The sequence below is a fragment of the Acinetobacter soli genome, from assembly GCF_000760595.1.
GTDB lineage: Bacteria > Pseudomonadota > Gammaproteobacteria > Pseudomonadales > Moraxellaceae > Acinetobacter > Acinetobacter soli.
The window spans coordinates 230,686-288,356 of record NZ_BBNM01000001.1; the positions used below are offsets into that span (position 1 = coordinate 230,686).

The 57,671-nt window shown below is 43.8% G+C and carries 53 protein-coding genes (2 of these 53 only partly in view); 15 read left to right on the forward strand and 38 right to left on the reverse strand.

Annotation, left to right across the window (positions count from 1 at the left end; translation table 11 throughout):
• From Aso01_RS01115 to Aso01_RS01135, 5 genes are all read left to right on the forward strand, one after another.
• Positions 1-268: the end of a LysR family transcriptional regulator gene (locus tag Aso01_RS01115; protein WP_004939074.1), read on the forward strand. The gene continues 635 nt to the left of window position 1, outside the view; the window shows 268 of its 903 coding nt (coding positions 636-903); its start codon lies off the left edge, out of view; its stop codon occupies positions 266-268.
• 183 nt (positions 269-451) lie between these two features.
• Complete coding sequence (locus tag Aso01_RS01120; RefSeq protein ID WP_004939077.1) at positions 452-1,156, forward strand: CoA transferase subunit A; 705 nt, start codon at positions 452-454, stop codon at positions 1,154-1,156.
• Positions 1,157-1,158: 2 nt separating this feature from the next.
• Positions 1,159-1,800, forward strand: a complete 642-nt coding sequence (locus Aso01_RS01125; protein WP_004939082.1) for a 3-oxoacid CoA-transferase subunit B — start codon at positions 1,159-1,161, stop codon at positions 1,798-1,800.
• 118 nt (positions 1,801-1,918) lie between these two features.
• Positions 1,919-3,328, forward strand: a complete 1,410-nt coding sequence (locus Aso01_RS01130) for a short-chain fatty acid transporter (protein ID WP_004939084.1) — start codon at positions 1,919-1,921, stop codon at positions 3,326-3,328.
• A 55-nt stretch (positions 3,329-3,383) separates the two neighbouring features.
• Complete coding sequence (locus tag Aso01_RS01135) at positions 3,384-4,562, forward strand: thiolase family protein (protein ID WP_004939087.1); 1,179 nt, start codon at positions 3,384-3,386, stop codon at positions 4,560-4,562.
• Between the two features lie 77 nt (positions 4,563-4,639).
• Here Aso01_RS01135 and Aso01_RS01140 read toward each other — a convergent pair whose 3' ends face one another.
• The 10 genes from Aso01_RS01140 to glnT all read right to left on the reverse strand — a co-directional run bounded on the left by Aso01_RS01140 (position 4,640) and on the right by glnT (position 16,753).
• Positions 4,640-6,376, reverse strand: coding sequence for an acetyl/propionyl/methylcrotonyl-CoA carboxylase subunit alpha (locus Aso01_RS01140; protein ID WP_004939089.1), 1,737 nt, complete (start codon positions 6,374-6,376; stop codon positions 4,640-4,642).
• A gap of 7 nt (positions 6,377-6,383) precedes the next feature.
• Positions 6,384-7,973 carry a 5-oxoprolinase subunit B/C family protein gene (locus Aso01_RS01145; RefSeq protein WP_004939092.1) on the reverse strand — a complete coding sequence of 530 codons (1,590 nt, stop codon included), beginning with the start codon at positions 7,971-7,973 and terminating at the stop codon, positions 6,384-6,386.
• Positions 7,974-7,992: 19 nt separating this feature from the next.
• On the reverse strand, positions 7,993-8,805 hold the full coding sequence (locus Aso01_RS01150) for a putative hydro-lyase (RefSeq protein WP_004939095.1): 813 nt from the start codon (positions 8,803-8,805) through the stop codon (positions 7,993-7,995).
• Complete coding sequence (locus Aso01_RS01155; protein ID WP_004939100.1) at positions 8,806-9,570, reverse strand: LamB/YcsF family protein; 765 nt, start codon at positions 9,568-9,570, stop codon at positions 8,806-8,808.
• An 11-nt stretch (positions 9,571-9,581) separates the two neighbouring features.
• A complete protein-coding gene (locus Aso01_RS01160) occupies positions 9,582-10,808 on the reverse strand; it encodes an NRAMP family divalent metal transporter (protein WP_004939104.1) in 1,227 nt (408 codons plus the stop codon).
• A 379-nt stretch (positions 10,809-11,187) separates the two neighbouring features.
• The gene (locus tag Aso01_RS01165) at positions 11,188-12,117 is read right to left on the reverse strand and encodes a LysR family transcriptional regulator (RefSeq protein ID WP_004939105.1); all 930 of its coding nucleotides are present in this window, start codon (positions 12,115-12,117) and stop codon (positions 11,188-11,190) included.
• 151 nt (positions 12,118-12,268) lie between these two features.
• On the reverse strand, positions 12,269-13,603 hold the full coding sequence (locus Aso01_RS01170; protein ID WP_004939108.1) for an FMN-binding glutamate synthase family protein: 1,335 nt from the start codon (positions 13,601-13,603) through the stop codon (positions 12,269-12,271).
• 27 nt (positions 13,604-13,630) lie between these two features.
• Positions 13,631-14,359, reverse strand: coding sequence for a GltB/FmdC/FwdC-like GXGXG domain-containing protein (locus tag Aso01_RS01175; protein ID WP_004939113.1), 729 nt, complete (start codon positions 14,357-14,359; stop codon positions 13,631-13,633).
• 31 nt (positions 14,360-14,390) lie between these two features.
• Positions 14,391-15,314 carry a class II glutamine amidotransferase gene (locus Aso01_RS01180; protein WP_004939116.1) on the reverse strand — a complete coding sequence of 308 codons (924 nt, stop codon included), beginning with the start codon at positions 15,312-15,314 and terminating at the stop codon, positions 14,391-14,393.
• 47 nt (positions 15,315-15,361) lie between these two features.
• A complete protein-coding gene (gene glnT, locus Aso01_RS01185; RefSeq protein WP_004939119.1) occupies positions 15,362-16,753 on the reverse strand; it encodes a type III glutamate--ammonia ligase in 1,392 nt (463 codons plus the stop codon).
• Between the two features lie 292 nt (positions 16,754-17,045).
• On the opposite strand from glnT, the gene Aso01_RS01190 reads away from it, so the two are divergent.
• Positions 17,046-17,642 (forward strand): helix-turn-helix domain-containing protein, encoded by a 597-nt coding sequence (locus Aso01_RS01190; protein ID WP_004939122.1) that lies wholly within the window; start codon positions 17,046-17,048, stop codon positions 17,640-17,642.
• A gap of 98 nt (positions 17,643-17,740) precedes the next feature.
• Here Aso01_RS01190 and Aso01_RS01195 read toward each other — a convergent pair whose 3' ends face one another.
• Positions 17,741-18,892, reverse strand: coding sequence for an MFS transporter (locus Aso01_RS01195; protein WP_004939125.1), 1,152 nt, complete (start codon positions 18,890-18,892; stop codon positions 17,741-17,743).
• A gap of 98 nt (positions 18,893-18,990) precedes the next feature.
• Here Aso01_RS01195 and Aso01_RS01200 point away from each other — a divergent pair, with 98 nt between their 5' ends.
• Positions 18,991-19,857: a LysR family transcriptional regulator gene (locus tag Aso01_RS01200; RefSeq protein ID WP_004939129.1), complete on the forward strand. Its 867-nt coding sequence runs from the start codon at positions 18,991-18,993 to the stop codon at positions 19,855-19,857.
• A 181-nt stretch (positions 19,858-20,038) separates the two neighbouring features.
• A complete protein-coding gene (locus Aso01_RS01205) occupies positions 20,039-21,349 on the forward strand; it encodes an ammonium transporter (RefSeq protein WP_004939133.1) in 1,311 nt (436 codons plus the stop codon).
• A 56-nt stretch (positions 21,350-21,405) separates the two neighbouring features.
• On the opposite strand, the gene Aso01_RS01210 is transcribed toward Aso01_RS01205, so the two are convergent.
• From Aso01_RS01210 to Aso01_RS01250, 9 genes are all read right to left on the reverse strand, one after another.
• On the reverse strand, positions 21,406-21,798 hold the full coding sequence (locus tag Aso01_RS01210) for a carboxymuconolactone decarboxylase family protein (protein WP_004939137.1): 393 nt from the start codon (positions 21,796-21,798) through the stop codon (positions 21,406-21,408).
• Entirely contained in the window at positions 21,798-23,249 is a 1,452-nt protein-coding gene (locus tag Aso01_RS01215; protein ID WP_004939139.1) for an NAD-dependent succinate-semialdehyde dehydrogenase, read from the reverse strand. The genes Aso01_RS01210 and Aso01_RS01215 overlap by 1 nt, the downstream gene beginning before the upstream one ends.
• A gap of 151 nt (positions 23,250-23,400) precedes the next feature.
• A complete protein-coding gene (locus tag Aso01_RS01220; RefSeq protein ID WP_004939142.1) occupies positions 23,401-24,564 on the reverse strand; it encodes a TonB-dependent receptor in 1,164 nt (387 codons plus the stop codon).
• 26 nt (positions 24,565-24,590) lie between these two features.
• The gene (locus tag Aso01_RS01225) at positions 24,591-25,994 is read right to left on the reverse strand and encodes a purine-cytosine permease family protein (RefSeq protein ID WP_039909990.1); all 1,404 of its coding nucleotides are present in this window, start codon (positions 25,992-25,994) and stop codon (positions 24,591-24,593) included.
• 366 nt (positions 25,995-26,360) lie between these two features.
• Positions 26,361-27,827 (reverse strand): (Z)-2-((N-methylformamido)methylene)-5-hydroxybutyrolactone dehydrogenase, encoded by a 1,467-nt coding sequence (gene tgnC / locus Aso01_RS01230; RefSeq protein ID WP_004939149.1) that lies wholly within the window; start codon positions 27,825-27,827, stop codon positions 26,361-26,363.
• Positions 27,802-28,884: a flavin-dependent trigonelline monooxygenase oxygenase component gene (tgnB, locus tag Aso01_RS01235; RefSeq protein WP_004939152.1), complete on the reverse strand. Its 1,083-nt coding sequence runs from the start codon at positions 28,882-28,884 to the stop codon at positions 27,802-27,804. Before tgnB ends, tgnC begins: the two co-directional genes overlap by 26 nt.
• A 2-nt stretch (positions 28,885-28,886) precedes the next feature.
• Positions 28,887-29,819, reverse strand: a complete 933-nt coding sequence (gene tgnA, locus Aso01_RS01240; protein WP_004939155.1) for a flavin-dependent trigonelline monooxygenase reductase component — start codon at positions 29,817-29,819, stop codon at positions 28,887-28,889.
• 29 nt (positions 29,820-29,848) lie between these two features.
• Entirely contained in the window at positions 29,849-30,640 is a 792-nt protein-coding gene (tgnD, locus tag Aso01_RS01245; protein ID WP_004939158.1) for a (E)-2-((N-methylformamido)methylene)succinate hydrolase, read from the reverse strand.
• Positions 30,609-31,211, reverse strand: coding sequence for an amino acid synthesis family protein (locus Aso01_RS01250; protein WP_004939161.1), 603 nt, complete (start codon positions 31,209-31,211; stop codon positions 30,609-30,611). Before Aso01_RS01250 ends, tgnD begins: the two co-directional genes overlap by 32 nt.
• 151 nt (positions 31,212-31,362) lie before the next feature.
• Here Aso01_RS01250 and Aso01_RS01255 point away from each other — a divergent pair, with 151 nt between their 5' ends.
• On the forward strand, positions 31,363-32,037 hold the full coding sequence (locus Aso01_RS01255) for a GntR family transcriptional regulator (protein WP_228128002.1): 675 nt from the start codon (positions 31,363-31,365) through the stop codon (positions 32,035-32,037).
• Between the two features lie 16 nt (positions 32,038-32,053).
• On the forward strand, positions 32,054-32,347 hold the full coding sequence (locus Aso01_RS01260; RefSeq protein WP_004939166.1) for a DUF1330 domain-containing protein: 294 nt from the start codon (positions 32,054-32,056) through the stop codon (positions 32,345-32,347).
• 125 nt (positions 32,348-32,472) lie between these two features.
• Here Aso01_RS01260 and Aso01_RS01265 read toward each other — a convergent pair whose 3' ends face one another.
• From Aso01_RS01265 to Aso01_RS01295, 7 genes are all read right to left on the reverse strand, one after another.
• Positions 32,473-33,144: a sarcosine oxidase subunit gamma gene (locus Aso01_RS01265; protein ID WP_004939168.1), complete on the reverse strand. Its 672-nt coding sequence runs from the start codon at positions 33,142-33,144 to the stop codon at positions 32,473-32,475.
• A gap of 2 nt (positions 33,145-33,146) precedes the next feature.
• Entirely contained in the window at positions 33,147-36,068 is a 2,922-nt protein-coding gene (locus tag Aso01_RS01270; RefSeq protein WP_004939169.1) for a glycine cleavage T C-terminal barrel domain-containing protein, read from the reverse strand.
• The gene (locus Aso01_RS01275) at positions 36,065-36,391 is read right to left on the reverse strand and encodes a sarcosine oxidase subunit delta (protein WP_004939172.1); all 327 of its coding nucleotides are present in this window, start codon (positions 36,389-36,391) and stop codon (positions 36,065-36,067) included. Before Aso01_RS01275 ends, Aso01_RS01270 begins: the two co-directional genes overlap by 4 nt.
• A 12-nt stretch (positions 36,392-36,403) precedes the next feature.
• Positions 36,404-37,642, reverse strand: coding sequence for an FAD-dependent oxidoreductase (locus tag Aso01_RS01280; RefSeq protein ID WP_004939175.1), 1,239 nt, complete (start codon positions 37,640-37,642; stop codon positions 36,404-36,406).
• 41 nt (positions 37,643-37,683) lie between these two features.
• Complete coding sequence (folD, locus tag Aso01_RS01285; protein WP_004939178.1) at positions 37,684-38,577, reverse strand: bifunctional methylenetetrahydrofolate dehydrogenase/methenyltetrahydrofolate cyclohydrolase FolD; 894 nt, start codon at positions 38,575-38,577, stop codon at positions 37,684-37,686.
• Positions 38,574-39,440, reverse strand: a complete 867-nt coding sequence (purU, locus tag Aso01_RS01290) for a formyltetrahydrofolate deformylase (RefSeq protein ID WP_004939180.1) — start codon at positions 39,438-39,440, stop codon at positions 38,574-38,576. The genes folD and purU overlap by 4 nt, the downstream gene beginning before the upstream one ends.
• Positions 39,441-39,699: 259 nt before the next feature.
• Positions 39,700-39,933 carry a hypothetical protein gene (locus Aso01_RS01295; protein WP_004939183.1) on the reverse strand — a complete coding sequence of 78 codons (234 nt, stop codon included), beginning with the start codon at positions 39,931-39,933 and terminating at the stop codon, positions 39,700-39,702.
• Positions 39,934-40,293: 360 nt separating this feature from the next.
• On the opposite strand from Aso01_RS01295, the gene Aso01_RS01300 reads away from it, so the two are divergent.
• A complete protein-coding gene (locus Aso01_RS01300; RefSeq protein WP_004939186.1) occupies positions 40,294-41,334 on the forward strand; it encodes an NAD(P)H-dependent flavin oxidoreductase in 1,041 nt (346 codons plus the stop codon).
• Positions 41,335-41,563: 229 nt separating this feature from the next.
• Positions 41,564-42,634 (forward strand): iron-containing redox enzyme family protein, encoded by a 1,071-nt coding sequence (locus Aso01_RS01305; RefSeq protein WP_004939188.1) that lies wholly within the window; start codon positions 41,564-41,566, stop codon positions 42,632-42,634.
• Here Aso01_RS01305 and Aso01_RS01310 read toward each other — a convergent pair.
• Positions 42,618-43,178 (reverse strand): TetR/AcrR family transcriptional regulator, encoded by a 561-nt coding sequence (locus tag Aso01_RS01310; protein ID WP_004939191.1) that lies wholly within the window; start codon positions 43,176-43,178, stop codon positions 42,618-42,620. The two genes, Aso01_RS01305 and Aso01_RS01310, sit on opposite strands and share 17 nt — an antisense overlap.
• A gap of 274 nt (positions 43,179-43,452) precedes the next feature.
• Positions 43,453-44,478, reverse strand: coding sequence for a tRNA dihydrouridine synthase DusB (dusB, locus tag Aso01_RS01315; protein ID WP_004939192.1), 1,026 nt, complete (start codon positions 44,476-44,478; stop codon positions 43,453-43,455).
• A gap of 81 nt (positions 44,479-44,559) precedes the next feature.
• Here dusB and Aso01_RS01320 point away from each other — a divergent pair, with 81 nt between their 5' ends.
• On the forward strand, positions 44,560-45,771 hold the full coding sequence (locus Aso01_RS01320; RefSeq protein ID WP_004939195.1) for a DUF1615 domain-containing protein: 1,212 nt from the start codon (positions 44,560-44,562) through the stop codon (positions 45,769-45,771).
• Positions 45,738-46,391 (forward strand): HAD family hydrolase, encoded by a 654-nt coding sequence (locus tag Aso01_RS01325; RefSeq protein ID WP_004939198.1) that lies wholly within the window; start codon positions 45,738-45,740, stop codon positions 46,389-46,391. Before Aso01_RS01320 ends, Aso01_RS01325 begins: the two co-directional genes overlap by 34 nt.
• 76 nt (positions 46,392-46,467) lie before the next feature.
• On the opposite strand, the gene proB is transcribed toward Aso01_RS01325, so the two are convergent.
• The 9 genes from proB to Aso01_RS01370 form a co-directional block, all read right to left on the reverse strand.
• Positions 46,468-47,601, reverse strand: a complete 1,134-nt coding sequence (gene proB, locus Aso01_RS01330) for a glutamate 5-kinase (RefSeq protein ID WP_004939200.1) — start codon at positions 47,599-47,601, stop codon at positions 46,468-46,470.
• 18 nt (positions 47,602-47,619) lie between these two features.
• Positions 47,620-48,822, reverse strand: a complete 1,203-nt coding sequence (cgtA, locus tag Aso01_RS01335) for an Obg family GTPase CgtA (protein WP_004939203.1) — start codon at positions 48,820-48,822, stop codon at positions 47,620-47,622.
• A 148-nt stretch (positions 48,823-48,970) separates the two neighbouring features.
• Entirely contained in the window at positions 48,971-49,651 is a 681-nt protein-coding gene (locus Aso01_RS01340; RefSeq protein WP_004939204.1) for a hypothetical protein, read from the reverse strand.
• A gap of 9 nt (positions 49,652-49,660) precedes the next feature.
• Positions 49,661-50,389 (reverse strand): hypothetical protein, encoded by a 729-nt coding sequence (locus Aso01_RS01345; protein WP_004939207.1) that lies wholly within the window; start codon positions 50,387-50,389, stop codon positions 49,661-49,663.
• 151 nt (positions 50,390-50,540) lie between these two features.
• Positions 50,541-51,998 (reverse strand): glyceraldehyde-3-phosphate dehydrogenase, encoded by a 1,458-nt coding sequence (locus tag Aso01_RS01350; protein WP_004939208.1) that lies wholly within the window; start codon positions 51,996-51,998, stop codon positions 50,541-50,543.
• Between the two features lie 247 nt (positions 51,999-52,245).
• Positions 52,246-53,178, reverse strand: a complete 933-nt coding sequence (gene rarD / locus Aso01_RS01355; RefSeq protein WP_004939211.1) for an EamA family transporter RarD — start codon at positions 53,176-53,178, stop codon at positions 52,246-52,248.
• 114 nt (positions 53,179-53,292) lie between these two features.
• Positions 53,293-53,883, reverse strand: a complete 591-nt coding sequence (locus Aso01_RS01360) for a lipocalin family protein (RefSeq protein WP_004939213.1) — start codon at positions 53,881-53,883, stop codon at positions 53,293-53,295.
• A gap of 119 nt (positions 53,884-54,002) precedes the next feature.
• Positions 54,003-56,024: an excinuclease ABC subunit UvrB gene (gene uvrB, locus Aso01_RS01365; RefSeq protein WP_004939214.1), complete on the reverse strand. Its 2,022-nt coding sequence runs from the start codon at positions 56,022-56,024 to the stop codon at positions 54,003-54,005.
• A 74-nt stretch (positions 56,025-56,098) separates the two neighbouring features.
• On the reverse strand, positions 56,099-56,791 hold the full coding sequence (locus Aso01_RS01370) for an SDR family NAD(P)-dependent oxidoreductase (protein WP_004939217.1): 693 nt from the start codon (positions 56,789-56,791) through the stop codon (positions 56,099-56,101).
• A gap of 216 nt (positions 56,792-57,007) precedes the next feature.
• Here Aso01_RS01370 and Aso01_RS01375 point away from each other — a divergent pair, with 216 nt between their 5' ends.
• On the forward strand, positions 57,008-57,671 hold the 5' portion of the coding sequence (locus Aso01_RS01375) for an A1S_2505 family phage non-structural protein (RefSeq protein WP_039910097.1). Its footprint extends 152 nt past the window's final position; the window shows 664 of its 816 coding nt (coding positions 1-664); its start codon is at positions 57,008-57,010; its stop codon lies off the right edge, out of view.

Below are 57,671 nucleotides of genomic sequence, written 5' to 3' on the forward strand. Positions count from 1 at the left end.
CTTAATTTTAGATTTGAAAGTTGAGTGCCATCAAATCAGTACCCTCTCAAGTTTGGTCGCACTCGATATAGGAGTCAGTGCCATTCCGCGTCATTTTCAAAATTTTATCGATAAAGAACACAATGTCTTACTTGAAATCGAAAACAGCGATGTGCATCAGGCGGTCGGGATTGTCTATAAAAAAGATGGTGAACTCTCCAATGTCTCGTTACAGTTTATTGAAGCGCTCACACGTTTTCCTTATGCCTCGATTTTAAAAAGCGCCTGATGATGGGCTTTTCATGATGTATCCAGCTTTGTCCTTTGATTTGCGATTGTCGTTATCACATTGTCTTTGATTGTTAAATCAGCATCATTAATAAGTTTTCCTCATTAAACCTTTAAAATTTTCAACTTCTTTAAGCAAGTTGCAAATGCTAAAACTAAAAATAAGGGATTATGAGTAAAGACAATGAATAAAGTTTATTCAAGTGCAGCCGATGCACTTCAGGACATCGTCAAAGATCATCAAACCATTGCAGTTGGTGGTTTTGGTTTATGTGGCATACCAGAAGCATTAATCAATGCGCTCAAAGATACGCAAGTGAAGCACCTCACCTGTATTTCTAACAATGCGGGTGTCGACGATTTTGGCTTAGGGTTATTACTGCAAACCCGTCAAATCAAAAAAATGATTTCTTCGTATGTGGGTGAAAATAAAGAGTTCGAACGTCAGTATCTCAATGGTGAACTTGAGGTCGAACTTACCCCTCAAGGCACGCTGGCCGAAAAATTGCGTGCCGGTGGCTCAGGCATTCCTGCATTTTATACCCAAACCGGTGTCGGTACGCTCATTGCAGAAGGTAAAGAGCAACGTGAATTTGAAGGCAAAACTTATATTTTAGAGCCATCTCTCACTGCCGATATCGCACTGGTGAAAGCCTACAAGGCCGATAAAGCCGGCAACCTAATCTTTCGTAAAACGGCTCGAAACTTCAATCCCGAATGTGCAATGGCTGGCAAAATCACCGTCGCCGAAGTCGAGGAAATTGTCGAGACCGGTACATTAGATCCAGATGACATCCATTTGGCCGGTATTTTTGTCAATCGCGTGGTGCTCAATGCGACCCCGGAAAAGCGGATTGAACAAAAAACCCTAAAAGCACAGGAAGCATAATCATGGCATGGACCCGCGAGCAAATGGCACAACGTGCCGCAAAAGAGTTACAAGACGGATTTTATGTAAATTTAGGCATTGGTTTACCCACTTTGGTGGCCAATTATATTCCAGAAGATGTTGAAGTCTGGTTGCAATCGGAAAATGGCTTACTCGGTATTGGTGAGTTTCCAACAGAAGACAGCGTCGATGCCGATTTAATCAATGCAGGTAAACAAACCGTGACTGCCCGATCCGGCGCAGCGTTTTTTTCGAGCAGTGAATCCTTCGGCATGATTCGAGGTGGTCATGTGAATATCGCTATTCTGGGCGCGATGGAAGTTTCTGAGCAAGGCGATTTAGCGAACTGGATGATTCCCGGCAAAAAAGTCAAAGGTATGGGTGGTGCCATGGATTTGGTGGTCGGTGTACAGCGTGTTGTGGTGCTGATGGAGCACTGCGCAAAAGATGGTTCACCTAAAATTGTGCCAACCTGCAACTTGCCACTCACAGGTCAGCGCGTCGTGCATCGTATTATCACCGATATGGGTGTGATGGATGTAGTCGACGGTGGGATTGAACTGATTGAACTGGCCGACGGCGTTGGCTTCGAAGACATTCAGGCCGCAACAGGTGTAACGCTACGCAATACAGCACCCGCTTAAGCGATGTTGCTGATGATAAAAAACCGGTTCCATGACGGAATTTTAAAATAAAAAACCGAATCGGCAGCCCTATGCCGATTCGGTGTATCTATCTAAAACGACAAAATGGATGTTGATTATGGATAAACAACCCGCTCTATTGGAGCGTTTTGCACTAAAAGTCAGTAACTGGTCTGAAAAATGGTTCCCCGATTCCTACATTTTTGCCTTATTGGGCGTGATTATTGTCTCAGTGGCTGCCATTTTTATTGGTGCACCAGTTAAAGATGTGGCTGGTGCTTTTGGAAACGGTTTTTGGAGCCTAATCCCCTTTACACTGCAAATGACCATGCTGATTATTGTCGGTTATGTGGTGTCGGTGTCGGCACCGGTTAAAAAACTGATTTATAAAATGGCCCGAATTCCACATTCAGGCCGTAGTGCAATTGTGCTGGTCGCGACAGTTAGCTTACTGGTGTCGTTGGTCAACTGGGCGATCAGTACCATTTTGACGGCCTTACTGGTGATTGCACTGGCCAAGCGTAAAGAACTCAATATGGATTATCGCGCTGCTGCGGCTGCTGCAATCATTGGGATGGGTGCCACATGGGCATTGGGAATTAGCTCATCTGCCGCACAGCTTCAAGCCAACAAGGCCAGTCTGCCAGAATCGATTTATAATCTAACCGGCGTTATTCCATTTACCGAAACCATTTTTTTGTGGCAATCTTTAGTCATGACACTGGTACTGGTGATAGTTTCGATCGTGATTGCCTACTGGTCGGCGCCAAAAGGGCAAAACGTCAAAACGATGCAAGATTTCCAGCTTGATTTTGACGAAGATGAACAAGTCGAGGAGAAATCTAATCGTCCAGGAGACTGGCTCGAAAACTCTCCAATCTTAACCATTTTGGTGGTAGTACTCGGCTTAATCTGGATGGCTCTTGAGTTTTCTAAAAACAATCCGATTATTGCCATTTCCAGCCTGAACACCTACAACTTTATTTTTCTGATGCTCGGCCTTGCTCTGCATCGCACACCACGCAACTTTTTAAATGCCGTGAGTAAAGCTGTACCTGCGGTTTCGGGTGTACTGATTCAATTTCCGCTTTACGGCAGTATTGCCTTTATTATGACCCAAGCAGTGAATGCGCAAGATTTTTCATTGTCGCATTATATTGCCGAGTTTTTTGTCTCGATTGCCTCGCATGATACCTTTGCTGTGGTGATGGGAATCTACTCGGCTATTTTGGGATTTTTTGTACCCTCTGGTGGCGGCAAATGGATCATTGAAGCGCCGTATGTCATGCAGGCTGCGATCGACTTAAAGTACCATTTAGGTTGGTCGGTACAAATCTACAATGCAGCCGAGGCCTTACCAAACTTAATCAATCCATTTTTTATGCTGCCCATGTTGGGAATCTTGAAACTCAAAGCCAAAGACGTGATTGGATTTACCGTGACTCAACTGGTGGTACATTTGCCTTTGGTGATGTTTTTACTTTGGATCTTGGGCAAAACCCTGACCTACAGCCCTCCCGTATTTTAAATTTTCATGATGGGTTTGATGGCGCTCTGTCAAACCCCAAAAGAAGGAATTGAACATGTCAAAAGTCATCATTGCAGCAGCCACTCGAACCCCGATGGGAAGTTTTCAAGGCAGTCTCTCCGATTTGCAGGCCCCCGATTTAGGTGCCGTGGTTATTCGACGCGTGGTTGAACAGACTCAGCTTCCAGTCGATGATATTAATGAAGTAATTATGGGCTGCGTGCTACCTGCCGGATTAAAGCAAGGCCCTGCACGACAGGCGATGCGTAAAGCCGGACTGCCCGATCATGTGGGTGCGACCACCATTAATAAAGTCTGTGGTTCAGGTATGAAAGCTGCAATGTTTGCAGCCGACGCCATTCAAGCCGGCAGTATTTCGATTGCGGTAGTGGGCGGTATGGAATCGATGACCAATGCGCCATATCTGTTGCCTAAAGCGCGTTCGGGTTATCGTATGGGCCATGGTCAGGTGCTTGACCATATGTTTTTAGATGGTCTTGAAGATGCCTACACTGGCCGCGCGATGGGTTCTTATGCGCAGGAAATGGCCGATCAGAAAAACTACACTCGTGAAGCCATGGATGCCTTTGCCATTCGGTCTTTAACGCGGGCACAAACAGCCATTGCCGAAGGATATTTTGACGCTGAAATTACGCCTGTGACTGTTCAAACACGTAAAGGTGACATCACCGTTGTACATGATGAAAATCCGGGCAATGCCAAAATTGACAAAATACCAAGCTTAAAACCAGCTTTTGCCAAAGATGGAACAGTGACTGCCGCCAATTCTAGTTCAATTAGTGATGGCGCCTCTGCACTGCTGATTGTGTCCGAACAAGAAGCCAAAACGCGTCAGTTGCCTCAATTGGCCGAAATTAAGGGTTACGTCTCGAATTCACAGCGCCCTGAAGAGTTTACGATCGCACCAGTGGGTGCAATTGAAAAGTTACTGAAAAAAGTCGGTTGGTCGGCTGAGGAAGTCGACCTTTGGGAGATCAATGAAGCTTTTGCGATGGTCACCATGGCAGCCATTGATGCCTTTGCGCTTGATCCTGAAAAAGTCAATATTCATGGTGGTGCCTGCGCCTTGGGGCATCCACTTGGATCTTCCGGCTCACGTATTATTGTAACGCTAATTCATGCACTCAAACGTCTGAACAAGCGTAAAGGTGTTGCGGCGCTGTGTATTGGTGGCGGAGAAGCCACCGCTATTGCCATTGAACTGATTGACTAAATCTCGATACTCGGGGGCTGCCTATAGCATCTCCCGAGTGTTTAAATAATCACATCGGCTATTTAAAAGACAGCGTTTTAAGAAGTCGCGATGATTTCCGCGATCTTTTCATCTGCCTTCAAGGTTTTTCCAGTTTGAGCCAGATGTTGCAGTGTACCAGCTTGATGTGCCGTTACTTGAATCTCCATTTTCATGGCTTCCATAATCGCAATCACCTCACCTTTTGCAACCTGCGCACCTTCTACAACTTTCCATGTAGTAATGACCCCATTAATCGGTGCAATCACATCATTTGGGCTGCTGCTTTGTTCAACTAGATTTTCACGACTCGGTTGAGACTGGGCTGCAAAGCCGCTAAACACGCCAACCGGTAAGCCCACGCGGTGTAACTTACCATCAATTTCCAGCATAAAATGCTGTACACCACTTTGACTGCTCAGCGAACTGCGCGGTGCAACATCAAAGTTATGCTGAAAGTCCTGTTCAATCCAGCGCGTATGCACCTGAAAATTTTCAGTGAAATCCGGTTGTGTCAGTACTGCTCGATGAAATGGCAACACCGATGCAACGCCTTCAATTTCAAAAGTCGCAAGTGCTCGTCGGGCACGTTGTAATGCAATCTCTCGGGTTGGGCCGTATACAATCAGCTTGGCCATCAGTGAGTCGAAATGACTAGACACCAGACTGCCCGAGAGCACACCAGTATCGAGACGCACTCCCAGACCAAAAGGTGCGGTAAATTTTTCGATAAGCCCAAAAGCTGGAATAAAGCCGCGCGCCGGATCTTCAGCATTAATTCGAAACTCGATTGCATGACCTTGAGGTTGTGGTGTCTCTTGAATACTTAAAGGCCGACCCAATGCAATCTGGATTTGTTCACAAACCAGATCGATGCCTGAGATCATTTCCGTGACCGGATGTTCAACCTGTAAGCGGGTGTTTACTTCCAAGAAAGATAATTTGCCATCTCGACTCAGTAAATATTCGACCGTTCCCGCACCCACATATTGCGCAGCTCGGCAAATATTGGTCGATGAGCTAAGAATTTGTTGATGTATATGTTCATCGATAAACGGTGCAGGTGCCTCCTCCACCAATTTTTGATTGCGTCGCTGTAATGAACAATCACGGGTTCCCACCACTACGACATGACCATGCTGATCGGCGATAATCTGCGCTTCCAGATGACGGGGTTTATCCAGATATTGCTCGACAAAACATTCACCACGACCAAATGCAGCAATGGCTTCACGTACCGCAGACTCATACAACGCTTCAACTTCTTCGAGCTGCCATGCCACTTTCAAACCGCGGCCACCGCCACCAAATGCGGCCTTAATGGCCATAGGTAAGCCATAGGTTTGAGCAAATTCAAGTGCCTCTTGGGCATTGTTTAAGGGCTGAGCTGTACCATGAACCAACGGAGCACCCACCGATGCCGCAATTTTTCTGGCTTCGATCTTATCGCCTAACTTTTCAATACTTTCTGGCGAAGGTCCAATCCAGATCAGGCCGGCATCTAACACAGCCTGCGCAAATTCGGCACGCTCAGATAAAAAGCCATAGCCGGGATGGATCATGGTGGCTTGAGCATTTTGTGCAATTTCAATCAAACGCGGAATATTCAGGTAAGTCTCTTTGGCGGTAACGCCAGACAATGCCCATGCCTCATCGGCATATTGAACATGCAAACTGTCAATATCATCATCGGCATACACCGCAATAGATGGAATGTTTAAATCTTTACATGCCTGAATGACACGTACTGCAATCTCACCACGGTTGGCAATTAAAATTTTATGTTGTTTGTCCATTATCTATTTACTCGGCGTCCAAATCTAAAACATGTGTAAATTGGCGAAACTGAATGAAAGCACCCGGCGGAATTTGCGCAACTTTATTCAGATCGTGTGTGGCAACAGCCGCCAATACCGGATAACCGCCAGTCAAAGGGTGATCATTCATAAACAAAACGGGCTGACCATTGGGCGGGATTTGTAAAGCACCTGTACAGGTTCCCTCGCTGGGTAGCTCTTGCTGAATCTGTCGCTTTAATCCATGTGGTGCCTTTAAACGTAATCCCACGCGGTTGCTTTCGTGTGTGACCTGCCATTGCTGCTTAAAAAACTGCTGAATACTTTCCGGTTCAAACCAGTCGGTGCGTGGCCCTAAAACCACATCGATTTCGATAACTTCACCGACTTTCGCTAGCTGATCTGGTGCCTGCGCATAAAGTTCAACTGCACTTACAGCAGCGTTACCCACACAGATCAGGTCATGTACCTGTAAAGGGGCTGGCCCTAACTCAGCCAAAGTATCGTAACTTGCGCTTCCTAATGCGTGTGCAGTGGCAACGCCACCACGCACGGCAAGATAGTTGCGTATTCCAGCCTGTGGTGGATCGATCTGAAGCATGTCTTCTGGATCAAGTGCCAATGCGGTATAACCAGAAACACGACTACGCACCGCATTTCGATCAATCACCCAAATATTGCTCTGTGCCCCTGTCACAGCGACAACAGTGGGTGCTAATACTTTGAATTTTACTCCACCGTTGAGCACCTCAAGTGCCGCCGCATCTGGGCGATTACCCACAATCTGATTAGCCAAATGATAAGCAGCACGGTCCATAGCGCCTGCCGCGCCTACGCCCATGGCGGCGACGTGCTTGCGGCCTTCGTCTTGAATCAGGGTTTGCAGGCCTGCCTGTAATACCTCTAAAACAGGCGAAAGCTCAGACTGTGCGATATCAGCCGTTTTAAGCTCCACATCATGTACAGCCACATGGGTTGGCCGATGCGTCACATCGATAAAACGGACCTGATCGCCGGGCAGTAATAATGCCGGATGCTCGCGTGTCAGATCCCACATTTTGCAGGTGGTTTGCCCAATGAGTTGCCAACCGCCGGGACTATCTTTGGGATAAATCCCAGAATATTCACCTGCCAATGCCACCGAACCGGATTGGATTTTTTTACGTGGTGAATCCAGTCGCGGTACGCTACCAAAGGGCTGGTCTGCACGACTTAAATAACCAAAGCCGGGTGCAAAACCAATAAATGCGACCTGCCACGGCGCTTGAGTATGCCGCTCAATCACTTCTTTTACTGATAAGTTGAGCAGTTCAGCGACATGCGGTAAATCAGGCCCGTCATAGCAAACTTCTATCTCGATATGACGATGATTTGACTGCGTATCGGCACTTGGTTTTTGTGCTTTAATCCAATGGATGAGTGCTTTGGCAGTGATTTGAAGCGGATTGAAATACACTAAAATGGTCGCTGCGGCAGGTACCATTTCACGTATATGCGGATGCGCGGCGTCTCGCAAATGTCGATACAACTGCATGGTGTGTTGTAAATCACCCAGTTCGATTAGAAAACTGTCGCTATTTACAGATAAAAATCGCATCTCGAAGTTCTCCTTGCCCTTAGCGCATCCATGCCCGATCTGGCACATCGGTGATCAGCATATGTCCCGGCGCGTGACTGATCGCAAACGGAATTTTTGATTGCATGACAGCAGCTTGTGGCGTCACACCGCATGCCCAAAAGACCGGAATTTCATCGCTTAATATGCGAGGTGCATCGCCAAAATCTGGACAATTCAGATCTGAAATTCCCAAGCTTTCTGGGTGGCCAATATGCACTGGCGCCCCATGAACATTGGGCATTTTTGCAGTAATTTGTACGGCCTGACTCACTTGTGATGCTTTAATTGGACGCATAGAGACGACCAATCGACCTGAAATTCGTCCTGCGGGAACACATTCAATATCGGTGAGGTACATCGGAACATTTCGTTGGTCTTGAATATGACGGACTTCAATACCAGCCTCTATCAGTGCTGTTTCGAAGGAGAAACTGCATCCAATTAAAAACGTCACCAAGTCGTTGTGCTGATTCCAAATAGATGTGGCATCGGTAACTTCATCGGTACATTGACCGTGTTCCCAAATTCGATACCGCGGAAAGTCGGTGCGAATATCATGGCCAGGTTCTTGAATGAGTTTGCTTTGAAACTGGCCAGCTTCAATTACATCAAGTACAGGGCAGCTTTGTGGATTGCGCTGGCTATACAGTAAAAAGTCATAGGCCCATGCCTTGGGAACCGAAATCATGTTGACCTGCGTTAGGCCCGCCGCCAAGCCAGCCGTCGGGAGGTCAAAGCCATTACGAATGTCATAGCGTGCTTGCTTTGCAGCATAAAGCGCTTCGCCATGGGCAAATTGTAGCTGATTCATTTAAGTGCCCTCACAAAATGAGCGGATCTCGATACCCTCTTGAATCAAGGCCTCACGTATGGCTGCTGCCATCGACAATGCGCCCTCGGTATCGCCGTGCAAGCAAATACTCTGTGCATCGATTGGTGTAAATTGACCATCAATTGAGACAACACCTCCCTCTTTGAGCATACTCACAACACGTTGTGCCACAAAGTCGGCATCATGCAGCACCGCGCCAGGCAACCGACGCGATACCAATGATCCATCAGCATTGTACGCACGGTCTGCAAAGGCTTCGGCCACCACCTGAAGGCCTTGCTGCTGGGCATATTTAATCAAGCTTGAACCAGCAAGTGCCACCAACGTCAGGTCTGAATCCATCTTTTTGATTGCATCAATCACGGCTCTGGCCTGCTCCAGATCTGTGGCAATGGTGTTGTACAGCGCGCCATGTGGCTTTACATATTTCACTTCGGTGCCTGCCGCTTTGGCTAAACCTTGCAAGGCCGCAATCTGATACATCACATCAGTCATGAGTTCATCGTAAGAAAGCTGCATATTACGGCGCCCGAAACCGACCAGATCTGGATAAGACACATGTGCCCCGACCGTCACCTGTAGCTGTGCTGCCTGTTTCAAGGTATTAAAAATACCCAGCGGATCACCGGCATGGAAACCACAGGCAATATTGGCGCTGCTGACAATAGGTAGAATCTGTGCATCATTCCCCATGCTCCAAGATCCGTAGCTTTCACCTAAATCACTATTCAAATCGATACGCATATGGGAATGTCCTATAGAGTTTTGAGGTAATTAAAAATCGTGTTAAACGATACATAACCCATGTACCACGTAAGCAAGCAGGTCAGTACGCCTAAAACGGTCAGCCACATTGGGTAGTTGTAGCCGCCGAGCATATCTTTACGGCATGCGGCAACATATACAAAGATAGTCAGACCAATCGGTAGAACCAGACCGTTTAAACCGCCGACAAATACCAATAGGCTCGCTGGCGTTGCGCCAATCAAGACATAGAGCAACAATGCAAGCGCAATAAAAATAATGGTACAAAAGTTACGCTGCTTGAGATCAAGGTCTTTTTTAAATGCTGTAAAGAACGAAACTGAAGTGTAAGCTGCACCAATTGAGCTACTGATACCGGCTGCCCAAAAAATGAGGCCAAACAGTTTAAATCCGAACTCACCGGCAGCATATTGAAAGGCTTGAGCGGCTGGGTTGGCATTATGAGAAGCCAGATCAATGGTTGCACCACTGACCACTACACCTAAAATTGCCAAGAACAATACATAGCGCATTACGCCAACCACCACAATGCCTTTGGTTGCAGCACGTGAGACTTCTGCAATATGCTCAGGGCCCACGGCACCTTTATCGAGTAATCGGTGCGCACCGGCATAGCAGATGTAGCCACCGACTGTTCCGCCTACAATGGTAGTAATACTGGCAAAGTCGACATGGCTTGGCAAAATCGTTTGATGAAATGCATCGGCCATTGGCGGTGCCACAATAAAAGCCACCACGACAATAATCGCGATTTTTAAAATACCCAGAATGATCATGCTCTTATCGACCACCAAACTGGCTTTACGCGATGCAAAAATCATAATTGCCATAGCACCACTAATGACGCCGCCCCATTTGGTATCGAGTCCAAACAAGGCATTTAATCCGAGCGCCGCCCCTGCAATATTACCGATATTGAAAAAGAATCCTCCAAAAATAACCAGCACTGCAAGTACATAGCCACTTCCGGGCAACGCAATATTGGCAATGTCTGGAGCACGCTTTTGTGTTAGTGTGACCACGCGCCAGATATTTTGCTGTACCACATAATCAATAATAATCGAGAGTAAAATACCAAACCCGAATGCAGCGCCCATTTTGACGGTAAATGTTGCAGTTTGGGTGAGAAAACCTGGCCCCATGGCTGACGTTGCCATTAAGAAAATCGAGGCAACAATCGCCCACTGCCGTTCACTAAAAAATGTCTTTTTGTCCATAAAATTTATTCGCTCTTTGCTTAGCCTGAGGAGGAATCACGTTGCCCTGAGCAAGAAACAGATTTTAGTTTCTTCACTAATATTGGCGCTTATTTACTTAAACACAGCAGACAGGATTGGAACAATATTTACACAGTAGGAAAGATAAAAAATAACTTATTCATTTATATGGTTTTTTTGACTTAAAAATGATTAATAATTTTTGCTTATCGATATCGATTAGCTACGGTTATATCTAAAAAAATAAATATTAAAAATCAGTACTTTAATAGTGCATACTGCACTTATATGACGCACTTTTTTGCGCTGATCTGGACACATCCAAATGAGTTCATTTAAGAACTCATCTTAATCAAATGCAGAGCGGTTGAGCGTGTATTTAACGATAATCATCGCCATCAAACTGGTTATTGAGCTTACGCAGTGAGTGCTGTGCAATCTGCTGCGCAATTTTCGACAAACTTTGTTTTACCAGATCATCTTTACCCGCAATATACACACAGGAAAAACGAAATGGCTTTAATACCAAATCAGAGGGCAAAATCTGTAACCGTTTTTCACGTAGTTCGTGAATCACCGATAAATGTGGAATAATCCCAATTCCCATACCTTCTTCGGTCATTTTAATTAAAGTGGCTAAGGAGTAACTGGTAATGGTTTTAGGTTCTTTTAAGCTGTGCTGCATCAGCTGATTTTTTAAATCCATATAGGGATAGGTCATTTTGGGATAAGTCAAAATGGTGCTATTGGACACATCCTTGAGAGTAAGCTGACGCTCTAAAAAGCGTTTGTGGAAACGTGGTGCAATTAAAAAACTGTGTTGAAACTGACATAGTGGTATTTCTACACAATCAAAATTACAGCTTGATTCAAGTAAAAACGCCATATCCAGTTCGCCCGCTTCCACCGCTTGTTTGAGCATGGGGGTAATATTAATCACAATATCGAAAGTTACAGCAGGATACTCTTGTTGCACTTGCTCGATAAAATCGACCAGCCAAGTGTGTACAATCGTTTCTGCAACACCCAAGCGAATGGTGGCCTGAAGTGCCGTTTTTTCAGACAATGCTTTGAGTAACTCATGATTGAGTTGAATATATTTTTCTGCGTAGGCGTAAACGATTTGGCCTTTTTCGGTCAATTGCAAGCTGCGTGATGTCCGCTCTAAAAGCTTGACTCCAAGTTCTTGCTCAAAGGTATTTAAACGCTGAGACACCGCAGGTTGTGTGGTATTAAGTTTAACTGCGGCTTTATTAAAACTATTTAAACGGGCCACCCAATAAAAATTTTCAATACTTTTAAAGTTCATTAGCTAAACCCGTACACCACGATGTGACTTAAGGATTAGCATCATATCTGAATTATCCTGTTCTTTTCTATTTTTAAATGAATTAACACCCGACGCATAAAGCACCCTTTTTAGGTGCTTTATGCTCAAATAACGCTCACAAGGTCGATACTTAATATTGGAGTTGCCCCGGTACCCAGTTGGTTCCAGCCAATGGCACACGTGCCATGGCAGCGGCTTCTACTGTTAGGGCAACCAGATCTTCTGGATCGAGGTTATGTAGATGTGATTTACCACAAGCACGCGCCATGGTTTGAGCTTCCAAAACCAATACGCGCAAATAGTTGGCTAAATGTCGACCACCCTCAATTGGATCTAGACGATTGGCAAGTTCTGGATCTTGGGTGGTAATTCCGGCAGGGTCACGGCCATTTTGCCAATCGTCATAATAGCCTGATGCCGAACCGATTTTTTTTAGCTCATCATCAAGGCGTGGATGGTTATCCCCCAAAGCAATCAAGGCAGCAGTACCAATTGCGACTGCATCGGCACCGAGTGCCATCGCTTTTGCCACATCTGCACCAGTGCGGATACCGCCAGAGACAATCAGTTGTACTTTACGGTGCATGCCCATTTCCTGTAGAGCCTGAATCGCTTGGGGAATGGCAGATAAAATCGGAATTCCCACATGCTCAATAAACACTTCTTGAGTCGCGGCTGTTCCGCCTTGCATGCCATCGAGTACAATCACATCTGCTCCTGCCTTAACTGCAAGCTTGACATCATAATAAGGACGACTTGCTCCAATTTTGACATAAATCGGTTTTTCCCAGTCTGTGATCTCGCGGATTTCGGCAATTTTGATGGCCAAATCATCTGGCCCAGTCCAGTCTGGATGTCGGCAGGCGCTTCGTTGATCGACGCCAACAGGCAAAGTGCGCATTCCCGCCACACGCTCTGTCACTTTCATTCCGAGCAGCATACCGCCCCCCCCAGGTTTGGCCCCTTGCCCCAAGACAATCTCAATGGCATCGGCTTTACGTAAATCGTCTGGGTTCATACCATAGCGCGATGGCAAGTATTGATATACCAGCGTTTCGGAATGCCCACGCTCTTCGGGGGTCATCCCGCCATCACCTGTGGTAGTAGACGTACCGACCATACTCGCGCCACGGCCTAAAGACTCCTTGGCATTGGCAGATAACGCACCGAAGCTCATTCCTGCAATAGTCACAGGAATTTTCAGATGAATCGGTTTTTTGGCAAAACGTGTGCCTAAAACCACATCGGTACCACATTTTTCTCGATACCCTTCTAGCGGATAACGAGACATACTCGCACCCAGCAATAATAAATCATCAAAATGTGGCAGATGACGTTTGGTACCACCACCGCGAATATCATAGATTCCGGTCGCGGCAGCACGTTGAATTTCCTGAATGGTCAAACGATCAAACGTAGCCGATTCACGTAGTACTGGTTCAAATTGAGTAGCTGATTGTGTCATGGTTATTTCTCCGATCTACGTTTGATCTTAGTAAGCAGATGCATTGTCTACTTTGAAGTTATAAAGTTGGCGGGCTGAGCCATAGCGTTTAAACGAGGTTGGGGATTCGTTAAAACCAGCTTTGGCCAGCAGCTCCGCCAATTCGGCAAGATGTTCAGCACGCATTTCTTTTTCAATGCAGTCTGAACCTAAAGATTTTACGGCACCTTTCACATAGATACGGGTTTCATAAAGAGAGTCGCCCAGTGCATCACCTGCATCACCACAGACGACCAAACGGCCCGCTTGCCCCATAAAGCAGCTCATATGACCGATATTGCCTCCCACGACAATATCTACACCTTTCATAGAAATACCACAGCGTGCGCCTGCATCCCCTTCAATCACCAGCAATCCTCCATGTGCAGTTGCACCCGCAGCCTGAGAGGCATTGCCCTTGATACGCACAGAGCCGGACATCATGTTTTCTGCAACGCCTACCCCAACGTTACCATTTACGACAATATCCGCTTCCTGATTCATGCCTGCACAATAATACCCTGCATGACCATCGATGGTGACCGAAATCGGAGCTTTAATCCCCACCGCTATATTATGTATACCCGCAGGGTTTTTAACCGTCCACTGTGCAATTTCATTGACCAGATCCTTGCTATGCAATGCCTGATTGAGATCGCGTACGCTATCTAGATTTAAATCGTAAGTATCTTTTAAAAGTGTTTGCTCAATTTTGTCTGCCAATACTGTGCTGTTCATACTGCTGCTCCTGATTTTTTAACCGTTTAACTTATGCCGCTGCGTTCGTTTTGGCTGACGAACGCTCCCATACATACAAGGTGGCTGGTTCGGGTTCCCACACTTTGGCTTGATCGATATTGGGTAAAGAAACCAATGCCTGATACTCAGAGGCCATCGCAACGTAATCTTCGGTTTCGGCCAGTACAGCAGGTTTGCATGCAATCGGATCGCGAATAACAGCAAAGCCATCACGGGTTCCAATCGCAAAGGTAAAGAAACCATCCAGATCATTGAGTGCGTGATTCAACGCCTGTTCCAGATTATCGCCCTGCTGTAAACGCCAAGTGAGATACCCTGCTGCAACTTCGGTATCGTTATCTGTTTCAAAGCTAATACCTTCACGCTTTAACTCTTGACGTAAACGTGCATGATTCGATAACGAGCCGTTGTGAACCAGACATAAATCGGCACCTGTTGAAAATGGATGACTTCCCTCCATGGTTACGGCACTTTCAGTGGCCATACGGGTATGTCCGATAATGTGGCTACCTTTCATGTTGGCAAGGCCAAAGCGTTCAGAAATTTCGACAGGTAAGCCCATGCCTTTTAAAATTTCGATACTTTGTCCAACACTCATGATTTTTAGTTCAGGGGCAATTTCATCGATTGCTGTACGCACTATTTCTTCATCTGCTTCAACTTTTACGACGGCAGCAGTTGCATTTTGAAACCAGTCAAAACCTGTAGATAATTTTGCTTGAAGCTTTTGTGCAAATGCCTGCCAGTTAAACGTTTCATCTGTGGTTTGCAAGGTTAATTTGACCCAGCCGTCTTGAACCTCATCACCATAAATCGCAAAGCCTGCGCTATCGGGACCACGACCGGTCATGGCTTGCAGCATTGGCTCAAACAATTTGCCAAGTTGGGATTCAAGCGCAGGATTTTTAAGATATAAACCAACGATTCCACACATAGGATGTCTCCAAAATTTAATTTTTAATCTGTTTGTTGTTTAAGGCTTTAGAAAAACTCTGTATAGCGCTGAATTTCCCAGTCGGACACATGGCGGCAGTATTCCACCCACTCCATGCTTTTTTGTTCGATAAACTCGTTCACAATTTCAGATCCCATTTTCTGTGCAAACAGTGGATCTGCTTTGAGTGCATCAATGGCTTCTTTAAGCGACTGCGGTAAGGTTTGAATGCCACGTGCTGCAATTTCTTCAAGCCCAAGGCTATATAGATTTTCATTACAGGCCGGTGGTGGCATCAGTTCGCGTTCGATTCCGTCAAGTCCTGCTGCAATAATGGCAGCCGACACCAGATAAGGATTACAGCCTGCATCGGGCAAGCGCAGCTCAATACGACCATACGGAATACGCACCATGGCTGAGCGGTTGTTGCCGCCATATGCAATAAAGGCTGGTGCCCATGTCGCGCCAGAGAGTGAACGACCCACCACGAGGCGTTTATAAGAATTTACCGTTGGTGCGCAAAAAGCACAGAGTGCCGGACCATGTTCAAGCAGACCTGCAATAAAGTGGTAGGCCATTTTTGATAGACCCATTCCACTTGGATCACTGGCATCATGAAAAAGATTGCTATTTTTTTCACTGCCGATCGACAAATGAAAATGCATGCCGTTGCCTGCACGCTTCGGGTCAGGTTTTGGCATAAATGAACAAATCATGCCTAAATCGTTGGCAATTTCACCCGCAGCCATACGGAAAAAGGTAAACATATCTGCCGACTTCATGGCATCTGCATAGGTATAGTTGATTTCAAACTGACCGTTGGCATCTTCATGATCGATCTGATAAATATCAAAACCCACAGGAATGAGAGCTTCAGTTAATCGTTCTAAAAATTCGCGTGAACGAGACAAGCCTTTATAGTCATAACAAGGTTTATCCAGATTATCGGAGTCGTCTACCATTTTGAGTTTGCCGTCTTCGCCACGACGAAACAGGCTAAATTCCGGCTCAAGCCCAGTGTTTAATGTCCAGCCTTGAGCTTTTAGACGCTCGACTTGCTGGCGCAGTACATAACGTGAATCATATGGATGCGGCTTTCCATTCACATACCCTTCACAGACCACCCGTCCGTAACCCGGTTGCCAAGGGACTGGAGTTAAAGTAGATAAATCGCCTTTCACCATAAAGTCAGGACCATGGGGTTGCATTCCCATACCAGAAATAGCAAAACCTGCAAATCCGACACCGTCTTTCTCAATTGCTTTTAAGCCCGAAATCGGGACCGACTTGGTTTTGGCAGCACCATGAATATCAACAAATTGCGCCAAAACATATTTTAAATGATGCTGATCAATGACCTTTTGTACTTCTGGACGGTACATCGGTTGACTGGTCAATTCATAGTGATCAAACATCTCCTTCACGGCTTGCTGCAACATAATTGACATACTCCTAATATGGCAAAACTGTATTTGGCTCAAAAAATGCACGTTCGTTTCTTAAATTGTTTAGCTTTCAATACAAGAAACTTTGTTTCCTATAAAGAAAGCAAATCCCTTGCCAACTTTTAAAAATTTCTTTTGTTTTTGTAATAAACGATCATATACGCTATATATTCCCAATAAGAATATATATTTCACCACAAGATTTTTTAAATGTATTACATCTACTTTTTGTTTTGAGTAAAATTCTCAGTTCATTGTCATCAAAATAGTGCAGAGTTGAACCATAATGAGACACACCAAAAACAGCGTGAAGCTGGAACAATATATTGGTATTCAAATTAAACGACATCGTCAGGAACAAGGCCTCAAACTCTCAGAAGTAGCTCAGATTGCAGGGATTAGTCAGGGCATGCTCAGTAAGATTGAAAATGCACAAGTGTCTACGAGCTTGGAAACCTTGAGCCGCCTGTGCGAAGTACTCGGAATTCCAATGTCGACTTTATTTAGTCAGTACGATCAGCAAGAAAGTCATGCCATGCTGGTTAAATCTGGAGATGGTATGGAGGTGGTACGCCGCGGTACTGAAAAAGGCCATACTTATCGTTTATTAACGCATTCTAGAGGCCCAAGAAAGAACTTTGAGGCGTATCTGGTGAGTATGGATGATGCCAGTGAAGAATTCCCGACCTTCGCTCATCCAGGCACAGAAATGCTGTATCTGGTTGAAGGAGAGCTGATTTATCGACATGGACAAGAAGTTTTTCACATGCAACCAGGAGATTGTCTGACTTTGGAAGGTGAAATTCCTCATGGACCAGAAAAACTAGTGCAGGTGCCTATTCGTCTCTTGTCTGTAATGAATTATGGAAGCAGCGAAGAGTAATTGCTCTTCATGAATTGAAGCAATCGTATCTTCTATTTCTTCACCACTTTTCTTGTACTTAGATGACACTGGAAATAGAGATACGATCCAATCTTTAATTAATGCGTTCGGTTAAATTTTTGCAGCAGATAAAGACTAATAATTAGAAAGATTGTAATGATTTCAAATGCTCGATTAAGCGTGACATATTGCAGCATGAAGCTCCCGACTAACGCTCCCAAGCCAATACTGGCATTAAAAACTGCAACATAGATTGCCGAGGCTGCACTTGCCAAATCATTTGCCTGCTTCAAAACCCAAGTTTGTAACCCTACAAATATGCTTGCAATTGAAACGCCCCACAACGCCAAAAATACGATCGCGATGCTCAAAGTAACTTGATACCCCAAATATCCAAAAGCAAACACACTTCCCGAAATGAATACTAAACTGACCAAGATGATTGTGTGTAAATGTCGATCTATCAACTTTCCAGCAAGGATATTGCCGATTAAACCTGCCAAACCAAAAACAAGAAGAAGTAATGTGATCTGACCCGATTCAAGCTGTGCGATTTGGCTCAGAAACGGTTCAATAAATGTAAATGCAGCAAAATGTGAAGAAATGATCAGTGCTGTAAGAATAAATAAACGATTTAAAGTCGAATGCTGAAGCACTTTTTTAAAAAAACCAGATGCTAAAGGGGCTTGATCTGGAATTTTGGGCACAAAGAGCAGAATTAAAATACAAACAATGAAAGATAAAAGACCCAGAAATTCAAACGCCAGCCGCCAGCTACTCAGTTGAGTCAGATAACTCGCCAGAGGTACACCCAAAATACTCGCAACTGAAACACCTGAAAAAATAATTGATGTAGCCAAACCCAATTTATGTTTCGGAACCAGACTGTAAGCGACAGCTCCAATCAAGGCCCAAAAGCTACCGTGCGCAATTGCACCGATAATACGCGCAGAAAGAATCATATTAAATGATGAACTATAGGCCACGATGATATTGGAAATTGCCAAAATCAGCAGCATGATCATTAAGACCATTTTTCGTGGAAACCGAATGAGCAAAACGATCGAGCATAACGCCGAGATAGCCGCCACCCAACCATATCCTGTCACAATCAGTCCAGTTATGGCTTCGCTTTGATTCAGGTCATGTGCCAAGGCGGAAAGTAAACCTATCGGCGCTAATTCGGTTGTGACGATGGCAAAGCTACTCAAGCTTAAAACAATCAAAGCTATCCATAATTTTAAAGACATTTATATATCCTCAGCATGTGAAAGCCGAAGTATCTGTTTCCATGATTGAAATTTATATAGATAATAATTGAAACTGGTTTTTCATTTTTGGAAAATATATGCATTGGGATGATGTGAAAGTTTTTCTTGCAGTTGCCCGAACAGGCACACTCACCACCGCTGCCGAAAAATTAAATTTGGGTATTGCCACCGTATCGAGGCGTTTGGAGCGCCTAGAGCAAGATATGGCCATGACGCTGTTTACGCGACATCAAACAGGTTATCAACTTACACTCGAAGGTGAAGCCTTACTTGGTAATGCAGAAGCATTCGAAAATGCAGCCCTCAGCCTGACAGAAAGTGGACAAAATTATGCACAAGCACAGGGACTGGTTCGTTTAGCTGTTTCAGAAAATCTGGCCAATGGTTTGGTGATCCCTTCCTTACAGTCGCTTTTTTCTCGCCATCCCGAGTTACGTATTGAAATTAACAGTGGTGTGCAACTCACTAACTTGCATCGTCGAGATGCCGATTTAGCCATCAGAACGATTCAACCTGACGCTGGTAATCTCACCATCAAACGCTTGGGAACACTTCGTTTTGGACTCTATGCTGCTACATCTTACATGAAGTTTATTCAAGACAATGATCTTCAACCTGATCAATATCACTATGTAGGCTGGGCCGATACTCATCAACATTTGTCACTTGCGCACTGGATGAAAGACTTTATACGAAATCAAAACTTCAAGATTGAAACCAATAGTCTTTCCACACAAATTGATGCTGTGAAATCTGGCTTAGGCATTGGTTTGTTGCCAGACTTTATTGCGAATCAATCAGGACTTGTTCAAATCAATAAAAATACTCGAGTTGAACAACCTATCTGGTTAGTGGTACATAGTAATTTGATTACGGCCAAAAGAATCAGAACTGTAATGGATCATCTGATCCAACTTTTTACAGAGCATCCTTCATTTCAGTAGTCAATCAAAACCCTTATTGCATTTACTAACGAAGATTTAGGCAACTTGATTAGGCCTGACATTGAGAAAATTAAGTGCAAAAAACCATCGTGGTATAAGAATTGCTTTAACAAAATGAAATTAATATTCCCTTTAGGAATAAAAAGTTTTTTATTTTCTTTTTGCATTAGGAGTTTCTACCATGCCCTCCGATATACTCAAAAAATTAGGATTGTGTCTATTTATACTGATGCCTGCCGATGTATTTGCTGCCGATACACCTTTTGATGCTGCTTCCACTGTATGGCTCATGCTTTCAGCAATTTTAGTGCTCATGATGTTCATTCCTGGTCTGGCACTGTTTTATGGCGGAATGCTGAGAGCTAAAAACGTACTTTCAATTTTTTCCCAGTTTTTAGCAGTTGCAGGTGTAGTCGGCATTTTATGGATTGCTATTGTATACAGCATCGTGGCGGATACTACACATATGAGTGAAGGTAGCCTTAATCTCAATAGTTTTGTTGGAGGTTTGGGTAAAGCATTTATGGCAGGAATTACCGATCAAACGCTGGTTGCAGGTGTGCCTGAATATGTTTTATGTATTTTTGGTTTGACCTTTGCCATGATCACACCATGTATTGCCATTGGTGGCTTTGCAGAGCGAATGAAATTTGGTGCTGTGGTATTGTTCGGTGCACTCTGGCTGGTTTTGGTGTATGGACCTTTGGCACATATGGTATGGGGCGGCCCCGGTGCAATTATGCATAACTGGGGTGTACTGGATTTTGCAGGTGGAACCGCTGTACACATCAATTCAGGTGTTGCTGCTCTGGTCGGTGCAATCGTTATTGGGAAACGTCTTGGCTGGCCAACAACTCCAATGCCTCCTCATAATCTGGTATTTACCATGATGGGCGCTGCATTACTATGGGCTGGCTGGTATGGGTTCAATGTTGGTTCAGCACTGGCAGCAAATACTACAGCGGGCCTAGTACTCATGACCACCACCATTGCAACCTGCGGTGGAATTGTGGGCTGGATGATGGTTGAAAAAATAATGACCAAACATGTGACTTCATTGGGTCTTGCTTCTGGAGTCATTGCAGGTTTGGTTGGTATTACACCAGCAGCTGCTTATGTTGGCCCTTTTGGTGCAATTGCAGTCGGTTTGATAACCAGTATATGCTGTTTCTTTGCGGTGACGGGGCTCAAACGTAAATTCGGCTTTGATGACGCATTAGATGTATTTTCACTACATGGCATTGGAGGAATGGTAGGTTGTATTCTGACTGGAATATTTTGTATCCCTGCTCTTGGAGGCAATCAGGATGTAAATCTGTTTAAACAGTTCATCGCGCAAATTGCCAGTATTGGCCTAACAGTTGTGTACTGTGGCGTACTGACTTGGATCATTATGAAAGTCATCGATAAAACCATCGGTTTACGCGCCACATCCGAACAGGAACAACAAGGCCTCGATGTGAGTGAGCACAACGAGCGTGCTTATAATTAATCCATTGAGCAACAAAAAGAGAGCTTATGGCTCTCTTTTTTAACTTAGACCTTAAATTATTTTGCAAGCTGTTCTGCTTCGTATTCTTTAATGGCTTCTTTGGCAATACGAAAGCTATCGACTGCTGCAGGTACGCCACAATAAATTGCCACCTGTAGTAATACTTCACGAATTTTTTCTTTGGGCACACCATTACGCAGCGCACCTTTCACATGCAGTTTTAATTCATAAGGTCGATTCAATGCAGAAATCATGGCTAAATTGATTAGACTTCGTTCTGGTTTAGACAGCTCCTCACGTCCCCAGACTGCACCCCAGCAATACTCAGTGACCAACTCTTGTAGCGGTAGATTGAAGTCGTCTGCATGATTGATCGAGTTGTTGACGTATTCTTCACCCAACACCTGTTTGCGAATACTTAAGCCTTTTTCAAATCTGTCATTACTCATTATAACCCTCCAAACAGTGTGTATTTAATTTCAAGATAATCTTCGATGCCGTATTTTGAGCCTTCACGCCCCAAACCAGAATGCTTGATTCCTCCAAAAGGTGCAACTTCATTTGAAATCAGTCCTTTATTGATGCCCACCATACCGTATTCAAGCTGTTCGCTCATCCGCCATGCTCGTCCTAAATCACGTGTATAGCAGTAGGCCGCCAGGCCAAACTCAGTATCATTAGCCATCTGGATCGCTTGCTGCTCGGTATCGAATTTGAAAATTACAGCTAAGGGACCAAAGGTTTCCTGCGTTGCAACCATCATTTCGGAATTGGCATCGGCAATCAGGGTCGGTTCGAAAAATAGCTCACCTGTAGCGTCGACGTGTCCACCAGTAATTAGCCGACCATCTTTACTTAGTGCATCTTGAATGTGAGATTGTACTTTTTTTACTGCTTGCGCATTGATCAAAGGCCCAATTTCACTGCCTGCTTCTAGGCCATGTCCAATTTTTAAACTTTCGATTCTGATTTTAAATGCCTGAATGAATTTTTCATAAACACCAGATTGAACCAAGAAACGGTTTACACATACGCAGGTTTGTCCTGCATTTCTAAATTTTGCAATGAGTGCACCTTCAACGGCTGCTTCAATATCAGCATCATCAAAGACAATAAACGGTGCATTGCCGCCCAATTCGAGCGAGACTTTTTTCAGTGTTTTTGCAGATTTTTCCAGTAAGAGTTTACCAATCGGGGTTGAGCCGGTAAAAGTAAACTTACGTACATGATCACTGGCGAAAATGGCATCACCAATCTGAACAGCATCACCTGTAATCACACTGATCATTTCGGCAGGAATTCCTGCCTGTATTGCTAGATCAGCCAGTGCCAAGGCTGTAAATGGTGTTTCAGGTGCAGGTTTGACAATACATGGACAGCCTGCCGCCAATGCGGGGGCCACTTTTCGGGTAATCATGGCAGCCGGAAAATTCCATGGCGTTATTGCAGCCACCACCCCAATCGGCTGTTTGTTTACTACAATTCGTGCATCCGGATAAGGGCTTGGAATCACATCGCCATAGATCCTTTTAGCTTCTTCTGCAAACCATTCTATAAAGCTCGCCGCGTAGCTAATTTCGCCTTTTGCTTCATTAAGAGGTTTACCCTGCTCGGTCGTCAAAATTTCTGCAAGTACATCAAGATTGGCGATAATCAGCTCATACCATTTTTTGAGTAAAACTGATCTTTCCTTGGCGGTTTTTGTTTTCCACGTATTCCATGAAGCATACGCTGCTTCAATTGCACGCTCGGTTTCAGCCCGTCCCATATTCGGAACACATCCAATCATTTCTTGGTTTGCAGGGTTGTAAATTGGCGTTTGCTGACCATTATCGGCATCACACCATTGCCCTGCGACAAGTGCTTTTTGTCGAAATAAAGGCTGTTTTTGAAGATCCATGTTTGCCAATCCCATTCAATCTTTTGAGGTCTAAAACGGCTATAAATGAGATTTATAGCCCACCACTGTAATGGATACCATATCTTACACATATGGTATACCATTTAAATTAAGAAAAAAATTTGAGCACTGCTGCTCTTAACCAAAAGGCTTAGAAATAATAAAACAGAGTCAAGTTGAGTAATCGGTTCGACTTGTTGGCATTATCTCCTTGTGCCAATGAGGTCGTATCACCGCCAATGAATGGATCATTTTTACTGATAATGTATTCAGCAACCAAAGACACCTTCTTATAGTCAAATGATGCACCTAAAAAGTGACGTGTTGAATTTTTATAACCGTCTGTATCCTTGATATAACTGGTATAGGTAGCATAAGGCGTAATATTGATACCCTTATAAACGTCTTTAAAGACGTAGCGAGCATCTGCGGTATAAAACTGGCCTTTATTGGCCACATAATATTCGCCATCATAAGATCCCATCACCGAATAATCAGGATGTAACGCATCTTTATTGGTGACATCATTTTGGCCGCCAGTGAAGCTTAAGGCTAGATTTTTGTAATTCAGGCCTGTAAACAACGCCCATGTCTTACGGTTTCCATCTAAACCAGAAGTCTTATTTTCAATATCGGAGTACCAGTAAGAACCACCCACATTCATGCTCATGTCAGGTGAGAGTTTAATATCCTGACTTACGCGCGCAATCCACATATTTTTTTCATTTAACGTCGATTGGGTTGGATCACTGGTTTTGACAAAATTTGCAGTATAACGCGCTGAATCACGGCTATCGCCCGTATAGTGCCCACCATCAGTTACAAAGTAACCTAAATCAATTTTGGTCGAACCGATTTCATGATGATAATTTGCACCCAGATTATGTGCATCTTCTAATCCCATGGTGTTATTAATCCCACCATAGAGTGAGCTTTCCCAAAAACGACCAATACCAAATGGAACAGGCTGTAATCCTAAGGTTAATGTTTGCTTATCAGTAAAACGATATCCTGCATAAGCATCGACCAATGTCGAGAAATCACACAAGGTACTATACTGATAACAACGGTATTCGGCATGACCAAACCATTGAGGCGAATCATAATCTAGCGCCAATTTAGCCGCATTAAACTGGAGTTTATGATCGTTATCCGATCCGTAGTTTTTATCCTGATAATTGGCGCGTACATAGCCCGAAATCGTCAGTGCCCCCGTATCTGTTTTTGCATCGCCAAACGTGAAGCCTGCAAAGCATGGTAATGCCATTGAGATACTGATCAACCCCACACAACTACTCAAATATTGTCTTTTCATCACTTTTTCCCGCTTTTCATTTTGGCTTAGCATTTTTTGGTCGAGACAGTGTAATCACGTGCTGTTACTTTAGACTGGTTAAATACAAAGTAAACAACAGCGGTTACGATCATGCCTACAATCCATGAGATATCAACGTCTTGTATGACATTGGCCCAGCGCCCTGTAAAAAATGAATTGGTAAGAAATGGAATTTGAACCACAATTCCAACAAAATACGTCACCAGAGTTTTCATGTTGTACTTGCCATACTGACCACCATGTTCATCAAAAATTGAAGCAATGTCGTACTGCATTTTATTGATGTAATAGAAGTCCATCAGGTTAATCACCACCCAAGGCACTAAAATGAAAAGCAAGGCAAAAATAAAGTTAAGAAAGTAGCTGATAAAACTGCTTGATGCCCAAAGTGCCGTACTGGTTGCAAGAATGAGGACAAAAATCGAAAGCATGATTCGTGTCGATTTGGTTGGAATCCATTTACCTGCAAATGTTTGAATTGCGGTAATAAATGAAAGCGAAGCGCCATAAAGATTCATGGCATTGTGACCAATAATGTTGCATAAGAACAAAATCATGAGCACCACGCCAAAACCACCCGTGGCAGTTTTCACCGCTTCCATAGCATCATTGATGGTAAATAAACTTACCGCAAGCATACCGAAACAAAATGCCACCACAGTACCAAGAGCTGCACCCAGATAGGTATAAATAAACGGCTTAAAAATTCCAATCTCTTTAGGCAAATAGCGAGAGTAATCCGAGGTATATGGCGAGAAACTGATTTGCCAGATCGCACACACGCAGAACATTGCAAACCAGCCTTTCAAATTAAAAGAGCCTTTTGCCAATACATCTGCTGTCACATGTGGAATCATGAGAGCAAAGCCAATGAGCAATGCGCCGCCCATAAACCATGTTCCGATTTTGTTAAATTTATGAATAAAATGATAGCCAATAATCCCGATCAACGTTGCTGTAATTGCACCAATCACAGTTGCTGTTGGTACCGGAATAGCAGGAATCACGGTATGTAACGTTTTTCCAGATAAAATTATGTTTGACGTAAAAAAACCCAGATAGATAAAGGTGGTAAAAATGACAACCAGTAAAGCACCATAGCGTCCAAACTGTGCTCGACTTTGAATCATTTGTGGAATACCCACCTGCGGCCCTTGTGCAGAGGTCAGTGCCAAAATGGAGGCACCAAAAAAATGACCGAGAATAATTGCGGTCAATGCACTCATGATATTGAGATGGAATGTTTGCACTGACATCGCACCCGTAATGACAGCTAAAGGTGCAATATTGGTACAAAACCAGAGCGTGAATAAATCTTTCACGTGACCATTACGTTGAGAAGCATCCACATAATCGATACTGTTGCTTTCTATTTCAAACGCTTTGTTTGATGTTGCATTTTGACTCATTTCCTTAGTCTCACTTTTAAGACAACTGACCCAGATGACAATTCCAATCATTCCTGAAAGGAATTTTTTATTCCTTTAATTCAAAGCAATTTTTAGACCATTTTATATACAGATTTTAAAAATTTCTTTGAATGAAAGTGTTCATCTTTACGCTTCCTTTCCAACAGCTAAAAATGGATATTAAGTTCAATGGAGTTTTCATTGTTTTGTTTTTTAAATATTTTTATTTAAAATAAAACTTAGCCAAACCAATACCAATTTCAGGTTTAGCCTTAGAAAATCCATTTTCTGACATTAATCCCTTTCTTTAATTTACTTGAATAATCAAGTAAATTTACGACATCAAAATCATCCTGATTTGACTCACTACCTCATAACAAAAGGATCATCAATTGGCTGATCTGACATTCGAAGCCAGACAGTTTTTGTGGTGGTGTATTCAAGTGCAGCACTCAAACCACCTTCACGACCGTGGCCTGATAGTCCATAACCACCAAACGGTGCCAGTGGTGAAACAACCCGATAGGTATTGAGCCATACAATCCCCGCACGAATGGCACGGGTCATACGATGCGCCCGATTTAGATTGCTAGTGAACACACCAGACGCCAGCCCGTAAGGCGTACTGTTGGCTTTTTGAATCGCTTCTGCTTCTGTAATGAACGTATCGACCGATAGCACCGGACCGAACAGTTCGGTATGAATACTTTGTGCATCGGGCACGCCAGTACAATCCAGAATCGTCGGCGGATAGTAATACCCCGCTCCTGCGCACACTTGACCACCCGTGATCAGTTTTGCACCTTGTTCAATTGAGCGCTGCACCACTTGCTGAATCTTTTCACGTTGCTTGAGCGTGCACAGTGGGCCGTATTCGGTTTGCATATCATCGGGTAAACCCATCTTGATACGTTGTACACGTTCGGATAAACGCTGCAAAAATTCATCTTTGATACTTGCTTCAATCAAAAGACGCGAACCCGCCACGCAGCTTTGGCCTGTTGCAGCAAAAATTGCTGCAATCTGTGCATTTAAGGCGCTATTCATATCTGTATCTGCAAATACGATAAACGGAGATTTACCCCCGAGTTCCAGTGAAACCTTTGCCAGATTTTCTGCACTATTACGGACAATGTGTTTGGCTGTTTCTGGGCCACCAGTAAATGCAATATGGGCCACTTTAGGATGTGCACTTAATACAGCACCACATTCTGGCCCAAAACCAGTAATTACATTCACCACACCAGCAGGAAAACCAGCCTCATCAATCAATTTAGCAAATTCGAGTAAGGGTGCCGGTGCCTCTTCAGAGGCTTTTAATATAACTGTACAACCTGCCGCAAGCGCTGGTCCGAGTTTAACCGCAGACAAAAACAATTGACTGTTCCACGGGACAATCGCAGCAACCACACCCACTGGCTCACGTACAAGCCATGCCTGCATATCGGGTTTATCGACAGGAATCAAACTGCCTTCGAGTTTATCTGCCAGCCCTGCATAATAGCGATAGTACTCTGCTACGTAAGCAATCTGGCTGGAGGTTTCACGAATAATCTTGCCGGTATCTGTGGTTTCTAAAGCAGCAAGTCGTGGCGCCGCCTGTTCGACCAGGTCGGCAAGTTTATAAAGTAACTTGCCGCGCTGGGTGGCCGTCAACCCCGCCCAACTGGCGTTATAAAATGCTTGTTCGGCTGCATCTACCGCACGATTGACTTCATCTGTTCGTGCTTCTGGCATTTTTGCCCAGATTTCACCTGTAGCCGGATTGATGCTGTCAAATTGCGCAGCACCATTCTCAAACTGACCGTTAATATACAGCTGAAATTTTTGCATGACGGCGATCCAGTTTTGATTCAGAAAATGCGGGCATAACTTCATTAATCATACGTTCGAGAGAGGCTTTTTTACGTTCAAAACTCATTCCGGTATCAATCCAGAATGAATACTCGTCGTATCCCATAGCTTCATACGCTTTTAAACGCTCAATCACTTCTTGTGCCTGACCAATGACATTATTTTTACGCATCGCTTCAGGTGTATAAAAAGGATGCGCTGCAATTTCTTCATCTGATAATGGTGCAATCAGACCTTGATTGATTTCACGTTCATTTTTAAACCATGCACCGAAATAGTTGTAGAACACGTTCATCTCATTAGCCGCAAGCTGCGCATCTTCTTCACTATCGGCCACATAAGTATGGCGTAGCAACATGATTTCAGGGCGTGCAATATCCTGAAACTTTTCACAGGCGCTATTGAAATGTCCCATTAACTTTTCGACTTCTTCGTCGCCCTGATGAAGCGGAGTTACCTGTACGTTACAGCCATTTTGTACAGCAAATTCATGACTATTTGGATCACGTGCTGCCACCCAAATTGGAGGATAAGGTTGCTGTAGTGGCTGAGGTGCCGATGTGGTTTTTGGAAACTGCCAAAACTCACCGTGATGTTCATAATCCCCTTTCCATAGGTTTTTAACGGCGGGAATCATTTCGCGTAAACGCTGACCAGCACTCCATGCATCCATACCGGGTACCATACGCTCGTATTCAAAAGAGTACGCACCACGGGCAATCCCGATATCCAGACGGCCATTGCAAATAATGTCGGTCATAGCCGCTTCGCCAGCCAATTTGATCGGATGCCAAAACGGTGCCACTACGGTACCAGTTCCCAAACGTACATTTTGGGTTTTGTTAGCTAAGTCGGCCAGATTCAAAAACGGATTCGGCGCAATGGTGAAATTCATGGCATGATGCTCACCCGTCCAGATTGCGTGCATACCACCACGGTCGGCAATCTGACACAACTCAATCATTTCATCATAAAGCTGTTTTTGTGTTTGCTGATCCGAGACACGTTCCATGTGTACAAATAGTGAAAAACGCATGGTTAAACTCCCTCTTTAACAATTTGACGAACTGTGCCACTGGTATGATTACCGTAATAAACACCATAGGTTTTCAGATAATTTTCTTTGCGATAACGCATCAGCATGCTTTGTAAAGCACTGTCGACGAACGTGAGTTTTTCAAGGTCATTTAAATCGACAAACTGACCTCTATGCGCAGTCGCTACAGGGGTATTACACAAGAATGCAATGTATTGCTGCTGAGTGGTGATATCGTCATACACAGAATAGATAAAGCTGGGTGATGCCTCTGGCTGATAGGTTGCAAAGATCTTTTCCAAGGCTTTTTCTGCACCGTCTTTTTCGACCATCAAATGCGGCAAGGCCCATTTATGATCGGCTGTCTGTTCGAGCAAGATTTTATTTTCGTGCCCAATCAATGCCATCATCATGACTTTCATGCTTGAAATGACATCTGTAGAGGATTTGGCTGGCGTGAAATAGGCACCGCGATAGTAGCCAAGACCTGCAAAACCCGCCGAAGCAAAATTTTCTACTTTACCAATGAGTATGGCATGGTCACCTGCATCGACCACCTGATAGGTGGTACAGTCGAACCAAGCACTGACGCCGTCAATTAATGGATTTTGATATTCACTTTTTGTCCAAGCTAAATGAGCAAATCGATCATCGCTTGGGCGGGCAAAGGTATTAGATACATCTTTTTGTTCTTCTGCCAAAATATTAATGGCAAAGTGTGATGCATCTGCAAAGTTATGATAATTGCTTGATGTCTTGGCAATGCTGACTAAAAGCAAAGCTGGGTCCAAAGACACCGAAGCAAAAGAGTTTGCGGTAAAACCAAGCGGCGTCCCGTCATCTTTACACGTGGTCACGACCGTCACGCCTGTCATAAATGATCCAAAGGCATCGCGTAGCTCACGTATTTTATTCACTGCATCCATTTCGCTCATTTCAATACTCCTTCAATCTCTGAAACAAATTAGGGGGCTGTTTCCAACCACGCTTGCATCGCTTGATTGACTTTCTCAGGTGCGGTGAGATTCACCATATGCCGTTCGTTTTCAATCACAATTGCAGTGCCATGCTTGGCCTGATTTGCCATTTGTATAGTCATTTCTGCGGTTGAGTTTGGATCATCTGTTCCAGTTAATACCAGTGCTGGACATTGGATATCCGCCCAGCCATCTGCATACACCAAGTCCCCTTGTGCAAAAGCACGATAGGCGGTGGTATATCCAGACATATTCACGTTTTCAAGCCACGATTTAACCCGTTCGGATGCGGTCTTTTCAATTTCGCTTTGGCCAAACCAGCGCTGCAAAGGTGTATCGATATCCAGATGACCTTGTTTGAGCGCTTCGGCTCGCTGAATCACAGCTTCTCGAGCCGCGTCGGTACGCTTATACACGCCATTGAGTACTGCCATGCGCTTTACTAGATCTGGTCGGGTCACACTTACACCTGTAGTGATGAGTGACCCCATCGAATGTCCCGCCAGATTGACAGGCCCCAGATTTAATGCACAAATACACTCAATGGCCCAGTCTACAAAATCTTGTAGCTGTGCATCTGCTGCAAGTGCAGTACTCTGACCATGCCCTGGCATATCCAGAGAAACAACATGATAATGCTTTGAAAAATAATCAATTTGTGGATACCATGCCTCGGCCTGCATTCCTACACCGTGAATGAGAACCAGCGGTTCTCCTTCACCTTGCTCAAAATAATGAGCGGTACGATTATTTGACAGCTGCAGGGTTTTTGAGATCATGGCCTAACTCTTCTAAATCTTTATAACGATCACCAATCCGGTGATGTGGGCGACCTGCGGTTGAGGCTGCAATCACCACCACCAGTTCATCTGCAGCGGGTGCATCGGCAATCGCGAATTGAACTGTCAAATAATGTGAACGGCGACCTTCATCATTTTTGTCCATCATCGGCACTAAAATCGGCGCATTTGCTGGGCCACGTGTATTGTTAAATGCCAAATAAGATTTCGCACCCACAGCGCTGCGGTAAGTATTACCAAAGTGCAAGGTATGAATGAGTGCAGAAGCATGTTCGAGCTCACCATCGAGCCCGACAACAGCAGATTTACCAAATGCCTCGACGGCTTCACCAGAACCAACTTCATCAATAATCATCTTGGTTAAATGCTTGCTCAACTCTGGCGCAATGCGACGGATTTCTGGTGCAAGATCTTCGACATATCCCTGTCCAGCCCATGGATTTTTAAGTACCGCAGCAGCAGCCACCATCTTTAATGGTGTTGGCGCTTCTTTGCCACCATCCACATAAATTGTTTCTACGTGCAGTACTGTTTTTCGGATTAGGCTCACGGATTTTCCTCCCTTGTTTTACATCAATATAAAACACAATATTATGGTATACAATAGTACAGACTACTCAAGTACCGTTTTTTTTGCTAATATTGATACCTATAAATGTAACCAAAAATTACACAAATAAATTTTGAGTGAGTGTATGACTTTGAATCTAAAAATCGAGCATCCCCCTATTACGTTGAGGGAAATGGCACTAACCAATCTGCGTAATGCCATCATTACAGGCTATTTCCCAGCAGGAAAACGTCTGGTTGAGCGAGTATTATGTGAAGAATTAGGCGTGAGCCGCACGGTGGTACGTGAAGCGATTCGTTATTTGGAAGCAGAAGGATTGGTAGAAACCCTACCCAATAAAGGCCCGATTGTATCGGTATTAAACTGGCATGTTGCGCAGCAGATCTATGATATCCGTTTATTACTCGAACAAAGTGCCGTAGTTGACTGTACTAAAAAGCTTGACGAGCAAGGTAGTCAGAAACTTCAAAGCCATCTACAAAAGCTACATGATGCATTTGAAGATGGAAAAATGCAGGATTTACTCAGTGTTTCTAGAGATCTGTATCGTTTTATTTTTGAAATTGCCAATCATGATATTGCTTGGGAAGTAGTTGAACGCCTCAACGGAAGAATCAGCCGTTTACGTGCCATGACCATTAATTCCCCCCATCGTGCGGTGTCGGGTTACGAACGTATTTGTACGATTGTCGAGGCAATTTTAATGAAAGATGCCGATGCAGCCAAAGCAGCCGTTGCTGCACATTTGCATGAGGCATCGACAATCGCCAAGCAAATTCTTGAAAAACAAACACAGGAACAATAAATCAAAGGGATTAAATATGAGTGCTTACTGGATCGCACATGTCACCATTCATGATATGCAGCAATATCAGGAATATATGAAACTTGCGCCGGCTGCCTTTGAAAAATACGGTGCAAAATTCTTAGCGCGTGGGGGTGAATCTGTTTGTTTAGAAGGACAGGCTTATCAGCGTCATGTCATTATTGAGTTTTCAGATCTGGCGACTGCACAACAATGTTATGACTCAGAAGAATATAAACAGGCGCGTTTAGCGCGTGAAAGATGTGCAGATGTGATGATTAGCTTCGTAGAAGGCTTGCCAACAAGCTAAGACAAAACCCAAATACTCCTTAAAAAAAGGACAAATACATTGGGCAGATATTTGTCCAAAAACGAGTCGATCGCGTTCATCATTTTAATGGGGAAGTGATGAACGCTTGCAATGATCTTCCCGCATTACAATAACACATTGATTCCAGATATTTTTCCATCAAATTCCTGTATCGCATCTTGCAAAACATCCCACAAGTAGAGTGCTGCCGCACGATCACACAGAATATTAAACTTATGCGTATTTGGATCACTAACATTTACCACTATTGCATTGATTCGTGCGACGGATGTCTGTGCAATCTGACCCACCTGAAATACATCAAGTCGCATATCCACAGCACATAACTTTGCCATGACCTCGGCTACAGGCGCGCCAGATAACTGAATCCATGCATGGCTATCTTGGCGTGGCAGTAAATAATTGGCACACTCATCCATTTGCCAACCTTGCTCCAACTGGCTCACGCGCTCACCAAAATCCTGAAGCGACCCAAGTACACAATATTCAGTCAAAGATAAACGAAGTACCCAGCATCCATCTTCTTGCTGTATGGCCTGATTCGGTTGCTGTGGTAATTGAAATCCATAACTGCTCAAGTAGGCAGCGGCATCTTGTCCTCTAAACCCCACACGGGATAGATTGGTTAAATCTACAATACTGCACTGGGCTATCGTTTTTTCATCGGAAAAAGATTGGTCCTTAAGAAAGCGTTTTCCCAAACCAAAGCTTTGATATGCAACTTGAGATCCACCTATTTCAATAGGACTACGTTCTGCCTGATAAAGTGATTGCATGGTTAAATCTCCTGACGCTGATTTTCTGGATCATAAAAAGGCGCTTTCACTACAGTGGCATGCACCATTGCACCCTTCTCAACACGAATTGGAAATTGCTGTCCAACTTCACTTTGCCCAATTCCGACATACGCCATTCCAATAATTTTATCGAGCGTAGGTGAATATTCACATGAGGTGATATTTCCAGAAATATTCTCACCCTCAAGCACAATATGTCCTTCTAAGGGTTTTTCCTGCGATTTATCGAGTACAAATGACACCAATTTACGTTTTAAGGGTTGTTGCTCAAGGATTGCAATTGAACGCTTGCCCACAAACCAAGGCTTGTTTCTGGCAACGGCCCATCCTAGATCAACCTCCTGAGGATGAGTCATGCCATCGGTATCCTGACTAATGATGATATGACCTTTTTCCAGACGTAACAGACGCTGGCTTTCTACGCCAAATGGCTTGATATCAAATGCCTGACCAGCCTGCATGAGGTGATTCCACATAAACTCGCCATAGCGTGCCGGAAAGTGAATTTCATAGCCTAACTCGCCTACAAAGCCAACTCGCAAGATACGTACAGGAATGCCCTGTATATGTCCTTCCCTTACACCTAAATATGGAAACGCCGTATTTGACAAATCAACATCGTGACACACTTTTTGCATCACGGCACGTGACTGTGGGCCTGCGATATTCACCGCGGCTAACGCGGTGGTCACATTGGTAATGTCTAGATTCAAACGCCACTGTGCATTCCATTTCAGCATTTGTTGATAGATACGATCGACACCACTTGTAGTAGCGGTCACATAAAAGTGATGCTCACTCAAGCGCGCTGCAACACCGTCATCAATCACTACTCCGTGCTCATTCGACATCACGGCATAGCGGGTTTTCCCCACTGGCAACTTTGTAAAGCCAAAGGTATAAAGCCGATTGATGAATTCAGCGCTATCTGGCCCACGAATTTCAAGCCCGCCGAGCGTAGAAACGTCAATCATGCCCACTTGATTGCGTACATGCTTCACTTCATTTTCAATATGTTGTAATCGGTGTGCCGCATCACCATAAAAGGCTGGTCGTTGCCAATTTCCTGCCGGCATCATGGTGGCGCCTGCTTCAAGGTGTTGCGCATGCATCGGAGTTTGGCGATACGGATCAAAACTACGCCCTGCGACATGTGCCAGTTTTTCCACAGTAAATGGAGGTCGGGCTGTGGTCACCCCTGTTTCACTTACACTGCGCTGAGTCGACTTAGCGACCAAACGAGCTGTGGGCAGTGCTGAATGACGACCTTGCGATGGCCCCATGCCAACCGTTGAAAAGCGCTTCACCAACTGGATATCGCGGTAACCACTTTTGGTGGCATTGACGATATCTCGAATTTGTAAATCTTCATCAAAATCGACAAACTCTTTGCCTTTAGGATGGGCAAAAATCGGCCAAGGAAAATTGATTGGATTGTTTTTTAATACAGTATTTGAAGGCCATTGAATATTAAGCGGCTGTCCTAAAGCATACTGTGCAGCCAGTGTGCCCGTATATTTTGCATGCTCCACCACCTGCTCAATGGCATGTATACCCTCGACTGAGCCTGTGACATGTAAGCCTTGAGGCAAGCCTGAAAGATGAAACTCGGCTTTTTGATCGTTATAACTCAGCTTTCCACCTGCTTGGCAGAGCAGTTGGTACACGGGCATGTATCCAGAAGACATACACAGTACGTCGCAATCCAGTTTTTTTATCTCTTGAGCGACTTGACCTTCAGATACAATTTTTCGAATATCAACACCATGAACGCGATGCATGGTTTTGTCATGCAAAGCTTCAAATACGGTACTGCCCAGATAACAGGACACATTTTTGGCTTTGACCGCACCATAGGCGGCTTTATTACGTGGAACTTCACGCAAGTCGACCACCGCAACCACGTCTATACCTGCTTCAAGCATGTCCAGTGCTGCCAAATAACCATCATCATGACCAGTTAAAATGACAACTTTTTGTCCAGGCTTGACGGCATATAACTTGATGAGACGTTGCACTGCGCTGGTTAGAATCACCCCTGGCAAATCATTATTTCTAAAGATTACAGGTTGATCAAAGCTACCGCTGGCTACAATGCATTGCTTGGCGCGCACTTTATACATGCGCTTACCCTGAATCACAGGTAAATAATGGTCGGTAAACCACGCATTACATACTGCCTGCGTCATGACTTGAATGTTGGCATGTGCATTAACGGCATTCACCAGTTGCTCGCGTAGCTGATCGGCCACCACTCCTTCAACATCAAAGCGTGCATAATTCAGGCTGCCACCCAACAATTTCTCTTGCTCGACCAAAAGTACCTTGGCGCCTTGCTCTGCAGCAGACAATGCCGCCTGCAAACCTGCTGGCCCACCACCGACCACGACTACATCGTGAAACAGATAGGCTTTGTCGTAGTATTCTGGTTCAAAGTTTAAATCCAGAACACCCAAACCTGCTTTTTTACGAATGAATGGTTCCCAGAGTTTCCACACGCCCTTAGGTTTGTAAAATGCACGGTAGTAAAAGCCAACAGGCATAAATTTAGAAAACTTACCTAAAAAGGCATCAGAATCCTTCAATAAAGAGCCTGAAAAGTTTTGTCCAGCGGCACGTAATTGCGGTTGAATGTCTGTGGTATCTGCCAAAACATTCGCTTCTTCTGGAAGCTGAATCAAGGTATTGGCATCTTGTCCAGCCATGGTCAATGGTGCACGTGGACGATGATATTTAAAAGAGCGCGACATAACCCAGCGCTGATTGGCAATTAAGGCGCTGGCAATGCTATCCCCTGCAAAGCCTTGATATTTTTGATGATCAAATTCAAACGCTACGACTTGGGTACGATCGATCATACGACCGTACGGATGCGGAAGCCGTTGTAAAGCAAGATTACTCATGTCAAAGACTCCTTCATAGGTGTAGCAGATGCGCTGGTTTTGACTGCAGAAAATTCAACACGTCGATCAAAGATTTCTTTAGGATCAAAAGTTCTTAAAATTTCATCGGTCACGGTATGTCTTTGTGCAATGAACCAGTAACTGCTCGGGGTATGCATCCACCACTCCAAAACCACGCCTGCAATATTGTCAGTATTGAATACATAATCTGCCCACTCCAGATCACTACACGTATTCTGATCCGGCATTTCTTTAAACTCACCACCGTAGGTAAATTCGCTGATATTTCGTGGCCCATTTAAAGGACAATGCATAATTTTCATTTCATGTTCTCCTTAATGGCTCGCCGCAGTCGCGCCCATTTCGTTGACTTGTTGAAAACGACTAAAACGCGACAGCTCAAATGGCTTGATCAGGTCGGGGGTACGCCCTGTTGCGACCAGCTCTGCCATGGTTTTGCCGCAAATAGGCGTCGATTTAAAGCCCCAAGTGCCCCAACCTGCATCCAGATAGTAATTGTCATACGGCGATTTCCCCATGATCGGACTATAGTCTGGGGTCATATCCGTGATTCCCGCCCATTGACGCATGAGCTTGACATTGGCCATAAACGGAAACATTTCAATCGCATGGGCAAGCAGGCTTTCTTTTAAATCTAGGGTGGAGCGCGTGTTGTACAACGGATACGGGTCTGATCCCCCCCCAAATACAATTTCTCCCCGACTGGTTTGCTGCACATAACAATGCAGCGCGGAAGAACTTACTAGCGGATTGATAAATGGCTTAAAAGGTTGTGAAACCATGGCCTGTAAAGGATAGGTATGAATCGGCGCGCGGATCTTGAGCTTATTCATTAAGATTGAAGACGCACCCGCAATGGCCTGAACCACACAGCCACATTGCACCATACCGCGATTGGTTTTAACTGCCGTGACCTGATTGCCTTGCACCACAAAATCTTGTACTTCGGTAAGCTGATGAATTTCCACACCGCGTTTCGCAGCTTCTTTGGCATATCCCCACGCGACAGCATCATGACGCGCTGTCGCACCGTCGATATGCCACAACCCAGCCAATACAGGTAAATGTGCGGGATCTAGATTGAGACATGGCACCAGCTCCTTAATTTGCTTTCGATCAATCATTTCAGTGCGCCCCCCAAAATGCTTATTGACTTCTGCACGCTGACGAAATGCTCGAACTGTCGAATCTGTATGCGCCAAGGTTAATTGACCACGCTCGGAGTACATAATGTTAAAATCAAATTCATTTGATAGATTTTTAAACATCCGAACCGACTCGGCATAAAACTTCACACCGTCTGAAGTCAGATAATTGGAACGAATCACTGCCGTATTACGTGCCGTATTACCACCGCCCAAATATGATTTTTCCAGTACCGCAACATTACTGATGCCGTGATATTTCGATAAATAGTAGGCAATCGCCAAACCATGTCCACCTCCACCAATAATCACAACGTCATAATGAGACTTAAGTTCCTTAGGGGGTGGCAAATCCACTTCCACAGGATACTCATCACTTAATCCATACTTCAGCAGACTCAAAGGCATGGTGTATTTCTCCGCGGCGTGTCATAACGCCTTTTCATCATTTATATTTGTGGATGCTGCAAACGTACTGCCTGCAAGGTGTTTTTCATCAAATACGCAATGGTCATTGGGCCTACACCACCAGGCACAGGGGTAATCGCACTGACCATCGGCAAGGCATCTTCAAAATCGACATCACCCACCAAGCGTGTTTTTTCATGTGTCATAATTCGATTAATGCCCACATCAATCACCACGGCATCGGCTTTTAGATACGATGCGTTGACCATATTGGCTTTGCCCACAGCCGCCACTACAATGTCGGCCTGCTGACAGACCTGCTCAATGTTGGGGGTTTTGGAATGAACAACCGTGACCGTACAGCTCTCTTTCAGTAGTAATGCCGCCATCGGTTTGCCTACAATGTTGGAGCGCCCAATCACGACCGCATGTAAACCACTTAAATCATCACCTAAGCTGTCTTTAAGTAAACGAATACAGCCCGTCGGTGTACATGGTGTTAAAACATCACGTCCTTGACTTAAGCCCCCCACATTTTCACTATGAAAACCATCCACATCTTTTTGAGGGTGAATGCGTTCAAGCACGCGAGTTTCATTGATTTGTTTAGGTAAAGGTAACTGCACTAAAATGCCATGTATGCTGCCATCTGCATTTAGCCGATCAATTTGTGTAAGCAGTTCATCTTCACTCAGGTCAGCATCAAAGCGGAATTCCAATGAACGAATTCCAACATATGCCGCTTTTTGAACTTTATTACGTACATACACCTGACTTGCTGGATCTTCTCCAACCAGCACAACAGCTAGACATGGCTCAACACCCTGAGCCGTATAACGCTCAACGTCTGACTTGACTTCATCAAGTACGCTTTGCGCAATGGCTTTACCGTCAATGATTTTGGGACTGTGCTGTTTTAATAAGACAAGACTCATTTGAACACCACCGTACGGTCATCATTCATAAAAACGCGATGCTCGACAAAATATTTTACGGCTTTAGAAAGTGCGACGGTTTCAGTATCGCGCCCAACAGAGACCAAATCATTTGGCATATACGCATGGTCAACACGTTGTACTTCCTGCTCAATAATCGGACCTTCATCTAAATCACTGGTGACAAAATGTGCAGTTGCGCCGATCAGCTTGACGCCTCGTTCAAAGGCTTGATGGTACGGCCGAGCACCCTTAAAACCCGGTAAGAATGAATGATGAATATTAATTGCACGTCCAGATAATTGAGTACATAAGCTATTGGATAAGATCTGCATGTAGCGCGCTAAAATGACCAATTCAGTTTTGGTTTCATCGACAATTTTTAGTAGTTCTTGTTCTTGCTGCTGTTTAGTTTCTTTGGTCACTGGCAAATAAATGAAGCGAATCCCTTCACGCTCGGCGATGGCACGTAAGTCCAGATGATTGGAAACAATGGCAGTAATGTGAAAATCCAGCTCACCTTTATGATGTCGATATAACAAATTCAACAAGCAGTGATCAAACTTACTCACCATGATCAACACTTTCATCGGATTTTTCTTTTCGTAAAAATCTGCCTTCATTGCAAATTTCATTGTGACATCTGCAAACTTTTCTTTGAGTAATGCCAAATCTCCTTGCCCTTCGTTAAAACGAAATACAATACGGCTAAAAAAACGTCCTGTAATTTCATCGTCATATTGTGCCATCTCGCTAATGTAGCAATTATTTCCAGCTAAACAATTCGACACAGCAGCCACAATACCCGAGGCAGCAGGACAAGAGATTTTTAGAACATACTGATCGACAAGATCGTTGGCCATGATGTTTCCCCAATTAACAGATTCGAGACACTTAACGATGTAATCAATGCAATCGGCAAACATCGGTAAGTTTACTATCAGGAAATTAAGTTTCCTTTTGGTAATTTATATAAGAAAATAAATCTCTCGTCTAGTGAATTTGAAAAATTTTTTACTGTGGGGAATATTTTTTTATATATGATTATCAATTACTTATAAATATACAGACGTGCAAAAACATGGATAATCCCGATTTGGACTATCCACATAAAGCGTGGAATTAGCACAACACTTCGACGGTATGAAATTGTTTGAGTTGCAACAATGAATCGAATGGATTGGCAGACTGGCATAATTGATTTAACTGATCATGAAATTGATGCACAAATACGTGATTACAATTGATAATCCAGCCTTTCACACATGATGTTTCAGTATTTTCCATATACAGTTCACAGGTCGTTTGACCAATCAAACGTATATTCTTGATTTTGAATCCACTGTCGATTTTCATGTCTTCATCTCCTGCAAAGTTGTCAGTTATTTTTTTAGAGCAAAGAACATGCCATGAATAAATTATTTAAATTTTCAATATTTTAGAGTTTTAAAAGTTTTATTATTCTTAATAAGAATTTTTTATGCATCATTTGAGTACAAAATAATGTAGTTTATGTCATGTTTTGATGCATAACATAACCAGCATCATTTTAAACCTGTCATCATGATCTTTCTCATTTTATTGAATAGTATTTCAAGTGCTGAAACTGCTTTATCTTTTACAAAAATTTATTTAACGTAGAATAATAATTCATCTCATAAATATGCTGCATGAATCATTGCAAGCTTTTGAACCATCGCATAAGGATAAAAAAGGATGTCATTATTATCGTTGCTCAAGATTAAACATCCCATCTTACTTGCACCGATGGCGGGAGTTTCGACCCCCGAACTTGCAGCAGAGGTTTCAAATGCAGGTGGTTTAGGCGCTTTAGGCTTAGGTGCCAGCACCCTAAATGATGCAAAAAAGCAAATCGAACATACACAGACACTGACCGATCAACCTTTTCAACTTAACTTTTTTTGCCATACGCCAGAAGCACTTAATGCTGAGCATGCCCGTGCATGGATTGATTTTTTAAGCCCGGAATTTTCTCGTTTTAATGCCACGCCGCCATCCACCTTAAACCGTATCTATCCTAGTTTTTTAGAAAATGACGACTTTTTAAAATTGGTCTTGGCTACTGCGCCCAAAGCAGTGAGCTTTCATTTTGGCCTTCCCCATGCCTATCAAATTCAGGCTTTAAAAGCGGCGGGTATTGTCACACTGGTTAGTGCAACCAATCTGGCAGAAGCAAAAGCCATTGAGGCTGCGGGAATCGACATCATCATTGCGCAAGGGATTGAAGCAGGTGGACATCGGGGTATTTTTAATCCCACTATTGATGCAGCCATTAATACAGCCGATCTGGTTCAACTGATTCACCAGCATTGTCAATGTCCAGTCATCGCCGCAGGTGGGATCATGACGGGTCAGCAAGCGAAACACATGATGCGACTGGGCGCGGCTGCGGTACAACTTGGTACGGCATTTGTTCAATGTAAAACTTCAAACGCCAATGCGGCATACCGACAAGCACTTCGACAGCAACCACTCACGCAAATTACTGCCAGTATTTCAGGACGCCCTGCTCGCGGTATTATCAATCGCTGGCATACTGAATGTGATCATCCTCAGCGTCCAAATGTACCGGCTTATCCATATACGTATGATCTGGCCAAACAATTGCATCAACTGGCGGCTACACACGGATATCATGAATACGGTGCATTTTGGGCTGGCAGTCATGTTGCGCAAATCCGTGAGTTAGAAGCCACCGATCTGATCAATCAAATTTTACTAGAAATGTGCAGTTAATTTTTTTAGATCCTATATTTAAATAGTCTCTATAAGTTTATTTATTTCAATTGCTTATTTTTAATAAAAATCATCTTTCTTTATATTTAGCGTCAGTTTTTTAAGTTTATTTTTTAAGATTTTGGCTGTTTTTAATAGCCATATTTGAATTGAATTCCTGTATATTCTGTTGCGGTTTAGGGCACGCTCACGTGTCAAACCGTTTAATAAATAATGTATTGGTAGAATTATGGAAAAGCTTTTAACACCAGCAGAATCTTCAGCCGCGTTGTCCATCACGGATGTTGCTTGTTTATTGAAATATCCAGTGCATATTAGTCTTCAGCATATGATTCAATGCACCGAACTGAATCAATTTCTCCAATCAGATCCCGATTTTGAACAAGATTTTCTAAAGTTAGTTGAATCTACGCTTGAAAGAGCCTTTGTTGAGAAAGATGATCAAGCCGCCTACGAAATTCACTCATCGCTTTACCAATTGTATAATCTGCAAATCTCAGACCCGCTTTCTTCAGAAGCACTGAATCAGCATCAGCCATTTTTTTATGCACTACGCAACACCATTGAAGAATACTGGTTAAATCATTTAAATCTAGATTCGATTTATCAGCTAGACCATTCAGCTGATGATATTTCAGACACAATTATGCAGCTATGCGAGAGCAAGAATTTATCGGCTCATCCTTTGTTTGATTTTCTGGCTCATGAGGCAACCGATCGTCAGCTGTATGCTTTTTTCCATAGTGACTATGAGCTGAATATCCGCTTCTTCGATTTGCTCATTTTGACGCTTTTAAATTCGCCTGCAACTGCACGCATGGAAATGATCAAAAATCTTTGGGACGAATCTGGTAAAGGCGACCGCAAAGAAACGCACGTCAACATGTTTAATGACTTGATGGAGCATTTCAATCTGGATAATAAAGCGTCATTTCCTGCGCATGATTCTTGGCAAAAAATGGCAGGCTATAACCTATTTATGCTGGGATCCTTAAACAGAAAGCATTATTACCTTTTACTCGGCATTATGGCTGCGACCGAAATTATCGATCCACAGTCTTACCTTAAAGTTCAAGTCGCATGCCAGCGTCATGGCTTAACTGAATGGTTGTATCGTTACTACTCTGAACATTCTGAGATCGACATCGAACATTCTCAAGGCTGGCTCAATTACGTCATCGCGCCGATCTTAAAAGAGCGTGATGTTAGCCGCGACATTTTACTTGGTGTGGTCTATCGCTTGAAAACCTGTCAGGAATACTACGACAGCTTACTCAAGTATGTTAAGTCTGTTGGATAAGGCGTTTCGCTGCGTTCCAAGCATCTAGGGCCGCATGCCGATTGCCAATAATCTGGGCCGAAAGTGTAGCGCCATCGAGCAACATCATCATGATCGGTGCTACATTTTTTGCCTGAGTATCATCCATGAGTTCACTTAAAATCTGTTCGATCTCGTGAATCAACTGCTCTTTTTGCTGTGTAGCAACTCTATTGATTTCATTGGTTTTACTGGGGAACTCATTAATTGCTTTGGCAAATAAGCAGCCCGTAAAGTTCTTTGCGGTAAACCATTCATTGTGCCAATCAAATACCAGCTCAAGCTTTTGAATGGGTGGAAGTTCATTCGGAATCAACTGACTCAGTGATTCCCGGCAAGCACGGTCACGTTCTTTAAGCACTTCTAAAATGAGATTTTCTTTGGAGAAAAAATACTTATATAACGTATTTTTTGAGATATCGGCATCTCTGATGATCCAATCCACCCCAACTGCATGGTATCCAAACGAGCTAAAGAGATCCGTCGCGACCTGCATGATCCGTGATCGTTTTAAGTTTCTTTGCATCTTTAATCCGTTAACAGAATTCTTAAGGAGCGTTATATCGATTTTTATGAATATTAGCACACTACACTGAAATGAGTGGATCAAATTTATTCAAACTGTTCATTTTTAACTGCTTTTATACAATCTTTTCTCATGATGTATATTTAAGAACCAGTATATCTTTAGATCGATATTTTTATTTAAAGATCAACTATATACCCATTATCACTCAAGTGATTTTTTGGAATTATGATAAAATGGCCACGATTCATGACCATTTTCTCATCAGAAGAAATTAACTAACCTCTAATAAATTAACTTGCTCGGTCTGAACATCACTCATACGTTCTCCCTGAGCCAACAATGCATCAAAATAGGCTTCAACGACCTGCGCTTGTTGTAATGTGCTATCGACTTGATACATATTTTGACGAAACTCATTGCTCGAACGTAAGCCTTTGGTGTACCACGCAATATGCTTACGCGCGATTCGACATCCAGAGTATTCACCGTAAAATGCATATAGCTCAGCAAGATGCCCCAACAATACTTCTTTCACCTCTAAAATAGTCGGTGCATCTAAATGTGTACCCGTAGCTAAATAATGAGAAATTTCTCTAAAAATCCAGGGGCGCCCCTGTGCCGCACGTCCAATCATAATGGCATCTGCACCAGTATAATCGAGAACATATTTGGCTTTTTCTGGGCTATCAATATCCCCATTGGCAATCACGGGAATTTTAAGGCGTGATTTCACTTCCTTAATCAATTCGTAACGCGCAGTATTTAAATACATGTCTTCACGTGTGCGACCATGCAACGCCAAGGCCGCAATACCTGATTGCTCAGCTTGATTGGCCACGCGCAAAATATTTTCTTGACCATTTAAAAAACCAAGCCGTGTTTTAAGTGTTACAGGCACATCAACGGCCGCAACTACAGCGTCTAAAATACGCGCCACCAGATCTTCGTCTTGTAAAAGTGCTGAACCGGCAAGCTTGTTACAGACTTTTTTTGCGGGACATCCCATATTGATATCGACAATTTGAGCACCGTTAGCCACCTGATAACGTGCCGCCTCGGCCAGTTGCTCTGGGTCAGAACCCGCAATTTGTGCCGAAATTGGAGCCAGTTCACCGTCAAAGTTTGCACGATAAAGACTTTTTTTCGTCATTCTCAAGGTCTTATCGGCCGTCATCATTTCGCTTACGGCATGACCGGCGCCAAAGTATTTGCACAGTGTACGAAACGGACGATCCGTTACTCCTGCCATAGGGGCAACGATTAAATTATTTGACAGTTGATAAGACCCAATATACATATATATTCATACATTTTACGATCAACATAGTATACTTCATCCGCTTTTTTGACTCATCCTTTTTCAAGGTGTTTTGCTTGCATGAACGATTCAACTCTTTCCGGTGGTTTGCTTAAAACGTTGTCTGTTGCACTTTTAGGGTTAACAATGGCAGGGTGCAGTGATAGTTCATGGTGGTCAAGCAATGATGAACCCGAACTCAAAGCAGAACAAATTAAAAAACTGATTCCATCACGTGTGCATGACCGTCAATCGTGGGCCAATGACATTGATGAAATCATGCAAAAACTTAGTATTGCCAAAACCAAAGATAACGTCTGTACCGTCATTGCGGTGGTCGATCAGGAATCAAATTTTGTGGCAAACCCTGTGGTGGCTGGCTTAGGGGAAAAGTCGGTTCGAGAAGTCAGCACCCGTTTAAACGAGAAATTTGAAGATAAGCTGGGCAAAACCATAGGCGGGCCAGTGGCTGGTTATTTTGAAGATGTTCTCAAAAACCAACCGTCTAAAGAAGACAATTACATGAGTCAAATGCGCAAAGTACGCACAGAACAAGATCTAGATGTGCTGTATCGAGAAATGTTTGACTATATGGCTGGCCATTATCATGTGAGCGCTATTACTGGTGCGGCTAAACTTGTCGGTCAGGATATTGCAGAAAAGATGAATCCGATTACCACACTGGGTTCTATGCAGGTCAATATCGTTTATGCCAAAGAGCACAAGCGTGTGAAGCTGCAAAGTGTCAATGATTTACGCGATGATTTATATACTCAATATGGCGGGCTGTATTATGGCATTCATCGCTTGATGCTTTATAAGGCAGATTACAGTAAGCCGCTTTATCGATTTGCAGATTACAACTCTGGTATGTATTCAAGCCGCAATGCGTCTGTTCAGGATATGATCAATAAGCTTAGCGGTGAGCAACTTACCGAAGATGGAGACATGTTGCTTTACAGCAAAGATGGTTCCGTTTTGGGGACCAAGAGTAGCTCGGAAAAAGCCCTGATCAAACTGTTTACGCAAAACAATATTCTGATTACACCTAACCAGATTCGTACAGATTTAAAACTTGAAAAAACTCAAAGTTTTGAGCAATCACCGACATATATTGCTATTATTAAATTGTACGAGAAACAAACGGGCAAAGATGCCCCTTACGCCATTATGCCGCAGGTCGTCATTTCTGGGCCAAAGCTCAGTCGTGATTACAATACAAATTGGTATGCCACACGTGTAAACGGAAGATATCAGACATGCATGCAACGCGCAAAACGGATCAAACTGTAAATCTTGCACTTTTTGATTTTGATGGCACCTTATGCACGAGAGACAGTTTTACGCATTTTATTTTTTATGCCTTGTCTAAACGCCATATTGTGCGTCAGGGCATTAAAATTTTGCCTTGGATTCAGGCATATTATTTAAAGCTTTACCCTGCCCCGTCCATGCGGATCAAACTATTCGACAGCATGTTTCGTGATACTCCGTTGCCCCCCATTCAGCAACTCGCAAAAGAATATGCGCAGCAATTGATGAATCATCTTGATCCGAAACTGTACGCTCAGCTCAAACAACATCAGTTGCGTGGCGATAAAGTGGTGATCGTCTCGGCTTCAATAGACTTATATCTCAAACCATTGGCTGATCTACTCGATGTTGAACTGATTTGTACCGAAGTCGATATCCGCAATCAAATCATCACTGGCACGTATACCACACCCGACTGTAGTTCTGAGCAAAAAAAGCAGCGTGTTTTAAGGCAGTATAATTTAGACCATTTTGAACTGGTTTATGCTTATGGCAATAGCCATGAAGATTTAGAGATGATGTCGTTAGCCGATGCCAGCTATATGGTTGGCGAAGATCAAACATTACCTCACATTGAGCAACTTAAGAAATTTGCCTAATATCAATCAAGACAGATAAAAAATTTCAAAAAAAAGCCCAGACATTCATTCTGGGCTTTTTTGTTCACATTGGATCTTAATAAATCGCCATATGATTGCGATGAATCATTTCAAGTGATCGAGCTTCACCCAATACCTGATAGACTTTATCTGAAGCGAGGCCTTTGATGATCTCAGCCGAACGTGAACTAAAATTCACTCGCCCAACCGCAATTCGCTGCCCCAATTGATCAACACACTCAACCACATCACCACGATTAAAATGGCCTTCAACCGCTTTAACGCCTACAGGCAATAAACTACGATGACGCTGTTTAATCGCATCGACGGCACCATCATCAATGACTAAACGACCAGCCGTTTGCAAATGTGCGGCAAGCCACTGCTGATGCGCAGTCATACGATCTTTATCGGTACTAAAGAGCGTTCCGAGCATTTCACCCGCCATTAAGCGAGACAAGACACGGTCGCTTTCACCGCTGGCAATCAATGTTGGACAACCAGACTTCGCGGCTAAGCGTGCTGCACGTACCTTAGTCACCATACCGCCGCGGCCTAAAACTCCACCACCACCGGCCATTTCAAACAAACGATCGTCGAGTGCATTGACGATGGTGAGCAGTTTTGCTTCTGGATTATTGCGTGGGTCGGAGTCAAACATCCCTTGCTGATCGGTCAAAATAATCAGCAAATCAGCATGTACTTGGCCCGCCACCATCGCTGCCAGCGTATCGTTGTCGCCAAAACGAATTTCATCGGTCGAAACAGTGTCATTTTCATTGATCACCGGAATCACACGCCACTCAATCAGATTTTGCAAGGCATCACATGAATTGAGATAACGTCGACGATCTGCCAGATCATCATGGGTTAGCAAGACTTGAGCCGTCTGAATCGAGTGCTTATCGAGCACACTCGACCACGTGTGAATCAAGCCCATTTGACCAATGGCCGCACAGGCTTGAAGACTGGGTAGATCGGTGGGTCGGCTCGAAAGCTTCATGCGAACCATACCTTCTGCAACCGCACCAGACGACACCAATATAATTTCGTGTCCGGCAGTGTGTAGATCGGCAATTTGAGTTGCCCAATGCGAAATTGCATCTAGATCTAGACCTTGTCCGTTGGCGGTAAGAAGAGATGATCCGATTTTAACAACGATACGTTTACACGCCTTGAGCTGTCGTTGCCCATCGATCACTTCAATCATTTTTCCCTCGAGTTCGTCTTAACGAACGTAAATCACTTCTACTTCGTCATCATCGTCGTCAAAATCATCACCCTGACCTGCTTCACGCTGTGCTTTACGCATGGCTCGGTATGCTTCTTTTGCTGCGATCGTTTGTTCACGTGTTTCAGCTTCAAGCTGTTCACGGAATGCTTTTACTTGTCGTGCGTATTCTGGATCTTCAGCTTCAAGTTCGCGCTGCTGTTCAATCTGATCCATCAAATAGTACACCACTTCTTTGGTGCCTTCTAAGAGTAAGCCTGAGGTACGAAACACCGGGCCAGTCCACTCTAGCTCATCCAAGATATGTTTACACCATTCTTCGCGGCTGGCTTCTTCAATCTGATCGAGTTTGTTGAGTACCAGTACAACAGGAAGCTGAGCCAGCGTCGGAGAGAATTTTTTCAATTCACCAATGATCGCTTTGGCATTGTGTACCGGATCAGAACCATCAATCGGTTGAACATCCACAATGTGCAACAAAATACGTGTACGTGCCAGATGTTTCAAGAAACGAATACCAAGACCTGCACCTTCCGCAGCGCCTTCGATCAATCCCGGAATATCGGCCATCACAAATGAACGATGTCGGTCGGCATCGACCACACCTAGGTTTGGTACCATCGTCGTAAACGGATAGTCTGCAACTTTTGGCTTCGCCGCACTCACTGCACGAATAAACGTCGATTTACCTGCATTTGGCATACCGAGCAAACCAACGTCTGCAAGTACTTTCAGCTCAAGACGGATCTCACGAAATTCGCCTTTAATCCCTGTGGTGAATTTACGCGGTGAACGGTTAGTCGATGACTTAAAGTGTGTGTTTCCTAAGCCGCCATCACCACCGCCAGCCACCAAAACACGCTGACCATCTTCAACCAAATCGCCAATAATATCGCCAGAATCGACATCCACAATGGTGGTGCCTACTGGTACTTTTAATACAACATCTTCGCCACCACGGCCTGTACAGTTTGCGCCGGCGCCATTTTTACCACGTTCTGCACGGAATTTACGGGTATAACGGTAGTCAACCAGTGTACCGGTGTCGTCATCGGCCTGAATATAGACGCTCCCGCCTCGACCACCGTCACCCCCATCTGGACCACCAAAAGGTACAAATTTTTCACGGCGAAAACTGGCCACGCCATTGCCACCGTCGCCAGCCTCTACGGTAATGACTGCTTCATCAACAAAGCGCATTTGCCAATCCTCTAAAATCTCTAAAACCGCCTATTCTGCCATATTTTAAAGGATTTCTCGAATATAAAATCAGTTATTTCACCTGTACGCGAGAAAGCCGATGCAGAGGCTTGCTGTATATGAAGAACAACATCTTCATTTGAGCTGTTTAGGGGTGTATATTTCGTAGTGGTAACTGGATGTGCATATCCAGATTGGCCTGTGTTTCTCTTACCTCGTTATACATAATGGCATTAAATGTCGCGACTTTTCGCATGGTCATCGGATCATCAATATTCAAAGTCGGTTTAAACTGATGTTTCACAGCCAGATTGATTGGTTCGTCAAACTCAAAATACACCGGACCATTAAATACAATTTTAATGGGCACCTGATAAGTACGATTCAAACGAAATGGCACATCCAGCCGAATCGGAATATTCATTTTCAGCGGAAATTTAGGTAACAGCTGATTTTGGTAAATCAGATCTGTCGTGCTCTCGACCGGCATCTGTTCATCAATTTTTATGGTGGTTAAATAATCCACACTCACAGAAACAGGTGTTTCTACTTCAAAGGCCAACTGAGCCAGATATTTGCCTTTAAGGGGCAAGGAAAGCTGTCGGTTAATGTGGATATCGGTATTGAGCTGCCCCATAGAATGGGTTTCTAAATGGTTGCCTACCTCGATGCGTGTAGGCAAATACTCCGATAATTGCACCTGTGCATGCTGCGCTGAAACATACATGGAAGCCTGAATGTTGAGGTAAAGCCAAAATAGCAATGCCACAAGACCAACCACCGCAACAAAGCTCAGTAATGTGCGTTTCAATGATCCAAATAACCACATAGTCACCCCCTATTGCACGCCCGACTGGACAGCAGTTGAGGGAGCAGCAACGGGTTGTTTCTTTAGCGTCACGCTAGACAGCGGAATTTTTAATTCGCCTTTCTGAATTTTGATAGGCAAGGTATTCTTCACTTCTACGCTTGCTGCAAGTGCAGTTTTGATTGGTACATTTAAATGCCCATCGACTGGAATATTGGTTTTCAAGGTCGTGTTGAGCGGTATATTTAAGTTTTCTTGAAGCACTGTTCGCACAGGCGCATCAAATTTTAGATGGACGTTTTGATCAAGTGGCACTTGAATGTCTAGAGGTACGTCTAGGTTAATGGGAATGGTGCCTTTAATCGGCAGCGTGATATCACGTCCGAGTACTCTGACCTGTACTTTGGTATCAATCGGTAAATCCTGACGAACCTTGAGCACTTCTTTTACCGGAATGATGGTTTTAATCGGCACCTGATTATCAAAGTACACCCGCGGCGTCAGCGTTTGAGTGAGTGGGATATTCAGGTTTTCGTGTATAGGAATAGTGGCATTGACGCGTCCGCTCACATCCACATTCAAGGCATCCTGAATTTTAACTTTGGCTTGAAGTGGTTCTTGTAAATCAATATTCACGGCCTGATTTTCAAGCGGGATATACACATTAAAATGTTTAAATACCCAGATACCAATCGTAACACCGACAATACTGGCCAGCACAATAAACACCAGCCCTCCGAGCAATTTCTTGACCTGCAACGTACTTTCCTTTTGCAACTTTTTTATTTTACTTGGCTTTCAGCTTGGTAATCACTCACCAATATCCAGCTTGGTTTCCAATTTAACTGTCATTACATCATACATAAAAAAGCCCAGTCGAAACTGAGCTTTTTATATTTTTTAAACTGGCTTATGCCACGCTAAGTGCAGGCACTTTCGGATAGTTTACGCCACACATTTTTTCTGCAATACGAAGTACCTGACAGCTATAGCCAACTTCGTTGTCGTACCATACATATGCTGTCAAATGTGTACCTGATGTAATGGTTGCTTGCGCATCAAATACACCTGCAGTACGTGAGCCGATAAAGTCGCTTGAAACTACTTCAGTCGAATTGGTATACCCAATTTGACCTTGAAGGTTTGAGTTGATTGAAATTTGACGAATATATTCATTCACTTCATCACGATCAACTTCTTTCTCAAGCGTTAGATTCAAAATCGCCAATGAAACGTTTGGTGTTGGTACACGTACCGAGTTACCTGTGAGTTTACCTTTCAGTGCAGGTAATGCTTTGGCCACCGCTTTTGCAGCACCAGTTTCGGTAATCACCATGTTGAGTGTTGCAGCACGGCCACGACGGTCTGCCTTGTGGTAGTTATCGATGAGGTTTTGGTCATTGGTAAATGAGTGAACAGTTTCCACGTGACCATTTAAAATCTTGTATTTATCATCGATTACTTTAAGTACACCAGTGATGGCATTCGTTGTACAGCTTGCAGCAGAAATGATTTTATCTTCATCTAAAATGTCGGCTTGGTTTACACCAAATACCACATTTTTCATGTCGCCTTTACCTGGTGCAGTCAATACTACACGTGCAACACCTGGGCACTTCAAATGTTGGCTCAAGCCATCAAGATCACGCCATTTACCAGTGTTGTCGATCAAAAGCGCATTGTCGATACCATAAGCAGTGTAGTCTACTTCTGCTGGACTCGATGCATAAATCACTTTGATGAACTTACCGTTTGCAATAATTGCTTCGTTTTCTTCATCAATTGAAATCGTACCGTCGAATGAACCGTGAATTGAATCACGACGTAGCAAAGATGCACGTTTTGCCAAGTCGCCATCAGATGATTTACGAACCACAATGGCTTTTAAGCTTAAACCGCGACCCAAACCAGATTGGCTGATAATCAAACGCGCCAAAATACGACCGATACGACCAAAACCGTAGAGAACGACATCTTTTGGCTCTTCAGAGGCTGCATTGCCCTTGATTGATTCAACAGCTTGCGCAACAAAAGCGTCGACATCGCCACCTTGCTGTTTGTAGGCCACTGCCAGCTTACCAATATCTACTTCGGCAGAACCAATATTGTCAAGTTTTGCCAAGGCTTCCAAAATTGGGAAAGTATTCACAACAGAAAGCTCGACATCGACAACACGTGTACGACGATGTGATTTCAAGATCTGGATGACAGAGCGGTTAATTAAAGAACGGCCATAAACAGAAACAACGATATTTTTTTCGCGATACAACTTGCCAATCAAAGCGATCATATGTTCCGCGATTTCTTCGCGATTTGTCCAACGTCCTTGATGTTCAGCATGCAGTGCGATGATAGTCTCTTTGCTCACAGATACGTCCTCTAATTAATGTTATCTAGGCGTGAATTTCAAAACGCGATAATTGTAAATCAAAAGGCGCCAAGATTAAATCGGGCGCCAGCGCTTACACCTATATTTTTTCATATAATTACTATAAATTTATAAAATGATTAAAAATATTTTTTAAAATTTATTTATAATATTTCGTGACGAAATTATTAAACGTCAAAATATGCTTAGAAAACAAGCATTATTCATTAAAAGCTTCATTTCTTGTTCAATTTTCATCCTGCCTCTTTTCATATTGAGCGACATTACGTTTCAGCATACGCGTGTTGCGTTGCTGTCGCCATAAATGCAATGCACCTTCTACCACCAATAACAGCACAGCCACCCAAATTGGGATATAAGTCCACCAGTCTTCTGGGTTGATTGTTTCTCCAATCATGAGCGAAGCAAGCGCCAGTAAAATTGGCTCTAAATAGCTAAGCAATCCAAACAATACCATGGGTAAAAAGCGGCTCGCCAAAATATAACTTCCAAGTCCAATGGCACTGAATAACCCAAGCCCAGTCACCACCAAAAGTAAATTTAATATGCTCCATCCGTCAGGTACGGTGCCCAAATACGACACATAATAAAATGCAACCGGTAAGCTGAGGACGATATCCCACCAGAAGCCACCTAAATGATCAGTTTTAAGTTTGCGTCGTAAAAAGAAATACGCAGCATAACCAAAGGCGACCAATAAGGTTTCCCATGCGATGGTGCCTTGTTGCCAAATTTCATGTGCAACGCCAAGTATCGCAAGAGCAACTGCCGCTTGCTGAAACTTAGAGAGTTTTTCCTTGTAAAAAAGACTGCCCACCAATACTAAAACCAAGGGCAGTAGAAAATAACCGAGCGATACCTGCAATCCCCGACCATTCATTGGCCCCCACATAAATAGCCAAAGCTGGATCGACACTAAAAGAGATGAAAGCAAGAGATACAGTAGAAAAACGGGGTGTTGTTTTATTTTTTCATAAATCTGTTTAATGAAATGTAAATCCCCGATTAACCACATAAATAAGGTTAAAAAAGGCAAGGTTGAAATCATGCGCCAACCAAAAGTTTGCTCTGCGTTTATTCCGGTCAAAAGCTGGCTATAAAAGTACAACACCCCAAACGTAACCGATGCCAAAACCGACAGCGCAATCCCCTGAAGCATATCTCTCCCCCGCTTGACCAAATAATCAAAAAGACGTTGTACAATACTGAATTTAAACATCTAATAAAAGAAAAACCACGCTAGGCATGGTTTTTCTTTTCATCTATGTAGCGCTTATTGGGCCGTATGCTGTGGCCGAATAATGTCATTGAGTTCATAACCCAAGCTTTTCGCGTAGGCCAGATAGTCATTTACGACGTCTTCTGAGGGATGAGGTGTCCGCGATAAAATCCACATATATTTGCGAGATGGCTCACCCACCAAAACGGTTTGATAGTGTTCGTCCAGCTTTAAAATCCAGTAGTCGCCGCGTGCAACAGGTACCCATCGTACTATTTCTGGTAAAAAACTTACTTTCAATTTAGAATTATACGGAGGATTAACCACAAAGGCCTCGCCAAGCGACTGATGGCGCTGACCATCACTGCCCATACATTGGTTATCGACTGTAATATTACCGTTTTCATTTAAAGTATAGGTTGCGGTGATATTTTTGACGCATTTATTTTCAAAATACATGGGCTTACGAACCACTTCGTACCAAACCCCCAAGTATTTGTCTAACTCTACACGCTCCACAGGCGCGAGTGGTTTATTGTGTGCGTAAGCCATGGTTGCAACCGCTAATCCTGTCAATACGGCGCCACCCAATGCAATCTTTGCTAAACGCCAGCCCCCTTGTGGGATATTTTTATACAATGGCATTCAAGTTCCCTCAAATATTAGCTCATCATGATATTTTGCAACGGATTGTTCATTAGAGTAGCGCTTTTTTTTGAAATTAATGTAGAGATATGTAGCACTTAGCTCTACATTCATTGGTATTACTGGATCATTTGCGCTTTAAGCCGCAAGATTTCATCACGGATACGAGCGGCTTGCTCAAACTGCAACTCTTTGGAAGCCTTGAGCATTTCTTTTTCAAGCTTGGCCAGATGTTTCGCTAATAGTTTAGGATCTGCCAAGATATGTCGCTCATCTGCACTCAGTGCTTTTGCCTGAGCAGATTCAGACAGCTCTATCTCGTCTTCATTAAAGACTTCGCCTGTATCAATCTCTTTGATTTTCTGACGCACCGCACTACGTGGTGTAATGCCATGCTGTTCATTAAACTCAATTTGCTTGGTACGACGACGGTCAGTTTCATCAATGGCTTTTTGCATTGAATCCGTCATCTTGTCGGCATATAAGATGGCTTTACCTTTGATATTTCGCGCTGCACGCCCAATGGTCTGAATTAAAGAACGTTCAGAGCGTAAGAAGCCTTCTTTATCGGCGTCTAAAATTGCGACCAAAGACACCTCAGGCATATCGAGCCCTTCACGCAGCAAGTTAATACCCACCAGCACATCATATACACCGGTACGCAGCTCATGAATAATTTTCACCCGCTCTACAGTGTCAATGTCTGAGTGTAGATAGGCCACCTTGATGCCATATTCTTTTAAGTAAGACGTGAGATCTTCTGCCATACGTTTGGTCAGTGTGGTGATTAACACGCGCTCATCAATCTCTTTACGCAGGTTGATTTCGGAAAGTACGTCATCGACCTGTGTGAGTACTGGTCGAATTTCGATTTCCGGGTCAATCAAACCAGTTGGGCGCACCACCTGCTCCACAATCTGCTCAGACTTTTCTAGCTCGTACTTGGCTGGTGTCGCGCTGACAAAAATTGTCGACGGAACAATTCGCTCCCACTCTTCAAATTTCATCGGTCGGTTGTCCAATGCGCTTGGCAAACGAAAACCGTAATTCACCAGATTTTCTTTACGAGAGCGGTCACCTTTGTACATGGCGCCAATTTGCGGTACGGTCACATGTGACTCATCAATAATCAGTAAGGCATCATCTGGAATATAATCAAACAATGTTGGCGGTGCTTCGCCTGCCGGGCGCCCAGAAAGATGCCGTGAGTAGTTTTCAATACCATTGGTGTATCCAAGCTGCTGCATCATTTCCAAATCATAGCGAGTACGCTGATCAATTCGCTGTGCTTCAAGCAACTTGTCATGGTCTTTAAAGAATTTGAGTTGTTCTTTCAGTTCATCTTTGATCGTACCGATGGCGCGGGCGAGATTATCTTTAGGCGTAACATAATGGCTTTTTGGATAAATTGTCACGCGGGGTACTTTACGCTGCATTTTACCTGTGAGCGGATCGAACCAGCGAATTGAATCGACTTCATCATCAAACAGCTCGATGCGAATCGCGAACTGATCGGATTCAGCAGGAAACACATCCAGAATTTCACCGCGAATACGGTAGGTACCTCGTAAAAATTCCAGCTCATTCCGGGTATATTGCATCTCGACCAGACGGCGAATCAAATCGTCACGATTGACACGATCGCCTTGCACCACATGCAAGAGCATTTTCATATACGCTTCAGGGTCACCCAAACCATAAATGGCCGAAACCGAGGCCACAATAATCGCGTCGCGTCGCTCTAAAAGTGCACGCGTAGCCGACAAACGCATCTGGTCGATGTGGTCGTTAATCGCGGCATCTTTTTCAATAAAAGTATCCGACGAAGGCACATATGCTTCTGGCTGATAGTAATCGTAGTAACTTACAAAGTATTCAACCGAATTATTCGGGAAAAAGGCCTTGAATTCACCATAAAGCTGAGCAGCCAGCGTTTTATTGTGAGCCATAATGATGGTCGGACGCTGTGTTTGCGCGATCACATTGGCCATGGTGTAGGTTTTACCCGAACCCGTAACCCCAAGTAATAGCTGGTTACGATAGCCGCGCTCAATGCCATTGACCAACTTTTCAATCGCTTGAGGCTGATCACCTGCGGGTTGGAAACTTGTCACTAAATCAAAAGGCTGGTTGTCGTTCACTGGCACGCTCAAAAATAAGGGGTCATACAAACTATTAGGGCAAACTGAAACTTTTCAAGCCCGATGACTGGTCGTTAGTAGGCAATTACAGTGCCGTCCCAATTTAATAATTTACCCTGCTCTGCCTGACCAAACTGATCCATAACATCGATCAAACGCGTAGCAGTCTGCTCTGCACTGTACAATCGATCAGGTGAAATATTTTTATGAAAAGGTTTAGACAGCTCAGAATCCGTGGTTCCCGGGTGTAAGCTCGCCACATAAATTTCAGGCGATTTACGCCCCCACTCAATGCTCAGGTTTTTAATAAACATATTCAAAGCGGTTTTGCTCATGCGATAGCTGTACCAACCTCCCAATGCATTGTCATCCAGACTGCCCACCTTAGCCGATAAAGATAGCCATTTGAGTGAAGAGGTTTTGGTCAAAACAGGAGCCAAGGCTTGTGCAAGATGTATATGCGTGAGCACATTTTTTGAAAAAGATTCAAACACCCAGTCATCCTGAATCTGGCTGAGCATTTTTTCTGGCATATGGGTGTCATCGTGCAACATACCTGCACAGCAAAAAACGCGGGTCGGTTGAATTGAAGCAAGAAAAGTCTGTACTGCCGAAATATTCGAGGCATCGGATAAGTCGATCTGTAAATTATGCTGCCCCAAATCCGAACGGCTAATGGTGTAAACTGGTTCGTCTGAACGCGCTCTTAGCGCTGCAACCAATGCATTTCCAATGCCTGTAGAGGCGCCTGCGACAAGTATGCTCATGATCTTCTCTTTATAATGATTTTCTACAGATTCAGCATAAAAAAATGCGTGTGAATTTTATGTCATGAAAAAATAATCTTACTATTTTTGATCTGTTTCTCTCAAAATCATGTCACGCTACTACACCCTGTAAAATAAAAAAGCGCACTATTTTTTGCTTGATTTGTGACTGAATCAATTGCACCATGAACTTATTACAGCAAGAATAAGATCATGATGAGCTTTCAATACCACGACGAAACAATTGTGACTGAGCTACCAGAAAATACCGTGTTTGTATTTGGTAGCAACATGGCTGGGCAACATACGCATGGCGCTGCACGTATCGCCGCACAGCATTTTGGTGCTGTAAAGGGTGTAGGACGTGGCTGGGCGGGCCAAAGCTTCGCGATTCCTACCTTAAATGAACACCAACAACAAATGCCGCTTTCACAGATTGCGCACTATATCCATGATTTTAAAATTTATGCTCAAAATCACAGCAAAATGACGTATTTTTTAACGGCACTCGGCTGCGGGATAGCAGGCTATAAAGTATCGGAAATCGCGCCACTATTTCGTGGTATGAGCAGCAATATTATCTTTCCAGAATCATTTAAACCGTATATCGAAGAGAACGCGGTTTCACTGTTTCCAAATCTCACCTCGCGTATGGTGCAAGCATTTATTACCGATGAGGTGATTTTTTACTTCGATCATGGCAGTGAATCCTTCGAAGATGCACTACAAAAAACATCATTGAGTGATACCGAGAAAGCCATTGCATTAATTGTCTTAAATGAAGATTTATACCCACGAGATCGTTACGGACGTGGTCGTGAACACGAGCTAAAAGACATTCTTGGAAAATTAAACGGTAAAATCTTTAATTTTCATGGCA

Coding starts and splice junctions, on each gene's coding strand:
- tgnB (WP_004939152.1), bottom strand. CDS start 28,884: ATGCGTTTTTCACTATTTGTACACATGGAACGTGTCTCGGATCAGCAA.
- Aso01_RS01195 (WP_004939125.1), bottom strand. CDS start 18,892: ATGTCTTTAAAATTATGGATAGCTTTGATTGTTTTAAGCTTGAGTAGC.
- Aso01_RS01125 (WP_004939082.1), top strand. CDS start 1,159: ATGGCATGGACCCGCGAGCAAATGGCACAACGTGCCGCAAAAGAGTTA.
- Aso01_RS01295 (WP_004939183.1), bottom strand. CDS start 39,933: ATGAAAATCGACAGTGGATTCAAAATCAAGAATATACGTTTGATTGGT.
- Aso01_RS01210 (WP_004939137.1), bottom strand. CDS start 21,798: ATGAGTAATGACAGATTTGAAAAAGGCTTAAGTATTCGCAAACAGGTG.
- tgnA (WP_004939155.1), bottom strand. CDS start 29,819: ATGAGCGAAATGGATGCAGTGAATAAAATACGTGAGCTACGCGATGCC.
- Aso01_RS01305 (WP_004939188.1), top strand. CDS start 41,564: ATGGAAAAGCTTTTAACACCAGCAGAATCTTCAGCCGCGTTGTCCATC.
- Aso01_RS01205 (WP_004939133.1), top strand. CDS start 20,039: ATGCCCTCCGATATACTCAAAAAATTAGGATTGTGTCTATTTATACTG.
- Aso01_RS01165 (WP_004939105.1), bottom strand. CDS start 12,117: ATGAACTTTAAAAGTATTGAAAATTTTTATTGGGTGGCCCGTTTAAAT.
- Aso01_RS01155 (WP_004939100.1), bottom strand. CDS start 9,570: ATGCGTATCGATTTGAATAGTGATTTAGGTGAAAGCTACGGATCTTGG.
- folD (WP_004939178.1), bottom strand. CDS start 38,577: ATGAGTCTTGTCTTATTAAAACAGCACAGTCCCAAAATCATTGACGGT.
- cgtA (WP_004939203.1), bottom strand. CDS start 48,822: ATGCGCTTTGTTGATGAAGCAGTCATTACCGTAGAGGCTGGCGACGGT.
- Aso01_RS01310 (WP_004939191.1), bottom strand. CDS start 43,178: ATGCAAAGAAACTTAAAACGATCACGGATCATGCAGGTCGCGACGGAT.
- Aso01_RS01265 (WP_004939168.1), bottom strand. CDS start 33,144: ATGCAATCACTTTATCAGGCAGAACGTAGTCCTATTGAAATAGGTGGA.
- Aso01_RS01120 (WP_004939077.1), top strand. CDS start 452: ATGAATAAAGTTTATTCAAGTGCAGCCGATGCACTTCAGGACATCGTC.
- Aso01_RS01160 (WP_004939104.1), bottom strand. CDS start 10,808: ATGGACAAAAAGACATTTTTTAGTGAACGGCAGTGGGCGATTGTTGCC.
- Aso01_RS01200 (WP_004939129.1), top strand. CDS start 18,991: ATGCATTGGGATGATGTGAAAGTTTTTCTTGCAGTTGCCCGAACAGGC.
- Aso01_RS01225 (WP_039909990.1), bottom strand. CDS start 25,994: ATGAGTCAAAATGCAACATCAAACAAAGCGTTTGAAATAGAAAGCAAC.
- Aso01_RS01170 (WP_004939108.1), bottom strand. CDS start 13,603: ATGACACAATCAGCTACTCAATTTGAACCAGTACTACGTGAATCGGCT.
- Aso01_RS01370 (WP_004939217.1), bottom strand. CDS start 56,791: ATGAGCATACTTGTCGCAGGCGCCTCTACAGGCATTGGAAATGCATTG.
- Aso01_RS01145 (WP_004939092.1), bottom strand. CDS start 7,973: ATGCGATTTTTATCTGTAAATAGCGACAGTTTTCTAATCGAACTGGGT.
- proB (WP_004939200.1), bottom strand. CDS start 47,601: ATGATTGAAGTGATCGATGGGCAACGACAGCTCAAGGCGTGTAAACGT.
- Aso01_RS01340 (WP_004939204.1), bottom strand. CDS start 49,651: ATGTGGTTATTTGGATCATTGAAACGCACATTACTGAGCTTTGTTGCG.
- Aso01_RS01275 (WP_004939172.1), bottom strand. CDS start 36,391: ATGAAAATTATGCATTGTCCTTTAAATGGGCCACGAAATATCAGCGAA.
- Aso01_RS01260 (WP_004939166.1), top strand. CDS start 32,054: ATGAGTGCTTACTGGATCGCACATGTCACCATTCATGATATGCAGCAA.
- tgnC (WP_004939149.1), bottom strand. CDS start 27,827: ATGCAAAAATTTCAGCTGTATATTAACGGTCAGTTTGAGAATGGTGCT.
- Aso01_RS01280 (WP_004939175.1), bottom strand. CDS start 37,642: ATGCCTTTGAGTCTGCTGAAGTATGGATTAAGTGATGAGTATCCTGTG.
- Aso01_RS01180 (WP_004939116.1), bottom strand. CDS start 15,314: ATGTGTGGAATCGTTGGTTTATATCTTAAAAATCCTGCGCTTGAATCC.
- Aso01_RS01175 (WP_004939113.1), bottom strand. CDS start 14,359: ATGAACAGCACAGTATTGGCAGACAAAATTGAGCAAACACTTTTAAAA.
- Aso01_RS01130 (WP_004939084.1), top strand. CDS start 1,919: ATGGATAAACAACCCGCTCTATTGGAGCGTTTTGCACTAAAAGTCAGT.
- dusB (WP_004939192.1), bottom strand. CDS start 44,478: ATGTATATTGGGTCTTATCAACTGTCAAATAATTTAATCGTTGCCCCT.
- purU (WP_004939180.1), bottom strand. CDS start 39,440: ATGGCCAACGATCTTGTCGATCAGTATGTTCTAAAAATCTCTTGTCCT.
- tgnD (WP_004939158.1), bottom strand. CDS start 30,640: ATGATCTCAAAAACCCTGCAGCTGTCAAATAATCGTACCGCTCATTAT.
- Aso01_RS01325 (WP_004939198.1), top strand. CDS start 45,738: ATGCATGCAACGCGCAAAACGGATCAAACTGTAAATCTTGCACTTTTT.
- Aso01_RS01300 (WP_004939186.1), top strand. CDS start 40,294: ATGTCATTATTATCGTTGCTCAAGATTAAACATCCCATCTTACTTGCA.
- rarD (WP_004939211.1), bottom strand. CDS start 53,178: ATGCTTCAGGGGATTGCGCTGTCGGTTTTGGCATCGGTTACGTTTGGG.
- Aso01_RS01360 (WP_004939213.1), bottom strand. CDS start 53,883: ATGCCATTGTATAAAAATATCCCACAAGGGGGCTGGCGTTTAGCAAAG.
- Aso01_RS01190 (WP_004939122.1), top strand. CDS start 17,046: ATGAGACACACCAAAAACAGCGTGAAGCTGGAACAATATATTGGTATT.
- Aso01_RS01215 (WP_004939139.1), bottom strand. CDS start 23,249: ATGGATCTTCAAAAACAGCCTTTATTTCGACAAAAAGCACTTGTCGCA.
- Aso01_RS01150 (WP_004939095.1), bottom strand. CDS start 8,805: ATGAATCAGCTACAATTTGCCCATGGCGAAGCGCTTTATGCTGCAAAG.
- Aso01_RS01320 (WP_004939195.1), top strand. CDS start 44,560: ATGAACGATTCAACTCTTTCCGGTGGTTTGCTTAAAACGTTGTCTGTT.
- Aso01_RS01135 (WP_004939087.1), top strand. CDS start 3,384: ATGTCAAAAGTCATCATTGCAGCAGCCACTCGAACCCCGATGGGAAGT.
- glnT (WP_004939119.1), bottom strand. CDS start 16,753: ATGTTGCAGCAAGCCGTGAAGGAGATGTTTGATCACTATGAATTGACC.
- Aso01_RS01140 (WP_004939089.1), bottom strand. CDS start 6,376: ATGGACAAACAACATAAAATTTTAATTGCCAACCGTGGTGAGATTGCA.
- Aso01_RS01270 (WP_004939169.1), bottom strand. CDS start 36,068: ATGAGTAATCTTGCTTTACAACGGCTTCCGCATCCGTACGGTCGTATG.
- Aso01_RS01220 (WP_004939142.1), bottom strand. CDS start 24,564: ATGAAAAGACAATATTTGAGTAGTTGTGTGGGGTTGATCAGTATCTCA.